This window comes from Paenibacillus sp. FSL W7-1279 (assembly GCF_037969845.1).
Classification (GTDB): Bacteria; Bacillota; Bacilli; order Paenibacillales; family Paenibacillaceae; genus Paenibacillus_AQ.
The window spans coordinates 162,501-219,785 of the sequence record NZ_CP150215.1; the positions used below are offsets into that span (position 1 = coordinate 162,501).

Below are 57,285 nucleotides of genomic sequence, written 5' to 3' on the forward strand. Positions count from 1 at the left end.
AGAATGAACCGGCGAGTTACGTTCCCATGCAAGGTTAAGGCGAGAAGCCGTAGCCGCAGCGAAAGCGAGTCTGAATAGGGCGACTGAGTATGTGGGCGTAGACCCGAAACCGTGTGATCTACCCCTGTCCAGGGTGAAGGTGCGGTAACACGCACTGGAGGCCCGAACCCACGTATGTTGAAAAATGCGGGGATGAGGTGGGGGTAGCGGAGAAATTCCAATCGAACTCGGAGATAGCTGGTTCTCCCCGAAATAGCTTTAGGGCTAGCCTCGGAATGAAGAGTCGTGGAGGTAGAGCACTGATTGGGTGCGGGGCCCGCAAGGGTTACCAAGCTCAGTCAAACTCCGAATGCCATAGACTTATATCCGGGAGTCAGACAGTGAGTGCTAAGATCCATTGTCAAAAGGGAAACAGCCCAGACCATCAGCTAAGGTCCCCAAGTGTGTGTTAAGTGGGAAAGGATGTGGAGTTGCACAGACAACCAGGATGTTGGCTTAGAAGCAGCCACCATTTAAAGAGTGCGTAATAGCTCACTGGTCGAGTGACTCTGCGCCGAAAATGTAACGGGGCTAAACACACCACCGAAGCTATGGCTTGATGCTTTGCATCAGGGGTAGGGGAGCGTTGTATGTAGGTTGAAGGTGTACCGTAAGGAGCGCTGGACAGCATACAAGTGAGAATGCCGGTATGAGTAACGAAAAGATCAGTGAGAATCTGATCCGCCGAAAGCCCAAGGTTTCCTGAGGAAGGCTCGTCCGCTCAGGGTAAGTCGGGACCTAAGGTGAGGCCGAAAGGCGTAATCGAAGGACAACAGGTTGAAATTCCTGTACCACCGTAAACCGTTATGAACGATGGGGTGACGCAGGAGGGTAGTGACGCGGACTGATGGATGTCCGTCCAAGCAGTGAGGCTGATGTGTAGGCAAATCCGCACATCGATAAGGCTGGGCTGTGATGGGGAGTGAAAATTATAGTAGCGAAGGTCATGATCTCACACTGCCAAGAAAAGCCTCTAGTCAGGTGAAGGTGCCCGTACCGCAAACCGACACAGGTAGGCGAGAAGAGAATTCTAAGGCGCGCGGAAGAACTCTCGTTAAGGAACTCGGCAAAATGACCCCGTAACTTCGGGAGAAGGGGTGCCTCGGTAGGGTGAATAGCCCGAGGGGGCCGCAGTGAAAAGGCCCAAGCGACTGTTTAGCAAAAACACAGGTCTGTGCGAAGCCGTAAGGCGAAGTATACGGGCTGACGCCTGCCCGGTGCTGGAAGGTTAAGGGGAGCGGTTAGGAGCAATCCGAAGCTGTGAACCGAAGCCCCAGTAAACGGCGGCCGTAACTATAACGGTCCTAAGGTAGCGAAATTCCTTGTCAGGTAAATTCTGACCCGCACGAATGGCGTAACGACTTGGGCGCTGTCTCAACGAGAGATCCGGTGAAATTTTAATACCTGTGAAGATGCAGGTTACCCGCGACAAGACGGAAAGACCCCATGGAGCTTTACTGCAGCTTGATATTGGATTTGGGTACGATCTGTACAGGATAGGTGGGAGCCTTTGAAGCATGAGCGCCAGCTTGTGTGGAGGCGACGTTGGGATACCACCCTGATCGTATCTAGGTTCTAACCTGGTACCGTGATCCGGTACGGGGACAGTGTCAGGCGGGCAGTTTGACTGGGGCGGTCGCCTCCTAAAGAGTAACGGAGGCGCCCCAAGGTTCCCTCAGAATGGTTGGAAATCATTCGAAGAGTGCAAAGGCATAAGGGAGCTTGACTGCGAGACCTACAAGTCGAGCAGGGACGAAAGTCGGGCTTAGTGATCCGGTGGTACCGCATGGAAGGGCCATCGCTCAACGGATAAAAGCTACCCTGGGGATAACAGGCTTATCTCCCCCAAGAGTCCACATCGACGGGGAGGTTTGGCACCTCGATGTCGGCTCATCGCATCCTGGGGCTGAAGTAGGTCCCAAGGGTTGGGCTGTTCGCCCATTAAAGCGGTACGCGAGCTGGGTTCAGAACGTCGTGAGACAGTTCGGTCCCTATCTGTCGTGGGCGTAGGAAATTTGAGAGGAGCTGTCCTTAGTACGAGAGGACCGGGATGGACGTACCGCTGGTGCACCAGTTGTTCCGCCAGGAGCATGGCTGGGTAGCTACGTACGGACGGGATAAGCGCTGAAAGCATCTAAGCGTGAAGCCCCCCTCAAGATGAGATTTCCCAACTAGTAAGACCCCTTGAAGACGACGAGGTAGATAGGTTGGAGGTGGAAGTGCAGCAATGCATGGAGCTGACCAATACTAATCGGTCGAGGGCTTATCCAAATCACCCCAAAAAGTGAAGTGAAGCTTTGAAGCTGACACCGAATACTTTTCGGGGACCCCGATACCACATCGGGTGAATGCTACGGATTCTAATCAACGCAAAGATCGTTTCGTATCTAGTTTTCAGGGAATCAATCTCTGTAACTGCATACAAGTTATGATGGAGAGATACCCAAGTGGCTATAAGGGGACCCTCTGCTAAGGGGTTAGACTGCGTAAGCGGTGCGAGGGTTCGAATCCCTCTCTCTCCGCCATTTGAATAACTTGAACGCAAATAGGTTTATATGGCGGTGTAGCTCAGCTGGCTAGAGCGTACGGTTCATACCCGTGAGGTCGGGGGTTCGATCCCCTCCGCCGCTACCATACATACCTGGAGGCTTAGCTCAGCTGGGAGAGCATCTGCCTTACAAGCAGAGGGTCGGGGGTTCGATCCCCTCAGCCTCCACCATGTACTATTTTTATCACCTTACCATGCCGGTGTAGCTCAATTGGTAGAGCAACTGACTTGTAATCAGTAGGTTGGGGGTTCAAGTCCTCTCGCCGGCACCATTTTTAATAATGTGGAACTGTGGTGTAGAGGCCTAACATGCCTGCCTGTCACGCAGGAGATCGCGGGTTCGAATCCCGTCAGTTCCGCCATTATTAATTTTAAGGAATAAAAATAGTCGGTTTTCCACAAATTAAAGTGGGATGCCGAACTTTATTTTTATGTCATGTATATAAGGCTCGGTAGCTCAGTCGGTAGAGCAGAGGACTGAAAATCCTCGTGTCGGCGGTTCGATTCCGTCCCGAGCCACCTTTATATCCTGGAGGATTAGCGAAGTGGCCAAACGCAGCAGACTGTAAATCTGTTCTCGTCCGAGTTCGGTGGTTCGAATCCATCATCCTCCACCAGTAATAAGAGCCATTAGCTCAGTTGGTAGAGCACCTGACTTTTAATCAGGGTGTCGAAGGTTCGAGTCCTTCATGGCTCATCCGAAGAGTCGTCAACGTTGTTGACGGCTCTTTTTGTATTGTTTTAGGCTGTTTTTGTCCAATGTAAATGGGCTTAGAGAGAAGGCATTGTCGCTTGTACTGGGTCTTATGCTAAAATAAGAAAAAACGATAAAGTGGTGGAGTCATCAATGGTGGAGATGGAGCACATCGTTCAGAAACTAGAGCAGACCTTGGGTACCTCACTCGGTTTAAAAACATTGAATGATCAGGAAGCGGCATGGTTAACAAAATCAATGGCGACCTCACCGCCATTTGGTGATCGGATTGGTCAAGAGGTAGGAGTTCAGGGGTCCAATAACCGTGTAGAAAACGGAATCTCGCACAAATCCCGAAAGGTTAACGGCGCCTATGCTCGCAAGGACCTGGGTGAGATTTGGATTCCAGTGAATCCACAGGATCCTAGCCAGGTAATCGTAGCGGATCAGGGTGCTTTGACGGAGTCGGAGATTGGGCTTATAACTCTACTATTGTCGAGCCTGCAGGATACGATGCCAGGGGGAGTGCCCAAGAATACCGGTAAGGTTGAAGAAGAACGACGCGCCCAACAGTTGGGTGGCTGGTTAAAGGAACGCCTGCAAGCCGGTGAACTGCTTGCTGAATTACCAGATGAAATGTTGATTCGAACAAGTTTGACTGAGGACATGGTTCCCTTTCTTCTAATTCATGAAAGCGAGCATGCTCCCACTCCAAGCTATAAGGCGCTGCATCGGTTATTGCGCAGCTATTTTGGCGGGGACATCATTCTGGTGCCACTGCTTGATAAGGAATGGATTATCTTAGCGAACCAAGAATTGCTGGATGGTATAACGACCGATGATAAAGAGGATACTTCGTTGGACGGCGACCAGGATTTGCTCTCCTTATTCTGTATGGGGCTCTACGAGCTGATTTCAACGGAATGGGTGGGGGATTTCCATATCTCGGCGATACCGGCGGTTAATGCGCTGCATGCTCTGCCACAGACTGTTAGCATGTTAAGAGAGACCATGACCATCGGCCGTACATTCCAGGTCAAGGAACATATCCATCTATCGACTGGGCTTCATCTGGAGCGTCTGGTTTATAGCATTCCCGAGTACCAGCGCAATCAATTCCTGCGCGAGTACGCTGCCGGCCATACCGATTTGTTCGAGGATAGCGAGACATTGTCAACGCTCGAGTCTTTTTTCGAATTGGATTGTAACGTGAGTGAGACGGCCAAGCACCTGTATATTCACCGCAACACGCTGCTGTACCGGCTGGATAAGATTAAACAGGAGACGGGGTTAGATGTTCGGAGCTTCAGTGATGCGGTTTTAGTGAAAATAACGCTTCTATTGTATAAAGTGACGAAAAGGAAATAGGTTTTTTGTGCAGATTGTGTATAGCAAGTCAGGTGCCTATGGGGTAATATAAGATTATAAATTAATTGTATTCGATTTCATAACATTCATATGAGGGGGCAAATGCACATGGCTGGTGTACGCTTAGAGCATATTTACAAAAAGTATGCAGGTTCGGATAAAGCAACTGTAATTGACGTTAATTTGGATATTAAAGATAAAGAATTTTTGGTTTTGGTAGGTCCTTCCGGTTGCGGTAAGTCCACGACACTGCGTATGATCGCGGGTCTTGAGGAAATTTCTGAGGGTAAACTTTACATTGGCGACCGTGTTGTTAACGATGTAGCACCTAAAGATCGTGACATCGCGATGGTATTCCAATCCTACGCCTTGTATCCACATATGAACGTATATCAGAACATGGCATTCGGTTTGAAACTCCGTAAAGTGAAGAAAGACGAAATCGATAAGCGTGTACGTGAAGCAGCAAAAATCCTGGATATCGAGCATTTGCTTGAGCGTAAGCCAAAAGCTCTGTCCGGTGGTCAGCGTCAGCGTGTTGCCTTGGGTCGTGCGATTGTCCGTGATCCACAAGTCTTCTTGATGGATGAGCCGCTTTCCAACTTGGATGCGAAACTCCGCGGTCAGATGCGTGCCGAAATCACCAAGCTGGTTAAGCGTCTTGAAACCACTTGTATCTACGTAACGCATGACCAAACAGAAGCTATGACGATGGGTGATCGTATCGTTGTTATGCAAGACGGCATCATTCAACAAGCGGATTCCCCAGAGCAACTGTACAACAATCCGAACAACCTGTTCGTTGCTGGTTTCATCGGTTCCCCAACCATGAACTTCATCAACGGTAAATTGTCCGAGCAAAACGGTGGCGTATACTTCACTTCCCAGGGCTTGAACGTTCAAGTACCAGGTGGTAAAGCACAATTGCTCAAAAATAAATCCATGATTGGTAAAGAAGTGATCATGGGTGTTCGTCCGGAAGATATTCATGAAGAGCCAGTCTTCCTGGAAGCTTCCCCGAATACGATCTTCTCTGCAAAAGTCGATGTAACCGAGAACCTTGGTCACGAAATGCTCTTGTACCTGAGCGGCTTGGGTACCGATACGGTTATCGGCCGTGTAGACGGACGTTCGACTACTCGCGAAGGCGACAATGTGAAATTGGCACTCGACATGAACAAAGTTCATATCTTTGATAAAGAGTCTGAATTGAACGTATTGCTCGAAGACTAATCTTCAGCAATCGGGATCTCTTGAAAACCGCCCCCTCAAGGGGCGGTTTTTTTTAGGAGAAAAAGACAATATCACGCTAACATTCACGCCCTGGGAAAAGGTTTGGATATCCTTTACCGATGCCAATTGAGGTATTCCATGGGCAGCAATCTATTTAAAGCACACCCCTATATAAGCCTAATGTCGCAATGGAGTAGTCGGTTAGAATTGCATTCATTGGCTTTTTTCGATAAGATAAGCACAAAGCAAGGCATACATACGTATTGAACATATGGGATGTTGAGCATATTTCATGGTAATTTCCAAGATCGCAGGTAAGTGTACAGTAGTGTTCTTTAGGAATAGCTGAATGATGGAATATATCATCCAAGACGGGCCGTGCCATATGACGGTTTCGTTGTGATGTCAACATACAATGGAAGAAGAGGGGTAAGACCATGGCCAAGAAAGTGAAGGTATCCGAGCTGGTCCAGCAGTTTCAGCTGGAGGTCATCGCAGGTGAGGAAGGCTTGAAACGTCAGATTACAACGGACGATCTGAATCGCCCGGGATTGGAAATGGCCGGTTATTTTGAATACCATCCGCGGGAACGGGTTCAGCTTATGGGGCGCACCGAGTTGGCTTTCTTCGGAATGCTGAAGCCGGAAGAGCGTAAAGAGCGTATGCGCAGCCTGTGCACGGAAGAAACACCTTGCATCGTGGTAACACGTTCCTTGGAGGTGCCGGAAGAACTGGTGGAACTCGGGAATGAGAGAGGTTTGCCTGTACTGCGCAGCAGCATGGCAACAACCATTCTGACAAGCCGATTCACAAGCTTTCTGGAACGCAAACTTGCACCAACTACAACCATCCACGGGGTATTGTGCGATGTTTATGGCGTAGGGATGCTGATAACAGGCTCAAGCGGTATCGGGAAAAGCGAGACGGCACTGGAGCTCGTCAAACGCGGACACCGATTAATTGCGGACGATGCGGTGGAGATACGTCAGACATCGGATTTTCAGCTGCACGGTACGGCGCCGGAGCTCATTCGCCATCTTCTGGAGATTCGCGGAGTCGGTATTATTAATGTAATGACGTTATTCGGTGCAGGCGCCGTTCGAAACAATAAACGGATTACCCTTGTTGTGCGATTGGAAGCCTGGCAGCAGGATAAACAGTATGATCGTCTGGGGTTAGATGAAGAAACAACACGAATTATTGAGACGGACATCCCTCTGGTCACCATTCCGGTTCGTCCAGGACGTAACCTTGCGGTTATTATTGAAGTGGCAGCTATGAACTACAGACTGAAACAAATGGGACTGAATGCTGCGCTGCAGTTTACGAACAAACTGACAGCTACGATCGCTGAAGATATGGACGATTTGGACTAGGACTAGGGAGGTTATAAGTGATGCAAACATTGCTCATCGATCCGGTGGTGTTCTCCATCGGATCGCTGCGTGTTCATTGGTATGGCTTGATTTTAGGGCTGGGTGCTTTGGTGGGGCTGTTGCTGGCCATTCGCGAGGGGAAGCGTTTTGGCATTCCGCAGGAGTTCTTTATGGATTTGGTATTGCTTGGCGTACCTTCGGCAATTATTGGTGCACGTATTTATTATGTAGCATTTAAATGGGAAGATTATAAGGACAACTTCCTGGACGTGTTCAAAACATGGAATGGCGGGATTGCGATATTTGGTGCTCTCATCGGGGCCATTATCTGCGCTTTGATCTTTGTACGTAGAAGAGGCTACTCATTCTGGCGGATTGCTGATATCTGTGCTCCGTCTCTGTTGGCCGGCCAAATCATTGGTCGCTGGGGGAATTTCGTTAACCAGGAGGCCTATGGCGGTCCTGTCAGCGAGTCCTTTTTACGCGGGCAGCTGCACCTGCCTGATTTCATCGTCAATCAAATGAATGTACAAGGCGTATTCCATCATCCTACCTTCCTATATGAATCCTTATGGAACTTGGTCGGTATTGTCATCCTGCTTATTCTTCGCAGACAGAAATTCCTGCGCGCAGGCGAGCTCTTCATCGGATATTTCATCTGGTATTCCATCGGCCGATTCTTCATTGAAGCGGTGCGCACGGACAGTTTGGCGTTCCAAGGCGCAGCCGGACTTGCCGACTTCATTAACAATACGTTATGGGCACCGATGACTTGGATGGGCTTTGAACTGGGCCATCTGGACCCGGCTTACGGCAATATTAGGATCTCCCAGCTGCTGTCCGTATTGATTGTCATTGGAGGCATCGTACTGATCATTGTGCGCCGTGTAACGGGTCGCGCCAATGTGCGTTATTTGGACCCCATCGTGTCAACGAAGACCGGAGCAGGTCCTACGCCTGAAGCGGACCTTCAGACCAATAAAGCCGCGAAGTCATCTGCGCAGGCACCTGTTAAGCAGGACAAACCGGCAGCAGAGCCAGCAGAGACGGCTGACAAAAGCCCTCTAACCCAAGTCCAGGAGACGGAAGTCAAACCGTCCCCAGTAGAAGATACTCCGGCAATAAAACCAGATACGGAGGACAAAAAGGAGTAGTTGCAGCATGATCGAAACCGTACTGTTTGATTTGGACGGAACCATTATTGATACGAATGAATTGATTATCTCGTCGTTTCTGCATGTCTTTGAGGCTCAGGCCCCAGGACCGCTAACCAGGGAGCAGATCATTCCACATATGGGAACCACGCTGGAGCAGCAGCTGCAGGCTTTCTCGGGGGGCGTTGATGACGTTAGTCCGCTTATCAAAGCATACCGCTCCTTCAACACGCTTCATCATGATGAGATGGTTAGACCATTCCCCCATGTAAATGAAGTCGTGGAGCGTCTTCATCGTCATGGGCTTTCACTGGGGATCGTAACCACGAAGATCCGCCCCTCCACGATGATGACTTTGGAGAAGTACGATCTGGAGCGCTTCATGTCGGCGATTGTGACAGTGAACGACGTCGAGCATCCGAAACCGCATCCTGAGCCCGTTCTGACGGCGATCGAGCGTCTCGGCGCCAATCCGGCTACGACGTTGATGATCGGGGACAGCCCGGTCGACATTCAATCTGCCAAGGCGGCGGGCGTGAAGGCCGCAGCTGTAGCTTGGTCCCTGAAGGGTGAGCAGAAGCTGATGGAGTATGGTCCGGATTATGTTTTAAAGGATATGAAAGACCTGTATGAGATCGTAGGACTTCAAGAGGAATAGGAGTTTTGGCAGCATGGCCAGAAAGATTACCCGTTATCCTGTAGAAGGGCCCAACGCGTTATGGCAAATCTACCGCACCGTGAGCCCGTTCAAGGGCGTCAAGAACTTCATCTTTATCCAGTTGGCCCGCTATTGTCCTATTCTGCCCTTGAAGAACTGGATATACCGCCATATGCTCGGGATGAAGGTGGGGAGGCATACCGCGTTTGGATTGATGGTCATGGTGGATGTGTTTTTTCCGGAGAAAATATCCATCGGCGAGAATTCGGTGATCGGCTACAATACAACGATTCTTGCCCATGAGTATTTAATAAAGGAATATCGTCTGGGTGAAGTGCGGATCGGGGAGAACGTACTCATCGGCGCGAACACCACGATTTTGCCTGGTGTAACGATCGGAGATGGAGCGGTTGTTGCTGCAGGGTCTGTCGTACATAAAGATGTGGCACCGGGTGTTTTTGTAGGCGGCAATCCATTGCAAGAGCTGAAGAGGACATCAACGGAAAGTGAGTCAATTTGAGGTAATGTGACAAGTTAGGTTCTCAAGCTACCTGAATTATTGTAGAATGAGTAGAGGATAACATGACACAAAGCGATTCAATAGTCCCCTGGGTATGATAGCCTTGAGGGACTTTTTTGCCCGCCTATCCTTATACAATGACTCTATGAAAAAACTTGAAAACAAGGAGGCGACGCCTGACATGAGTGCAACGCTGAACAAAAAGGAAAGGCTCCCGCAGCTCGATATTTATCGCGCGCTGGCCATCCTGGGCGTGCTTCACGTTCATGCGACTTCATTTGCAACGGTCGATGCGATTGATTCGCGATTCTATTATATTATTAATTTTTTGAATATTTTCTTTAAATACGGCACACCCTCGTTTATATTCCTAAGCAGCTTTGTGCTGTTCTATAACTATGCGGACCGGCCGCTGACTAAGGATCTGATCAAAAACTTCTACAAACGGCGGCTCTTGTACATTCTGCTGCCTTATGTGTTGTTCTCGATCATCTATTTCTTTGTGCGGATGTATCAGAACGGGTTGCTCAACAGCTCATTTGATCTATGGGCACAGATGCCGATATTCTTTGAACGCTTGATTCGGGGGCAGAACTATACGCACTTATACTTTGTGTTTATTAGCTTGCAGTTCTACATCCTGTTTCCGATCTTCCTCAAGCTGTTCAAATCGTCCCGGTTTCTCGTACGGTGGGCGGTTCCCATCGGGTTCCTGCTTCAATGGGGCTTTATCATATGGAATAAATACGAGCTGCACTACACGTTTAAAGGAAGCTTGGCGATCTCGTATTTAGCCTACTATATGCTGGGTGCTTATCTGGCGATGAATTACGACAAATTCAAGGGCTGGCTTACGTCATCTTGGAAAAAGCAGACGTCAGGTCAAAGAGCAGGTACAGTCGTGTTATGGGCGGGCTGGCTCGCGATGGCGCTGACGCACGTGCAGATTTGGTACAATCAGAGATTGCACGGTGCCAAATACGACTCCCTGTTGTACGAGCTGTTATGGAATCTGCACACGGTTTTCTCCGCCATTGTGCTGATGCAGCTGGCCAGCTGGCTGTATAACAGCGGTTGGAGACTCATCGTGAAGGTGCTGACGCGGATTGGCGAGTTGTCCTTCGCGATCTATCTGGTGCATCCTCTCTGGCTGTTCCTGTATCGGGAGTACGATCTCAAGCTGAATCCGGTAACCGATGATTATCTCATCTGGATTTATGGCGGCATGGTAACTGCGCTGATTGTTAGTGCGCTGGTCGTACAAACGGTGTTCCGATGGATTCCAGGCTCCTGGGTGCTGCTTGGCAGCGTTCCACGATCATTGAAGCCATCATCCAAAGCTCCAAAAGCGCCATCGCTGAGAAAAGACACCGTTGCAGGCGACAGCAAGAAATCAGTTGATCTATAATCATAGCAGGCATATTCTTTATTCATACCAGACATTATGAAGCAAAGCCGTCCGGCAATCGGGCGGCTTTTTTGTATGATTAGCGATCTAGAATTTACGGGGTGGCCTAACCCTACGATACCATCTAATGTATTTTTATTTATGCCGCTAAAGACATGAGAGATTCATCCACAGACAAGCAAGCCACTCCAGCTTGTTCTTGTGTTACAATTATACCCAGAAGTTAAGCGAATTCTTTGGCGGCTAAGGTGAAGAACAACAGAGAACGATACACAGCAGGAAGCCTCCATGATGCATTGACGATCGGGCAGAGTTCATGGTAATATAGCCAATATCCTTTAATTTATTAGCAAGGTACCACTTTACCATATTAAAGACTTTTCTGAATTTGAGGTGGAGCGTCATGTCTAAACCGAAAGGCTTCGAGAAACCGGCAGGTGTTCGTGATTATCTCCCTCATGCGGTCACGAAGCTGCGCCGGATTGAACGTGAAGTGCTGGCATGTATGGACCGCTGGGGATACCGGCAGATTATGACACCAACGATGGAATATTACGATACGGTAGGCGTGGCAAGCTCTACGTCGGACCAAAAACTGTTTAAATTATTGAATAAGCGCGGAACGACCATGGTGCTGCGGTCCGATCTAACCGCCCCCATAGCAAGGGTCATGTCGTCGCTGCTGAAGGATGAGCCGTTACCGGTGCGTTTGTCCTATCATGCGAATGTATTTCGCGCAATCGAAGAGGAGGCGGGCCGGGAGGCTGAATTCTTCCAGACGGGAGTAGAGCTTGTAGGCGACGATACGCCGGAGGCCGATGCCGAAGTGATTGCACTGGCGATCGAATCCCTGAAGGCGGCAGGCGTGGAGAAATTCAAAATCGCGATGGGGCATATGGGTTACCTTAATGGCCTGCTCCAGGAAGTGCTGCCTGAGCGGACGGAGGATCAAGAGAGCCTGAAGCAGGACCTGCTGAACCGCGACTATGTCGGATACCGTAACACCATTGCCAGTCTGCTCCTTACGGAGACACAGCAGGACCAGCTGGAGGGAATCCTGAAGCTGCGCGGGGGCCGGGAGATTGCCGGGCAGGCACTTGAGATTAGCAGCAACGATCTCGCAAGAGCTTCTATTGAGCATCTGTGCAGAGTATGGGAGGTGCTGGAGGCATACGATGTCTCCAGGCATGTTCTGTTTGATCTGACGATGCTCGGAGACTTCTCCTATTACACCGGTATGACGTTTGAAGGCTATGCTGCTGAACTTGGTTCACCCGTAGCGAGCGGCGGTCGGTATGACAAGCTGCTGCAGCAGTTTGGCCGTGCGGTTCCGGCAACCGGCTTTGCGCTTAAGACCAATCGCATTCTGGATGGGGTTCAGGGGGGAGAGATTGCGGAAGAGCTGCCCATACTGATCCGTTACACGGCTTCCTATCGCAAAGAAGGTTTGGCAAAAGCGTCACAACTGCGGGCGCAGGGCCATACCGTCATCACCTCGATCATTCCGGATTCGGCAAATATTCGCGGTGAAGGCGTGCCCGTCGTATCCGGCAGTCTGCTTAACAGAGGCTACCAGGAGATCATTACCCTTCGATAGAACGTTGATATATCACCCTATTTTATATAGGTCAAGGTCAGGAGGATTTGAACGTGGCGGAAACGTTGAAAGTAGCGATGCCCAAAGGGCGTATATATAAAAAAGCATCCGCGCTGTTCCGTTCAGCCGGACTTCCGATTCCCCTCGATGTGGATGAGACGCGCAAGCTGGTCATTCCCTTGCCGGAGGCAGGAATGGAATTTATTCTGGCAAAGCCGGTGGATGTGCCGACTTATGTGGAATACGGTGTCGCGGATATTGGAATTGTTGGCAAGGATGTGCTGATGGAAGAGAACAAGGACGTTTATGAGCTGCTGGATCTCGGCATCGCAAGGTGCCGGATGTCGGTTATCGGCTTGCCGGACTGGAAGCCGGGCATTCGTCAGCGGGTTGCTACCAAATATCCGAATGTCGCTTCGCAGTATTTCCGTGAACAAGGCCAACAGGTTGAGGTGGTTAAGCTGAACGGTTCGATTGAGCTTGCACCCCTTATCGGGTTGGCGGACCGGATCGTGGATATGGTGGAAACAGGCCAAACGCTCAAGGAGAACGGACTTATTGAAATGACCAGCATCTTTGAGATCACAAGTCGCCTGATTGCCAATCGCGTCAGCTATCGGATGAAGAATGATGAAATTCAGGCATTATGCGATCGCCTGCAAACGGTCATTATGTCTGAGGGAGCGAATAAACAGCGCTAAGAAACACAGGTACAAACAGGATGAGCATGGTGATCGGACAGATTGATAATCGATTGAGTTAGGAACGATATGCGTATATCGAAAACAGAATGTGATGCAAGCAGCGGGATTGGGGGAGATTAAGGTGAAGGTTGTATCAGCACGGGACTTTCAGCTGAAACGGGAAAATGATTACGGCACACCAGAGCAGAATGAAGTTGTGAAAGCGATTGTGCGGGATGTTCGATCCGAAGGAGATGCTGCTTTGCTGCGGCATACCGAGCAATTGGATCGTGTCCGTCTGACCGCAGGTCAGCTTCGCGTAACGGATGAAGAACTCAAAGCAGCTTATGATCATGTGGAGCCTTCGTTTGTAAAGGCGATTCAGGCTGCCGCGGATAACATACGTGCTTTTCATGTGAAGCAGAAGCGGAATTCCTGGATGGATCTTCAAGCCGACGGCAGCATCTTGGGGCAGATCATTCGTCCGTTGAAACGCGTGGGTGTATATGTGCCCGGAGGAAAGGCAGCCTACCCTTCGTCCGTGCTGATGAACGTGATCCCGGCACAAGTGGCAGGCGTGCCTGAGATTGTCATGGTCACTCCCCCGGCAACCGGCGGGAAGGATGGGATTAATCCCTATATCCTGGTAGCCGCGGCCGAGGCCGGCGTTACGGAGATCTACCGCGTTGGAGGAGCTCAGGCGATTGCAGCGTTGGCCTACGGTACGGAGACCATTTCCCCTGTTGATAAAATTTGCGGTCCCGGCAATATTTACGTTGCGCTGGCTAAGCGAGAAGTATATGGTGCGGTCAATATTGACAGCCTGGCCGGTCCGAGCGAGATTGCGGTATTAGCCGACGACAGCGCGGATGCTTCGTATATTGCGGCGGATTTACTCTCCCAAGCAGAGCATGACGAGATGGCTTCGGCCATTCTCGTAACACCTTCACGCAAGCTGGGTGAGGCCGTTGCCGCCGAAGTAGAGCGGCAGCTTGAGCTGCTGCCGCGGCGCGACATCGCCCGGGCCTCCGTGGACACTTATGGCGCGGTGATCATCACGGAATCCCTTAACGAAGGGATAGAAGTTATTAACCGTTTGGCGCCGGAGCACCTGGAGATCGTGACGGCGGAGTCGATGGCCATCGTGGGCCAGATCGAGAACGCAGGCGCAATCTTCCTCGGGCCATATAGCTCGGAGCCGGTAGGTGATTATTTTGCAGGGCCGAATCATATCATCCCGACGAATGGGACGGCACGATTTGCGTCGCCGGTGGATCTGGACGATTTCATTAAAAAATCGAGCTTGATCTACTATAGCAAAGAAGCGCTGCTGCGCGACGGCGAGCAGATTATGGAGCTGGCCCGGCGAGAAGGGCTTGAAGGCCATGCCCGGGCGATCGAGATTCGACTGGAGCAGGAGCGTTAATCAATAAAGAGGAGCATCAATGATTCGTTATATTAGATACGTATAGAGGAGGCAGTCAACGTGAGCAGTTTGGATGCAGCAGCAAGATCAGCCGGCGTGAGCCGCAAAACCAATGAAACCGATATTGCCTTGGATTTCAATGTCGATGGAACCGGTATTTCGGAACTGGAGACCGATGTGCCGTTTCTGAATCATATGCTTGATTTGTTTACGAAGCATGGCCAATTTGATCTTCGCGTGAAAGCGAAGGGAGATATTGAGATCGATGACCATCACACGGTGGAAGATATCGGGATTTGCCTGGGGCAGACGTTCCGCGAGGCGCTGGGCGATAAAAAGGGTATTAAGCGATATGCCAGCGTATATGTACCGATGGATGAAGCGCTTGCTCAAGTCATTGTAGATATCAGCAATCGCCCGCATTTTGAGTACCGAGCGGAATATCCTTCGCAGCAAGTAGGCTCTTTTGATACCGAGCTTGTTCATGAATTTCTGTGGAAGTTGGCGCTGGAAGCCCGTATTACGCTGCATGTCATCGTTCATTACGGACACAATACCCACCATATGATTGAAGCGGTATTTAAGGCGCTCGGCCGTGCATTGGATGAGGCGACTACCGTGGATCCGCGGGTGACCGGCGTGCCCTCCACGAAGGGAGTGCTCTAATCGATGGCGATTGCAATCGTGGATTATGGCATGGGCAATCTGCACAGCGTGAGCAAAGCAGTGGAGCGGCTTGGGTATGAGCCGCTCGTCACGGGGAAGCGGGAGGAGATTCTGGCGGCGGATGGCATCATTCTGCCGGGCGTCGGCGCGTTCGGCGATGCCATGGAGCAGCTGCGTGAAACCTCGCTGGACTCGGTCATGAAGGATGCTGCGGAATCAGGGAAGCCGCTGCTGGGAATTTGCCTCGGCATGCAGCTCCTGTTCAGCCGGAGCGAGGAGCATGGCCAGTTTGAAGGGCTGGATATTTTGCCCGGATCGGTTGTTCGGTTTACGGGTGGTGACTACAAGGTGCCGCATATGGGCTGGAATTCATTGCAGTTCGGGAAGCGGGAGCATCCGCTGTTTGCGGGACTTGAGGAAGGTCATGTGTATTTTGTCCATTCGTATCATGTTCTTCCTGAGGTTCAGGCTGATTTGCTGGCGGTTACTGATTACGGTCAGCCAGTGACGGCCATCGTGGGCCGCGGTTCGGTGTACGGCATGCAGTTCCATCCCGAGAAGAGCGGGGAGCTTGGGATGAGCCTGCTTCGTAATTTCTTGGCTTTAACGTAATGTAAGGCGATCAAATAGACCAGAAGGAAAGTGGGAATGGGGATGTCCTCTTTTATCATATATCCGGCAATCGATATTCGTGGCGGCAAATGCGTCAGACTCGTGCAAGGCGATTATAATCAAGAAACGGTATACAATGATAATCCGCTGGAGGTAGCCAAATCATGGGAAGAGCAGGGCGGCACCTTTATTCATCTCGTGGATTTGGACGGAGCCAAGGCAGGCCATCCGGTAAATGACGATATCATCGGGAAGATTGCAGCCAGTGTCCAGGTTCCGGTTCAGGTAGGCGGAGGGCTGCGCACGCTGGCGGATGTGGAGCGGCTGCTGTCGCTTGGCGTCAGCCGGGTGATCATCGGTACGGCGGCGATTGAAGACCGTGTCTTCACGGAAGAGGTGCTGGGCAAGTACGGGGATAAGGTGGCCATCGGGATCGATGCGCGCAATGGATACGTGGCAACCAGAGGCTGGCTGGAGACGTCCGAGGTTCAAGCCGAGGTGTTGGCTAAGGAGCTGGCAGCCAAAGGAGCGGAAACCTTCATCTTTACCGATATTTCCCGTGACGGGATGATGCAGGGGCCTAACGTGGAGGGGATTGTCTCGCTTGCCAAAGCCAGCGGCCGCTCGGTCATCGCTTCGGGCGGCGTGACGAAGCTGGACGATTTGCTGGCGCTCAGCGCGCACAGCGGTGACGGTGTAGGCGGAGCAATCGTAGGCAAGGCACTGTATACAGGCAATATTGATCTGAACGAGGCCATTACTCGAATCAAGTGATGCCGGACCAAGGTTCCGTTCAAATAAGCGATTGATCGACAGAGTTCATAGGGGAAGAGGGGAAAGGCATGCTGGCAAAACGGATCATACCTTGCCTGGACGTGAAGGACGGCCGGGTGGTGAAGGGCGTAAATTTTGTGAATCTCCGCGATGCGGGCGATCCCGTGGAACTGGCGGCACTCTATGACCGGGAAGGCGCAGACGAGCTAGTCTTTCTGGATATTTCGGCATCGGTCGAAGGCCGGGCGACGATGGAGGAAGTCGTGCGGAGAACGGCAGGAGAAATTGCCATCCCTTTTACCGTGGGTGGAGGCATCTCGTCCGTCGAGGACATGAAGCGGATTCTGCGGGCGGGAGCGGATAAGATCGGGATCAATACGGCAGCGGTCAAGCAGCCGGAGCTCATCTCGGCCGGAGCACGAAAATTCGGCTCCCAATGCATCGTTGTGGCCATCGATGCCAAGTACAAAGAAGCGTGGGGAGAATGGGAAGTGTACACGCACGGCGGACGTACGCCTTCCGGCATCAAAGCGCTGGATTGGGTAAAGCAGGCGGAAAGCCTGGGTGCGGGCGAGATTTTGTTGACCAGCATGGATGCGGACGGAACGAAGGATGGGTTCGATCTGTCGCTAACCTCTGCCGTATCTTCGACGGTGCAGATCCCGGTCATCGCATCCGGCGGCGCCGGCAAAGAGGATCACTTCTATGACGTGTTTACCAAAGGCAAGGCGGATGCGGGTCTTGCCGCAACGATTTTTCATTATAAAGAGATTTCGATTCCTCATCTGAAGTTGCAGCTTAGTCAAAAAGGAGTGGATATACGGTGAGCGAAGATATGTTGAAGGATTTATCCCTGGAGCAGGTCAGCGAGCATATCCGTTGGGATGCCTTGGGCTTGGTGCCGGCGATTGTACAGGATGCACAGAGCAAGCAGGTGCTGATGATGGCTTATATGAATCGGGAGTCTCTCCGCTTGACGCTGGAAAGCGGGGAAACTTGGTTCTGGAGCCGTTCGCGCGAGGAACTGTGGCATAAGGGGGCAACTTCCGGGAACGTTCAAACCGTGGTTTCCATGACGTACGACTGTGATGGAGACACCCTCTTGCTGCAGGTGAATCCGAAGGGACCGGCTTGTCATACCGGACAAACGACCTGCTTCTTCAATGAGATTACGGTTCAGGGGCAGAAGAGCGAGCCTGTGAACAACCATGCAGCTGCAGAGAGCGGGCGGTTTGCGGTGCTTGCCGAGCTGGAAGAGGTCATTGCCCAGCGTGAAGTGGAGCGGCCTGAAGGAGCCTATACGACTTACCTTTTTGATAAAGGGGTAGACAAAATCCTTAAGAAGGTGGGCGAAGAAGCTTCGGAAACAATCATCGCCGCCAAAAATAAAGACAACGCCGAGCTTAAGCTAGAAATCAGCGATCTGATCTACCACCTGCTGGTACTTCTCCAGGAGCGGAAGCTCCCGCTGGATGAGATCATGGATGAGCTAAGCCGCCGCCATGAACGGCCGCGCCGCGATTAGGAGGCTTACCGATGCATATTGATTACCATACCCACCATGCCCGGTGCGGACATGCCGAGGGGCAACTGGAGGAGTATGTACGGCGCGCCATTGAACTCGGGATGGATCAATTGGGCTTGTCGGATCATATGCCCTTGATACACGTGGATCCGGAGGCGTACTATCCGGAGATGGCCATGCCGATGGACGAGCTGCCGCGTTATGTGGAAGAGTGCCTGCTGCTGAAGGAACGCTACCAAGGGCAGATTGACATTCGGATCGGACTCGAAGGCGATTATATCGAGGGTTATGAAGAACAGATTGAGCGGATTGTGAATGATTATCCATGGGATTATGTCATTGGCTCCGTTCATTTTCTTGGTGAATGGGATATTACGGATTACCGTCAGACCCAAGGCTGGGAGGGCAAGGATCCGCTTGAGGTTTATAGACGATATTATGATGCGGTGCAGAAAGCCGCCGCGACCGGCTTCTATGATATCATGGGTCATCTGGACGTGATCAAGCGTTTCGGTTATGGGCCGGGCCCCGAGCAGAAGCCGGAAGTGATCGCTTTGGAGCAAGGAGCGCTTGCGGCCGTGGCCCAAAGCGGAAAAGCCATGGAGCTGAACGCCTCCGGCTTATCGAAGGCCTGTGAGGAAATGTTTCCAAGCCGCCGCATGCTGGAAGAAGCGATGAAGCTTGGCATTCCGTTGACTTTAGGGTCGGATGCCCACCAGCCGATGAAGCTGGGCGAGCATCTGGATCAGGCCCGGGCACTGCTATCGGAGCTTGGCGTTCGGGAGGTTGCGACCTTCCGTAAACGGAAGCGGGAGATGGTGCTTTTGAATGTTGAGGGAAACCATGTATAATAAAGAAAAGCACTAATTGCAAACAGGTTTATTGCAGACGGCTGTTTTCTACTCCTAGAGACCCTTCTTCGAAGAGGTTGACGGAGGCGGGAACGGCCTGATTTGACGATAGCGCTTTCAACGAGATCGCTGCATCAGCCGACATTATCAACCACTCTCGTCAGGAGGTCCTCATGAATCGTTCATTACGATTGTTCGCCGGCACTTCAAATCCGACGCTTGCCGCAAATATCAGTCAGCAGTTGGGAGTTGAACCGGGAAAGATCAAGATTTCCCGCTTTCAGAGTGGCGAAGTTTATGTGCACTTTGAAGAGAGCATCCGCAATTGCGATGTTTTCCTGCTGCAGTCCTTTTCTCACCCTATCAATGAAATGTTCGTGGAGCTATTGGTGATGATTGATGCCGCGAAGCGCGCTTCCGCCAGAACGATCAATATCATTGTGCCTTATTACGGTTATGCCAGACAGGAACGAAAGTCAGCGCCGCGTGAACCGATATCGGCCAAAATGGTAGCCGACGTGCTGACCACAGCCGGTGCCAACCGCGTGATAACCATCGATCTGCATGCGCCAGCCATTCAGGGCTTCTTCAATATACCGGTGGATCATCTGACTGCGCTGGATTTGATTACGGAGTATCTGAAGTCCAAGAACATCGAGAATCCGGTTATCGTTTCTCCCGATGCCGGTCGGGCGAAGACGGCCGAGAAGCTTTCGAGCCGCCTGGGGTCGCCGTTTGCCATGATGGTCAAGCAGCGTCCTGCCCATAACGAAGCGGTTATTACCCATGTTATAGGGGACGTGGCGGGTCGCACGCCGATTATTATCGAAGACTTGATCGATACGGGAACCACCATCGTGCAAGTGGTGGAAAGCTTAAAGGATCGGGGAGCCAATGATGCCATTGTGTGCGCGACCCATGGCCTTTTCTCCGGTGAAGCACTTGACCGTCTCGACCATGCACATATCGAGGAAATCGTGGTCACAGACTCCATTGTGCTCCCGGACCATCACTGCAAAATGCGGCTTAAGGTGCTGTCCGTAGCGCCCATGTTGGCCCAGGCAACCCATATTATTATCGAGGGCGGATCGATCGCCACTTTGTTCAAAGACGCCGGTGTGTAAACTGGTGTCTTTTTTCTGCAAATGACGTTGAAACTTGTGTTATACTGTTGTGGATAGAGGAGCAAGTTAAAGGAGGTGCCTTGCTTTTCGTGAATGGTCATCCATATGGGTCCAGTGACCCCCACAATGTTATATCTATCGAGATGAATGCCAATTTCTTCTTCGATCGCGCGGTTCGTTCGCTTGATCGTTTCCAATATGACAAGGCTCTGAAATATTTTCGCAAAGCTGTTGAATATGAACCGGATAATCCGGTGAATCATTGCAATATGGCGGGTATATTATCAGAGACGGGAGATTATAAAGCTTCCAACGATGTGCTGGCTCACATTCTGGAGCAGGTTGACCCGTTGATGACGGAGTGCTACTTCTATATGGCGAACAATTACGCCAATATGGAGCAATTCGAGAAAGCGGAAGAAGCGCTTGTTACCTATCTGGAGGAAGACCCGAGCGGTCAGTTTTTGGATGAGGCTGAGGAGATGATGGAGCTGCTTCATTACGAGCTGAATCGTCCAGCCAAGCTAAACCGGATCAAGAGTCGTGAAGGCGTGGTCGAGCATGAGCATGCGCGGGCACTGCTTGAGGAAGGGAAATTCGCACAAGCGGTCAAGCTGTTGGAGGAAATCGTCAAGGATAATCCGGATTTTCTGGCTGCGCGCAACAATCTGTCTCTAGCCTATTATTATATGGGACGCTTTGATACCGCGAAGCGCACCATTGGCGAGGTGTTGGATCAGGAGCCGGGCAATCTGCACGGTCTATGCAATCTGGCTATCTTCTTTCAGCATGAAGGAAATCAGGAGCAGCGTGACCGATTGATGGACATGCTAACGGTGACGGTTCCTTTCCATCAGGAGCATGTGTTTAAGCTGGCGACAACGATGGGAATACTGGGGCAGCACGAAATTGCCTACGGTCATTTTCGCCGGTTGTTGAAGGATGAGGAGTTTAGCGGAGATCCTAGCCTGTATCATTACACGGCCGTTGCGGCATGCAATAGCGGTTATTATGACAGGGCCGAGAAATATTGGCGGCAAGCATTGAAGCTGGATGGGGATTCGGTGATTCCGAATTTCTATCTGGCACAGCTGCAAAAGCGTAAAGAGACCGGTACGGAACAGATGAAGGTGAGTTATCACTATCATCTTCCGTTCGAAGAGCAGTTCAAACGCTGGGAGCATGACGGCGACAAATTGACGGAGGAAGCGAAGCAGAATCCGCTGATTCGTTCTTCGTTCTTCTGGGCGCTCCGACATGGCGATCCCCATACCAAGCTGCAGGTGATCCGGACGCTGGAATTGATTGCCGATGAAGAGGTGCAGCACGCGCTGCAATCGTTCCTGCAGGAACCGGGAGAGGATGCGGAGCTGAAGGATGCTGCCCGCCTGGTGCTTCAGCAGATGGAGGCCGCAAGCAATCGGCTGAAGGAACGCCGCGACGATCGCGATATATCCAGCAGCAAGACCCGCGAGGTGCTGCCGGATTGGCTGCCTTCCTGGAAGGCGGTGTTGGAGAGGGCAGAGCAGACTATGGACATGCGGGTAGATGCTTTTTGGAAAAAAGAGATGGAGAATCTCTGGTCCGAGTTCCTGAGCCGGCTGTACCCTGATATTCCGAACATTCGGAATGTGGAGGGCTGGGCAGCGGCATTGGAATATTTGACGGCCAAGAAGCGTGGAAGAACTCTGACCTATGAACAGGTAGCTGTCCGTTACGGCATTTCGCCATCAACGGTGAGCCGTTACGCACGTCAAATGGATAGCGTATGTGAAACGAAAGCACAGCCGGATGATAATTTCCGGCCATTTACGGAAAACATTTAAGTAAGAACCCATATTCGGATACTTAGGAGACCTTGGTACATGAAGATTCCATAAGTCCTGAATAGGATGTAGCACGTAACAGAAATCGACACCTTAAAGGAGGCCGTATCTATGTACAAATCAATCGTAATCGGAACAGGACCTGCCGGATTGACGGCAGCCATCTACTTGGCACGCGCGAACTTGAAGCCGCTCGTTATCGAAGGAATGCAGCCGGGCGGTCAGCTTACGACAACGACCGAGGTTGAGAACTTCCCCGGATTTCCGCAAGGAATCATGGGCCCCGAGCTGATGGATAATATGCGTCAACAAGCGGAGCGCTTCGGTGCGGAGTTCAAGAGCGCCTGGGTCGAGTCCGTTGATTTCTCCGAGCGTCCGTTCAAGGTGAATGTTGAGGGCATGGGCGAGCTTCTGGCTGAGTCCGTGATTATCTCGACGGGAGCTTCCGCGAAGTATCTCGGAATTCCGGGAGAGCAGGAGAACGTTGGTCGCGGCGTAAGCACATGCGCCACTTGCGACGGGTTCTTCTTCCGCGGGAAAAAAATCATTGTCATCGGCGGCGGCGATTCCGCGATGGAGGAAGCCAGCTTCCTGACGCGTTTTGCTTCCAGCGTTACGGTAGTGAATCGCCGCACCGAGCTGCGTGCATCCAAGATCATGCAGGATCGCGCGCGCGAGAACGAGAAGATCCAGTGGGCTCTGGACCGTACGCCGGTTGAGGTGGTTACCAGCGAAACTGGTGTAAAAGGATTGAAGGTCCGCAACAATGAAACGGGAGAAGAAGAACTGATTGAAGCGGAAGGCGTATTCGTGGCGATCGGCCATACGCCGAATACGAGCTTCCTTGGCAATCAGATTACAACCGATCCGACAGGCTATATCCTGGTTAAACCGGGAACGACAGAGACGAACATCCCGGGCGTGTTCGCTTGCGGCGATGTCCAGGACACACGTTACCGCCAAGCGATTACGGCCGCAGGCACAGGCTGTATGGCCGCTATGGACTGCGAGAAATATCTCGAAGGCCATATGGTGCATGACTGGAGCGAAACGCTGAATAAATAATCCCTGACTTTTAGGGGATGATATGTGAAATAGAAAAAGCCTCTGAGCTATACAGCTGACGGTTTTGGCGAGACTAACATCTCGTACCTAACCTGTCTTGTGTAGCCCGGGGCTTTTTTTGCTGAGGTTACAGGCTTAATGCCTTGTTGGCATTCTTCACGTCATTCTCCAGCAGCTGCTTCAAATTGTAGGAAGGATACAGACCGCGAGCATACATGAAATAGAAGACCTTGCCGTGCAGTTCAATGGCTTTGTTCAATTGCTTCTGCAGGGTTTCTCTTACGCTTGGTGTTGCGGCTTCGGTAATCGCAATGGCGTAGCTGCGGACAGAGGTTTTGGCGAAGCCCAGCAGATGGCCTGCGTAATACGCCGTCAAATCGGCACCGGAAAGACTGCGGGTTCCTGTGGGCGCTTGTGAAAAATAAGGCAGGAGCTCCCTCAGGTTCTGTTCTACTCCATTTATCGCTTCAGTATACAGCCCATGGAGCTCCGGGTCCTTGATATCATGCAATGACATCTTGAACCCCATCAGGTTATTTGCCTGAAAGGCGGTTAATTCATGAATCTCCAACGTTTCATGCCAAGCGAGATGCCTCGGATTTTGACTCATGCTCAAGTAGATTCTCCTCCATAATCAATATGCGATAGCCTATTCATCGGATGGAGAAATGGTGCATCTGCCCAGACCTAAACCTTACAAATCTAGCGACAACCGCACCATATCGCGCAGCCGCATGCCATTCTCGTAGATTTCTTCATCATAATGACGGACAAAAAAGTCCCGGTCGATGCCTGTCATCCGAAATCCGCATTTCTGATACAGCGCCAGCTGCGCGACGCCCGTACTCCCTGTTCCGACTTCAATGGTTGCATATCCGAGCTCTCGGGCCTGCCCGATGGCATGATTCACAAGCTGTTTGCCATATCCCTGGCCGTGCAGATTCTCGCTTACGGCAACGTTAACGAGCTCGATCGTATCAGGCCTTGTAGGCAGCAGGACGTAGACCCCAATGGGATGCGTGTTCTCTTCAGCGACATAACAATGACCGCGCTTTACATAGTCCTCCACGAGCCTTACCGATGGATCTGCAAGCAGCAGCAGGTCCATTGGGGGTTTTTCATGAGTATTCAGTTTACTAATGTTCACGAGTTTTTCCCTCATTATCATCTATAGTAATTATAAAAACAGGTTTATTGTAACATGCCGGGCCATCAAATTCCTGGATTTGGATGATTTCTCAACTGACGGTTGAATTCTTCCGGTATTCAATAATCAGGTTATTGTATGCCTTACGCAGCGCCCCTACAATGTGGTTATATAGGAGCGTGATTCATATGAGAGACATGTTAGCCAAAAATATTCATCGATACCGCAAAGAACGGGGGCTCACCCAGGAGGGGTTGGCCCACAAGCTGGGCGTGACGTTCCAGGCGGTGTCCAAGTGGGAAACGGGACAGACCATGCCCGATATGGCGCTGCTTCCGGAGCTGTCACAGCTGCTTGATGTCAGCATCGATAAGTTGTTTGGTTATTCTGTGACGGGCAAGCCAATCAGCATATATGAAGAGGAGTACAAAACACCGGAGTACTATTGGGGCACGGAGCCGAATGCAGCCTGTTATCAGGTGCTAGAAATGATCCCTCCCACAAGAAGGGTGAAGCTGCTGGATATCGGTTGCGGGGAAGGGAAGGATGCCGTGTTTTTTGCGCGTAACGGCTATGATGTCACAGCATTCGACATTTCGGATGCGGGGATTGAGAAAACGAAGCGTTTGGCCGATCATATTGGGGTTCATGTGAACGTATTTAAGGCGGATATTTCGGATTACCGTTTGGATTCGGAGTTTGACGTGCTGTATTCCAGCGGCGTTCTGCATTATATCAGACCCGAGTACCGTGAAGAGATCTTTGCTAATTATAAAAAATTCACGTCGGCCGAGGGGCTTCATTGCCTTAATGTGTTCGTACAAAAGCCGTTCATTGCGCCTCCTCCCGAGGATGAGCCGTACGCTTACGACTGGAAATCCGGGGAGCTTATGATGCATTATCACGATTGGTTGATTCACAGCTGCCCGGAGGTGATTTTTGATTGTAACTCATCGGGTATTCCGCACCGGCATGCGATGAGTAAGTTGATTGCGCAGAAGGCGTAATGGAAGGGAGGTTGGGCGGTTTTCTTGCTTTTACGAATATAAATATGAGGATTGTTAACATAGCGGCCCCTCCCGGGACATACATAAGGGTGTAGGAATAATAAATATTGGCATGGGAGGTCTTTCATGAACAACCATAACCATTTTGGTTATCCAGCCCCGCCTGCGGGTTATGCACCGGGTTACTATGCCTATCCCCCGCCCCAACCTATACCGCCGAATTACGCGCCGCGTACCCCGGCAATTCCGCAGCCAGCCCACTACGCAGCGCTGGTTGAACCGGTATTTATTGAACATCTGCTTCGGCATAAAGGAGCCAAGGTAGTCATCATGACCACCGCGGGGAAAGTCGATGGGATCTTATCCGGCGTTGCGCTGGATCATCTTCAATTGACGGTCGGGGATCATAAAGCGCTGCACATTCGTCTGGCCGAGGTGGTGTACTTCGAGGGAGTTCCATTCTGATAACAGGGATCAAAAATAGTTTAAACGAAAAATTACCGGCTGGTAGGGAAGGATTAGGCCGGCAAAGCGCCAATTCATACAGTACAGATCCGAGGGCGTTCCGATGGGGACGTCTTTATTCTATTGAACTGAGGCCGATCGATTGGGGTCGGTGTGGAGGAACGATGAAAAAAGTACGGATTCCATTCGACATCAAGGCGCTGCCTGCCAGCTTGCAGCCATATATCCAGACCGCTGCCGTCTATGACAGCAGCTCATCGGAACAGGCCAAAACCCTGTACATCGAGGGAGCGAACCAACCGATGTTTTTGAAGATAACGAAACGCGGTGAACTTAAGAGAGAAGGGATGATGTCGGATTATCTGCACGGAAAAGGCCTGGCTCCCAAGGTGCTGGCTTATGAGCAGCATGGCGAGAACGATTACCTGCTGACCGTCGCTCTGCAGGGTGAAGATGGGGTGTCCGGGGGACACCTTGATGATCCGAAGAGGCTGGCTGCCGTGTTTGGGGAGAGTTTGCGTTATCTCCATTCTGTATCTGCTGCCGATTGTCCATTTCCGAATCGAACGGCTGAACTTCTCCAGGAATATCAGGAAAGTTTCATGAACAAAACGGAAGATATCGAAGGGTTTCCGGGTGGAAGAGAACAGGCTCTATTAAGCCTTGAGAAGCTGCAAGGAACGGCAGATCATGATGTGCTGCTCCACGGCGATTATTGTCTGCCGAATCTGATAATGAGGGATTTCCAGCTTGAAGGTTTTATCGATCTGGGTTATGGCGGGATCGGGGACCTTCACTACGACCTCTATTGGGGGATATGGACGCTGCGATATAACCTGGGGAACGATGACTACAAGGATATTTTTCTCGGCCATTACGGCCGGAACGATTACGATCCGGAGAGATTGGCGTTATGGACTGTACTGACGGATCGTATCTAGGAGGAAAGGGAGATGTACATGAGTTCATATCATATTCGAGTCGCTGGCCGGGAGGATGAATCCTTTCTACGTGAAATGCTGTATCAGTCCCTGTATGTGCCCGAGGGGGAGGAGCCTTTTAGCAGGGATATCCTCGAGGAACCGTTTATGAAAAAATATGTGGAGGACTGGGGGCGAGAGGGCGATTTAGGCTATATTGCCGTGAATGCCGCAGGGAAGCCGGCTGGCTCGATTACGATCCGTTATTTTGATGAAGGGAACAAAGGGTTCGGTTACGTGAGTGACGACATTCCGGAACTGGGCATGGCGCTGCTGCCGGAATCCCGCGGGCAAGGGCTCGGAACGGCCCTGATGAAGGAATTGTTCAGAGGAATGAAGGAGCAGGGAATTCAAAAGGTATCGTTAAGCGTCGCTCCGGAGAATATGGCCGCTATGAAATTATATGAGCGGTTCGGATTCCAGGAGGTGGGCATGAGCGGAACCTCTATCACGATGCTTGCGGATGTAATCTGAAGAATGAGAATTGGGGATCTAATAAGGGAAGATGGGGGGATCGCGATGCTGGTGTACGAGGCTGGACCGATTACGGTTCGCGAGCTGGAGGAGCAGGATGAAATATCCTTGGCTTCATGGCTGTCCAATCCGGATGTGCTGCAGTATTATGAGGGACGGGACAATCCTCACGACGTGGAGCGGGTGCGGGAGCATTTTTACGTGGATGATGATGAGACTCGCTGCATCATTGAGCATGAGGGGAAACCGATCGGATATATTCAGTTTTATCTTCTGGATGAAGAGACGTTAGGCGAGTATGGATATAACGAGAGTGATGCAGACTGCAGAACCTTCGCCACGGATCAATTCATCGGGGAGCCGGATTATTGGAATCGAGGCATCGGTACGAAGCTCATGACTTCCATGGTGGAGTATCTCGTGTTTCAGAGGCAGGCTGATCGGATCGTAATGGACCCGCAGACATGGAATGAACGGGCGATTGCTTGTTACGAGAAGTGCGGCTTCCGGAAGGTCCGACTGCTGGAGAAGCATGAACAGCATGAAGGTGAACTGCGGGACTGCTGGATTATGGAGTATCGGGCAGAGCGAAAGTAAAAAGATTGGGCATTAAAGGAATGGGCCGGTGCGGCTAAGATTACACGTGCTGAGTTTTCAGTTTAGTTAGGAAGCAAAAGAGTACGGTCCTAGAGGAAACCGTACTCTTTTGCATTTTCTTTAAATACTCATATCACTATGGTTTAAGATGGGTCGCTCTATAGATCTTAGGGATCCATCCTCTTTGAGCTGCAGCTGCAACTGGTGCTTGGCGAATACTTCCCGTTTCATGAATCGTAACCGTTAGCGGTATTCCCTTGGAATACGGCGCGCGACCCCGGTTCGGATGGCTGCCTGGATGACAAGGTCCCGGATGCCGCTGACGACTTGCTGGTTGAATACGCTCGGAATGATGTAATGCCGGCTCCGTTCCTTGTCCGTGACCGCCGATGCGATCGCTTCGGCCGCGGCGAGTTTCATCTCCTCGTTGATGGCGGAGGCTCGGCAGTCCAGGGCACCGCGAAAAATACCGGGAAAACATAACACGTTGTTAATCTGGTTCGGGTAATCCGAGCGGCCTGTTGCAATGACACCCGCGATATCCTCCGCCTCCTCCGGCAGAATCTCCGGGATCGGATTGGCCATTGCGAAGACGATCGGGCGCTCTGCCATCGTCTGAACATCCTTTCTCTTCAGGATTCCGCCGGCAGACAAGCCGATAAATACGTCGGCGCCCTGGATGACGTCTTGAAGTGAACCGGAACGCCGTTCGGGGTTGGTGTTGCTGGCGTACCATTGCCACATGGGATGGTCATACGTCTGATCGGCGGTCAGCGCGCCGAGGCGATCGACGCCGATGATGTTCTTCACGCCCGCCGACATAAGTATTTTGCTGCAGGCAACGCCGGCGGCGCCAATGCCGCAGACGACAACCTTCAGATTCTCTACGGATTTACCGACGACCTTCAGCGCATTGATTAAGGCTGCATACAGGACGACGGCGGTTCCATGCTGGTCGTCATGGAACACCGGGATGTCCAATTCCTCGCGCAGACGCTGCTCAATCTCAAAGCATCGCGGCGAGGAGATATCCTCCAGATTGATACCGCCAAACGCGGGAGCGATCGCTTTGATCGCCGTAATGATGCCTTCGGTATCCTGTGTATCCAGACAGATTGGGAAGGAGTCCACATCCGCTAGCTGCTTGAAGAGCATCGACTTACCCTCCATCACCGGCATGGCCGCATAGGGGCCAATATTGCCAAGTCCCAGGACGGCGCTGCCGTCGGAGATGACAGCTACGGTGTTACGCTTGACGGTGAGTGTAAAGGCTTTACGCGGTTCTTCGTGGATTGCCATGCATACGCGAGCAACATCCGGCGTATAGACGCGGGAGAGGTCGTCGCGGTTCTGGATCGGAGCTTTCAGCTTGGTTTCAATCTTTCCTCCAAGATGGAGCAGGAAGGTGCGGTCAGATAGATGCAGCAGCTGAACGCCGGACATGGTGCGAATGCGCTCGGCAATAATGTCGATGTCGATAGTGTCGATCACCGTGATGGTAACGTCGCGAATCGTGGTATGCTTGCTCGTCTGAATAACGTCAATGGCCACGATATCGCCTCCCGCCTCGAAGATGGCGGCCGTTACTTCGCCGAAGCTTGCTTCTTCCGTATGCATTTCGATTCTTGCGATGACACTTTTGCCGCCTAGTTTGCTGGTATTCATGACTGCCTCCTTGGCTTATCGATATACGTATGATGGGTTAGCCTTCTTCGTTCACGACAACTTCCTTGCCTCTTCGCTTGAGTAGAATCGGAACGATAATCCAGAGCAAGGCGATGATGAGGAATGCCAGCGACATCGGCTTCTGCAGGAAGATCATAAAGTCGCCGTTGGATGTGGTCAGCGCCCGGCGCATATTGTTCTCGATCATGGGACCCAGCACGAGCCCGAGCACCAGCGGCGCGAGCGGAAAGTCATTGCGGGCCAGCAGGAAGCCGGCAATGCCGCAGATGAGCAGTAGGACCAGGTCAAAGATCTGTGCTTGAACGGCGTAAACGCCAAAGATGGAGATGGCAATGATGATCGGTATGAGATATTTGGCCGGGGTCTGGATGACCTTGGCAAATACTTTAACCAGCGGCATGTTCAGTACAAGCAGAAGCAGGTTACCGATGAGCATGCTGGCGATCAGTCCCCATGCAACTTGAGGGTGCTCCTCGAACAGCAGCGGGCCTGGCTGGATGTTGTACATGATGAGCGCCCCCATCAGGATGGCAGTTGTTCCGGAACCCGGAATACCCAGTGTCAGCAGAGGGATCATAGCACCTCCGGATGCCGCATTGTTGGCTGACTCGGGTGCAGCAACGCCAGCGATGTTGCCTTTGCCGAAGGATTCGGGATGCTTGCTAACCTTTTTCTCGACGATATAACTGAAGAAGGAAGCAAGCGTTGCGCCGGCACCCGGCAGGATGCCGATAAAGAAGCCGAGGATCGAGCCGCGGGCAATCGGTCCCGCGCTATCCTTCAAGTCTTGGCGTGTCGGCAGGATGCGGCCGATCTTGGAAGTTGGACCCGCTGCGTAGTCCCTCTCCAGGATGGATTTAAACACTTCGCCAAGGGCAAACAAACCGACGGCAATCGTTAGAAATTCCAGTCCGGAATACAGGATGGGGATATCGAAGGTGAATCGGGCGACGCCGGATACGGTATCCATGCCGATGGTAGCGAGCAGCAGACCGAATACGGTCATAATGAGTGCCTTGGTGATCGATTTGCCTGCAAGCCCACTTACTGCACAGAGTCCCAGCAGCATGAGCGAGAAATAATCAGCCGGGCCGAATTTAATCGCTACATTGGATAAAGGCTCCGCCAGTGCGATCAACGCCACAAGCGCGAAGAGCCCGGCTGCGAACGAGCCGATTGCAGCGATGGACAAGGCGGGGCCTGCCCTGCCTTGTTTCGCCATCTGGTAGCCGTCCAGCGTCGTAACGACGGAAGAGGACTCTCCGGGCGTGTTCAGCAGAATCGAAGTTGTAGATCCGCCATACATGGCTCCATAATAAACGCCTGCCAGCAGAATGATTGAGCTGGTTGCTGCCGCTTCCGCCGGCAAGCCGCTAGTCAACGAGGCAGTGACGGGGATCAGAAGCGCGACGCCGCTCATCGGACCGATGCCGGGAAGCACCCCGACCGAAGTGCCGATCAGCACGCCTAAAAAGGCGAAGAGCAGGTTATGCCACTGCAAGGCGGTCATAAAGCCGTCCGCCAGATAATCCAGAACATTCATTGTAGATTCCTCCCATGCTCATGATAGCCAAGACGGGAAGCCCGGCATGGAGCCTTCCAGCAAGACGACAAAGATGACGTACACGCCGCCGGAGAACAGCGCGGAGATTAGAATGGATTTCAGCCACACGCCTCGTTCCAGCGTCTGAAACGCAAACAGGAGGAACAGGAAGGTACCGATGATATATCCGATGAATTCCAGGAAATAGGCATAGAGAAAGGCTGCCGCAAAAATCATGAAGAACCGTTTGTAGTCCAGTTTCTCTGTACGATTCTCCGTCGGCTTGGCTTTCAGGGCTTCATAAAACAAACGAATGCTCAGCAGCACAAGCGCCAGCCCGAGGCCGAACGGGAATATGTTAGGGCCAACGGTGCTTCCGTACGCGGATGAGCTGATCTTGGCGCTCTGCCACATAAAGCCGATGCCAAGGAGCAGAAATACGATGCTGGCGTAGCGGTCAAACGTTCTGTTCAAGGTGGACACCTCCTCAAGGATGAAACGGGAGAGGGGAGCGCACCGCTCCCTCAACTCCAAGGCTTACTTCTGCATACCCAGCGCTGTGAGCAGCTCCTGCACGTCTCGCTCCTGTTCTTCAAGGAATGCCTTGAAGTCAGCAGCGTTTCGGTATTCGCTTGCCCAGTCGTTGGCAACCAGCTCTTTCTGCCATGCTTCGTTCTCGGAGAGGGCCTTCAGCGTTTTATCCCAGAAGGCCAGCTGTTCTTCCGTCAGTCCCTTCGGACCGAATACGCCGCGCCAGATCGTAAATTCGGCATCCAGACCGAGCTCCTTCAGGGTCGGTACATCTGCGAAGTCTCCGCCCTGGCGTTCACTTGAAGTAACGGCCAGAATTTTGATCTTGCCGGCTTTCAAGTAACTGCCGAGCGAAGAGATGTCCGTGCCGATCGCGTCGGCATTGTTGCCGAGGAGGGCCGCGATGGCTTCGCCGCCGCCATCATAGGATAAGTACTTCACGGTTCTCGGATCCACGCCGGATTTGAATGCAGGCAGAACGCTGATCAAGTGGTCCATCGAGCCAGGAGCGGAGCCGCCAGCTAGCGTGACTGAAGTGGGATCGGCTTTGATCGCGTCGATCAGCGATTGCAGGTCGGTGAATTTGGAGTTTGCTGGTACGGCAATCGCTCCATAGTCTTTGGTCATTTGGGCGAGCGGTGTCACGTCTTTGTAGCCGAACGGACTGTTCCCTTCTTTTTTCAGATTGTTAATGAGAATGGGCGGAGAACTCACGAATAGCTTGTAGGGATCTTCGTTGTCTTTTGCTACATATTCCGCGAGAAATACGGTCCCGCCGCCGCCGGGTTTATTCTCAACGGTCATGGTCTGTTCGATGAGCTTCGTCTCCGTTAATACTTTGGTGAGGGAACGGGCCGTTTTGTCCCACCCACCGCCGGCGCCTGAAGGCGCGGTCACGATAAATGGTTTTTTCGGATAATCGCCGGTGCTGCTTCCGGAAGTACTGCAGGCTGTCAGGCTCATCGCCAGGACAAGTGCAGAAGCTATGATTTTGAAGCCGGTTCGTTTCAGCATGAATAAGTTCCTCCTTAATGGATAACCATTGCTCGTAATTTCTGTAAGCGCTTACTTTATAGGGTTCCTCTATACTATCATCGAGAATTTGGCTTGAATAGAATTGCGACATAAGTTGAAAAAGCTTCATTTCGCTAATTTTGTTCATAAAATTCACGGCCGATTTTTTTCAGAGACTATTGTTACAGGTGTGATCTAGAATACAATAGGGAAATCAGAGCAACGTTTATGGCGACAATCCTTATGGAGGAATATGAATGCGTTTACAGACTAGATTGATTCTGCTTATAGGCACCCTTTTGTTTTCTGTTATTGTCGCCTTGACCTTCAGTTTTGAGCGGCTGCTCGTCACAACGCTGGAGAAAAGCATTGGCGCTTCGGCATTAAAGCTGGCGAAGGCCGTGGCGGAGATGGACGTCATTCAGGCCGCGTTCGAGGAAGAGAACCCGTCTGCCATCATTCAGCCTGTGGTGGAGGAAATTCGGATGGAGACAGACGCGGAATATATCGTCATCGGTAATCGAGAAGGGATCCGTTATGCGCATCCGCTCGCCGATCGGATCGGCAAAGAGATGGTCGGTGGCGACAATGGCCCTGTATTACAGGGCATGAGCATCACATCGAAGGCGATTGGCTCCATGGGACCCTCGCTTCGGGGGAAGACGCCGATCTACAATGATAAGAATGAAATCATCGGTATCGTATCGGTCGGCATTTTAATGAAGGATATCGAGATATCGGCACAATCGTATCGCAATCGTGTCCTGTTCTTTGCAGGAATTGCGTTAATCCTGGGATGTGGCGGCGCTATATGGATATCGTCCAGCGTCAAGCGATCCATTCACGGGCTGGAGCCCAAGGAAATCGGCTTGTTATATCAAGAGAAACGGGCGATTCTGGAAACGATTCATGAAGGCATTATCGCTGTCAATCGGGAGGGCATCGTAACCTTGGCCAACCATACAGCCATGATGCTGATTGATCCGGAGGAGTGCAGGGTGATCGTCGGACAGTATATTCACGACGTTATCCCGGGCACCAGGCTGCTGGAGGTGATGCAAACCGGGGTAGCAGAGAAAGATCAAGAGATGGTCATTAACGATCATGCGGTTGTGGTGAACCGGCTGCCTATCTATGATCATGAGCATCGGATTGTAGGGGCGGTCTCCAGCTTTCGAAACAAATCCGAGCTGCTGCACTTGACCGAAGAGCTCACGCAGGTGAAGAGATATACGGAAGCGCTGCGCGCGCAGACGCACGAATATTCCAACAAGCTGTATACGATATACGGCCTGATTCAGCTGGAATCGTACCAGGAGGCGATGGATCTGATTACGCATGAGACCGATGTGCACCAGAACCTGATTCAATTCCTGCTTCAGGAGATTCCTGATCCCATCATCGGCGGCATTCTTATTGGAAAGTTTAATCGCGGAAGCGAGTTGAAGGTGAAGGTTGAGATCGACCGGAGCAGTTCCTTTAAAGACATTCCCAGTCATATTAGCCGAAACCAGCTCGTTACTATTATCGGTAATTTGATCGACAACGCCATGGAGGCAGCAATGGGATCCAAATCGGAGAATAGATGGGTTAGGATAGAGTTACACGATCAGGCCAATGAATTAATGATCGAAGTATCCGACAGCGGGACCGGTATTGCCGAGGCTGGAACGGATCGACTGTTTGAGTTGGGGTACTCCACCAAGGGGGAACGCAATCGAGGTTTTGGCCTATCGATCGTCAACGGGACCATACAGCAGCTTCAGGGTACCATTGCTTACCGCAACGAACCTGAAGGCGGGGCCGTGTTCACGGTCAAGATACCAAAAGCAAGGGGAGATGTTCATGATTCGGGTAGCAATCATTGAGGATGATGTGCGTATTGCCAGCATTAATCAACGGTTCGTTGAGAAGGTAGAGGGCTTCGAGGTCGTCGGCATTGCAACGGATCGGGCCCAGGCGCATGAGCAGCTGGATATTCTGGCACCTGATCTGGTGCTGCTGGATTTGTATTTCCCCGATATGTCGGGATTGGATCTGCTGCAGCATATTCAACGGGGATATCCGAATACCGATGTTATTATTATAACGGCAGCCAAGGAATTCGATACGGTGCGGGAGGCGATTCGCGGCGGAGTGTACGATTTTATGATCAAGCCGGTGGTCTTCGACCGTTTCCAGGAGAAGCTGAAAGCTTATCGGAAATATTACGAGCAGATGAAGCAGCTCGGCGGCGCGAACAAGCAGATCGATCAACAGGGCATTGACCAGCTGTTATGGCGTGCCGGTGAACGGATGGACAGGGAAGTATATTTTCCAAAAGGCATCGATAAACTGACGAGCGAGAAAATCCTATCCTACATCGAGGAGTCCGGGGACGTGTGGACCGCGGAGGAACTGGGCAAACGTGGAGGCTTCAGCCGAACGACGGCGAGAAGATATCTGGAGTACTTCGTGGAGAAGGGCGTCCTCGTGGCGGATATTTCCTATGGCACGGTAGGCAGGCCGGAACGGGTATACCGGAAAGCGGAGGATTAAATAACAGGATGATGGTGCGGCAACTCTCCTAAGCTTGCAGGGTTATCGTTTAAGCTATTACCTGTATTCTCAGAGAAAGGATGGACGCTATGATTACTACCGTTGTTTTTGATCTGGACGGGACCCTGCTTGACCGCGATACATCACTGGTTCGCTTCGTACAAGACCAATATGATCGTTTATTGCTCCTTGATGCGTCAGTGGACAGAGAGGTGTATGTGAGACGGTTTGTTGAACTGGATCGCAGGGGATATGTATGGAAGGATCAAGTATATCGTCAGCTAATCGAGGAGTTTGCTCTACCTCTGCCATGGGATACCCTCCTGGCCGATTACATATCCGAGTTCCATCATCATTGCGTCGGTTTCCCCAATCTGTATGCAGCGTTGGACAGCTTGAAAGGTAAGGGAATAAAACTCGGACTGATCTCCAATGGTTACGGCGAATTTCAATATAACAATATCAAGGGACTTGGCATCGAGCCTTATTTTGATCTTATCGCGATTTCGGAATGGGAGGGTTTACGCAAGCCCGATCCAAGGATTTTTGCCAATACATTAAGTCGTCTTAAATCAAAGGCCGAAGAATCCATCTATGTCGGCGACCATCCGGACAACGACGTAACCGCAAGCCGGCGTATCGGCATGAAGGGCATCTGGAAGCGAGATCCCTACTATGATCCGGACTTCGCCAAGGATGGGGAGATTACCGATTTGCTTGAGATTATCGATTATTTGCAAAATTGAAAAACCATTCCCTATGCATCCTCGTTATTATGATATGAGCCTAATCGGGATAACCATGTTTTCAAATGCTTCTTGCATATGGTGATCCTGCCCACACTGCTGGTGTGGGTTATTCGGTTTTGGGGTATAACCGGAAACCCCCGGGTTAACAGCAGGGCCGATTATGACGCGGGTGTGCGTTTTTTTAAACGCATTTTAAACATAGGAATCCCCGTCATTTAAACTTGATCCTGTAACTTATAAGTAGAACATCACAGAGGGAGTGAACGAAGAGCATGCTGGAAGCCTATCTGTTTCCTATATCTTATGCATTTTTAACCTTTCCCATAGCGGCTTTGCTGTGCGCAGTTCCCTTTCTGATTGTGCAGTATCGCAAATATGGTTATTTTAATAAATTCCGGGGATTTCTGCTGTATCTATTTCTTCTCTACATGATGAACGCGGTGTATCTGGTGCTCCTTCCTTTGCCTGCCTCGCGGCATAATACCCCGATGAATGTGGCCTCGGTCATGCAGTGGATTCCGCTGAATTTTATACAGGATATATTGAAGGAGACCAAGGTGGTATGGGGCGTACCCTCGACTTACCTGCATTTGTTGAAGGAAAGAGCCTTCTTGCAGGTCGTGTTTAACGTATTTCTCGTGGTTCCGTTCGGTATGTTCCTGCGTTATTACGCTCGGGCATCCTGGGTTACGTGCCTGGTGGCCTCATTCGGACTCTCGCTGTTCTTCGAGGTGACCCAGGTGACCGGCATTTACGGCATCTATGATCACCCTTACCGGTTGTTTGATGTGGACGATCTGCTGTTGAATACCATGGGTGGGATGATGGGATTCTTGCTCGCGGATTGGATGAAAAATCACCTGCCACGCCTTGATCGACTGGACGAGACGGTGGATCTGTCGCAGAAACGGGTCAGTTATACGCGCCGGGCGATCGCTTTTGGCATTGATGCAGGGGTCGTGCTGCCGATCATCGGCGTGTTGACCGTACTGAACGTGAGGGGTGCGTATTTTATTGTCGTCATTTTATATCATATCGTGCTGCCTTATATGATGCAGGGACAGACGCTGGGGAAATGGGTCGTCCGGGTTCAGATCCGCGGAGCGGGCGAACATCTGAAGCTGAAGGAAGTGATTGTTCGCAACGGCCTGCTGTATGTGGTATGGGGCGGGTTCCATGCCCTGTTCATTACGGTTAATGTCACCGGCTCTCATGTCCTGCTTGCGATGTACGCGCTGGGGATATTGCTGCTGGACGGCGTTGTGTTCCTTCACATGCTGTTATGTCTCATCCATCGTGACCGGAAGCTGCTGCATGAAGCCAAGAGCGGAACGAGGCTGGGTATTGTAGAGAATAAACCATTAACCAAGACGGATTAATTAAGGTTACCACAGGGTCTCTTATTTGTTATAATGTGGAAAACGGGTTCGCCAAGGGGGAGATATAACTGAAAGGTAAAATCCTCTCCATTTCCGCAATCATCATGGGGTTGCTGTTTATTTCCAATCAGCATCTGGGCTATTCGTTCGGGGATGATCTGTTTCGCTGGGCAGGGATCTCGCCATGGACTAAGCAAGGCAACTTAGGTCTTCATCTGCCCGTTATTGCAGGTCTTATCTTATTGACGATCGGCGTTCTGTGGGTAACGAGCATTTATCGCCCGCATTATCCGAAGATCATGAGCCGGGTGATGATTGGCTGTGTTGCATGGATCGTTATTTTCCCATTCATATCAGAGTTTGTGATGTATGTTGTGAATTATAATTCGAGCGGAATATCCAGCGTCGCCTATACCAAAAAAGACAGCAAATGCGATTATCGTACAGAGAACGAGGCTATTCTGGCACGCTGCCAGATTCAAATTTACAGTTATGGTACCGAGCAGCAGGTTACGGTACGCCCGCTAAGCCTTGATATTGGAGGGAAGATGGTTGATTTCGAGCCTAAGGTGGTTACGGTTCGGCCACGAGGGGTGGTGCAGGTCGAAGAAACCTTTGAGGGTTCGACAGAGCAAATCGATGCTTCATACGGTGTTTCAGGCGGAATAAACGAGCCAGGCATCGAGTTGATCGTCGATGGCAGGAGCAAGCAGGTGAAGTAGCCTCCCGTTACGTATGAAGGTACATGACTCTGATATCCGAGGTGGACCATGGCAAACTTCCATCGCATGGAGTGCTAGATGAAAATAACGCTGATCACGCTGTTCCGTGGGAGAATATTAAGGATTGGATTGCGGCGGGGTTCATCCTGCTGATCATTGTGTGCGTGGCGTCCGTTGTTCGCAAGAAGCGGGCGAGTGGCTCATATAGGCGCTAGATGGCTTCGGGAGTTGGGCACTTATTCACGATGTGTTTATAACAGAGCCGGTATTCTTTGAGCATGCTCATAGGACACCGGCTTATTACATTCATGTATTTGTACGAATTACAGGCTGACTCATGGAGGATTTATATTTGCTACAATAGAATACAGAACTAGAAACCGATACGATAAGGAGACAGCTCATGAAACCGATACGAAACTCGGCCAAGGCCGTCATTATGCGGAATCATCAAATTCTTCTAACGAAAAACGTAGATCATTTGGGGGATTTCTATCTGTTCCCTGGCGGCGGACAAGAGAAAGGGGAAACCTTGGTACAGGCGGTGATCAGAGAGTGCCAGGAGGAAATCGGGCGTAAGGTGGAAGTTCGCGATCTGCTGCACGTCCGTGAATACATAGGGTCCAACCACGAGTTTGCGGAATGGGATTCCGATGTGCACCAAGTGGAGTTTTATTTTGAGTGCAACTTGGCGGATGCAGGGGATACCTTTCTTGGCCATAACCCGGATGAATACCAGGTGGGTGTGGAATGGATCGATCTGCCCGCATTGGATGACATTAGAGTATACCCTCGCTCCTTGGTTAAGCCGCTTCAGGATAAGGCTGCGCGCCCCGTGGTTTGCTATGTTGGCGATACGAACTGATTTTATCTATAGAAAGTGTTCAAGTTTGTGATCCAAATTCAAATGAGAGGATGGAGGATGCCGCGTATGGATCAATGGGAATACAAAACGCTGAAATACAAAACCGGAGGATTTCTCGGAGGCAAGGTGAACGAGGAGGAATTCGAGGATTTATTGAACAGCTACGGAATTGACGGCTGGGAATTGATCTCGTGCTTTGATACGAGCGTGCATCAAGGCCAGTCCAGAGACATCATTGCCGTGATGAAGCGAAGGGCATATCTGGGGTAGAGAATGAATAGAGGGGAGACGATCTGATGATCATTCGCGAGACAGAGGATGCTTTTGTGATGACTACCCAGGACGACCATGGCCGATTCTCGGGCGATGTTGCCCGGGGCTTCCGGCGAGAGCTGTTTATGGATGAGTCTGTATTGGAAGAAGTACTGCTGGCTATTACCGAGCATGACCGTGCTTGGCTTCGGATGGATGACACGCCGATTTGGAATGACGAGAGCCGGACTCCGTATACTTTTATCGATTATCCGGTCCAGCCGAAAATGCTAATGTATACCAAGGGTGTTGATGAGATCGAAGCGATGAGTCCTTATGCAGGGTATCTCTGCAGCCTTCATTTTGCGTCGTTTATGAAAAATGCGGCGGAAGCCCCGCTGGTAGAATTCTACCGTTCGGAGACGGAACGGCAAAAAAGACTGCGTGAACAGTTTTCATTCCCCGATGAAGATGTGGTTAACAGGCAGTTTGGCCTGCTGCAGCTGTGCGATGATATCTCGCTCTATGTAAACATGAATGCACCCGGTGTTCCCAAGGATCAGGAGCATCCTTGGTTCAAAGAGGGCTTCGATATGTCAATCGATGGGGAAAAGGTCATGGCGTCCTGGGCAAGCGAGCATGAGATTCGATTGCGTCCATTTCTGTTCGAACAGGCATGGTCGGCTTCAGTGAAGTGGAAATATGTGCTGATGGCGAAGATTGATCAGCAGGGAGTGGCCAAGGCATTTGATGGAGCAGCGTGGACGGAGCAGACGGTTACTTTTGTACCTTAAGTTTATATAAACGGTCATCCTTCATCGGCAAAAATATGATATGATCACCACAGTGGGTTATAGACTGGACGATTTGATTCTGTAGGAATGTAGAGGATGAATAATGAAGAAAAAGGAATTTTTGATCGTTGCGCTGCTTAATTTTTTGGCTGCGATAGCGTTCTTGGTGGTTGTTTTCATTACGGATCGAAGCTCTTGGCAGTGGGGATTTGGAGTCGTTTCACTGTTGTTTGCGATTGGTGGAGTAGGAAACTTGGTTTTGCATGCCAAGAACAAGTAAAATCTCCTTCGCAGGGCTATCACGATAAGATTCACTTTGTAAGGCAGGAGGATTATGATTTTGATAGAATGGAAGAACCTTTATCGGGGTGTGCTGATGGGAGTCAGTGACCTGATACCAGGTATAAGCGGCGGCACCATTGCTGTCGTGCTCGGTATCTATGATCGTTTGTTGGCGGCTATCAGCGGATTTTTCAGCAGGGAATGGAAGAAGCAGCTGGGCTTTTTGATTCCGCTTGGCGTTGGAATTGGAGCAGCTCTATTGCTGCTGAGTCGCTTGATTGAATACCTGCTGGCAAGCTATTATGAGCCCACCCAGTTTTTCTTTACCGGATTGATTTTAGGGGTGTTGCCTCTTATTCTACGTAAAGCGGAGGCAAGAACCAAATTCAAAGCCGTGCATGTGGTCGTGTTGATTGTAGCAGCCGGTTTATTGGCTTCGACAGCCTTTCTCAGAACGGATGCCACATCCGATCCGATAACGGTCCTGACCTGGTCCAACGGGATCGGACTGTTCTTATCCGGCTGGTTAGCCAGCATGGCGATGCTGCTGCCTGGTATTAGCGGGTCATTTGTACTTCTCCTTCTAGGCGTATATTCTACTGCTATTTCAGCGCTTTCCTCATTAAATATAGGAATTATAGCTGTCATTGGTGCGGGAGTGGTGGTTGGCTTTGTAGTTAGCAGCCGGTTGATTCGGTACTTGCTTGACCGTTTCCCATATATGACGTATGCCGTGATTATTGGATTGATATTAGGATCTATTGTTATCGTGTTTCCGGGTATTCCATCCGGAACGGGGATGATGGCTACCAGTGTAGGAACCTTGCTGCTGGGGCTTATCGTAGCGGTATTCATGGGCAGAAAAGAATAAGCTTGAAAATGTAAAACTGGTATTATCCCCTCATGGTAGACAGTGAAAAAAGAGGACATGTTACAATGAACTCAAATACTGGATACCGGAGGGGATTTTTGTTATGTCAGCGAAGAAAGGCCAAACCTTTAATCGATATAGCGAAGAAACGAAGAAAGAAGCCGTTCGTCTGCGAGTGGAAGAAGGTTGGACGTACAGTCGGATCATGAAGAAGTTTGGGATTAAGAGCGAGAGCCAGATTATCACATGGGTTCGTAAAAACCAAAATGGAGAGAGTTTCGAGGATTACCGTGGACGTTGGACGAAGAAGCATTTTAGTAGTGCAGAAGAAGAAAATGCTTATCTGAAAGCACAGGTAGAATATCTAAAAAAGCTCAATCCAAATTTGCACGGAGAGGAAAGTTGGATTTCGAAGCCCGGTGCCAGTCCGTTCGAGAAATAAGCAAGTGGGCACCTGTGGTTTGGCTGTGTAAAATTGCTGAAATTTCGCGTGCAGGTTACTACAAATGGAAGAAAAATGCTGCCCTCAGAGAGAAACGAGCAGACCGGGATGCGGATCTGAAAGCACATATTTTAAGCATTCATCGGCTTCGTCCTTATTTCGGCTACAAACGTATGCGAACCGCGTTAGGCAAAGAAGGCCTTGTAGTGAATCACAAAAAGGTACGCCGCTTAATGAGAGAACTTCAGATTCGTTCCGTGATTCGCAAGAAACGTCCATTTGCTGGCCGGAAACCGTCCGTTCTGTTCCGTAATGTCCTAAATCGGGAATTCTCAGCGACAACTCCTGTGCAGAAGCTCGTGACGGATATTACGTATGTCCGGATTGGGCATGATTTTGCTTATCTCTCCGTGGTGATGGATCTGTACAACAATGAAATTGTAGCGTGGGAACTCTCTGAGCGAAATGACTTAAAACTCGTTACAGACACAGTGAAGAAACTGAAATGTGGACCTTCCTTGCTCCACTCGGACCAGGGGTTTCAGTATACAACACAAACCTATGCCAAGTTACTTGAAGAGAAGAAGCTTACAGGAAGCCATTCCCGGCGTGGAAACTGCTATGACAATGCTTGTATTGAGTCGTTCTTCTCCCACTTAAAGACAGAGAAACTGTATTTGGAGAGACCTCAAAATCTGGAGCAAGCCAGGAGCCAAATTACGGAGTATATTTCGTTTTACAACATGGAACGTTTCCAAAACAAACTGGGCGACCTCTCCCCGATTGAGTTTCGGGAAAAAGTCGCCGCTTAATAAAATCTCTTTTTTTAATGTCTACTCGACGGGGCTATGACCAAAACAGGGAGCCGCGTGCTTCCTGTTTTTAGGTTGACACGGAGCAACTTTACTATGGCGGAGCGAAGGGTTGAGGTGGAATATGAATCATTTATGCCTTTACTTGTCATCACATTTATGTGATAATATTCACAAATGGTAGCGATGTTTAGATGTCGATGTTGTCTTTCCAAGTAAAGGAGCGTTATTCATGAGGAATAATGGGAATTGTGTCAGCTGCGGCGGCGAGGTATACCCTGCCTCTAACAGATGCGCTCAATGCGGAATGCTGCAGACGCCCGGTCCAACCAAGCACAGATTCATGCTGCAGGTCGCTTCGATGATTGGTGCCGGGTTGCTTATTTTTGCAGTCCCGGTGATCCTGCTCATGATGTGGAGATATTAGAATCGAAGCGAATCAACATTGGTATAAATCCCCCACTGGAAGACTGATTGAAGCGTTCATCAAGTGATGAGGGGGATTATTTCATTATATTGATCTTGTACCGAGACTCTCATTCAGGATGCATGGTAAAATACCCCTAACTAGAAAAGGATGGGGTTCGCTATGATACATATAATAGAAGAATTTGCTGCCAGCATTCGTTTTTCGGGTGCTGTGCTCGTAACCGACGAAAATGACAACATCGTATGGAACGGTGCCTTCGGTTATTCAAACCGGGCCGATCAGATCCCGAATCAAGCAGACACCCGGTTTGGCATTGCCTCAGGCTGTAAGCTGTTCACCGCGATTGCGGTTTGTCAGCTTATCGAACAGGGCAAGCTGTCGCTGGACAGCAAGCTAAGCGATTGTCTGGATATTCCGCTGCCTAATTTTAGCCCGGAGATTACCGTTTCTCATTTGTTGAGTCACAGCTCGGGTATCCCGGATTACTTTGATGAAGAGGTTATGGACGACTTCGAGGATCTGTGGAAGACAATTCCCATGTATACACTCCGTAACGGAAGGGATTTCCTTCCTCTGTTCCAGGATGAGCGTATGAAATTTCAGCCCGGTGAAAGATTCCATTACAACAACGCAGGATTTGTGGTGCTTGGCCTGATCGTTGAACAGCAGACTGGAATGCCGTTTCGCGACTATGTCCAGCAGTTTGTATTGGAGCCGTGCGGCATGCAGCATTCGGGATATTTTCCGCTGGATCGTCTGCCCGCGAATACGGCTTACGGGTATATTGATGAGGAAGACGGCACGTGGAGAACGAACCAGTATGCCATTCCGATTCAAGGTTATGCCGATGGCGGGGCCTATGTGACGGCACCGGATATGATCAAGTTATGGAGATCGCTGATGAACAACACGATGCTCACCGCATCCATGACCGAGAAGCTGCTGGCTTCACATATACAAGTCCCGGGCAGTGATCTGCATTATGGGCTTGGCGTGTGGATTACCAAGAAAAATGAGAATGTGTTTAAATACCACGTCATGGGCTATGATCCGGGGGTGAATTTTCGGTCTGCTTATTATCCGGCCACCGGTCATACCCTTGTAGTGGCTTCCAATGCCGCTGATGGTGCTTTTGAAATGATGCAGTTCATCGAAGAAGAATGGTTGAAGTGATCTGATCAATATGAAACAGCCCCGGGCCTTGAATAGGTCAGGGGCTGTTGCTTTGTTGATTCCAAGATCAAGCGGGTGCTGAGACTTACGATTCAGCTTTGAAGTACCGATTCGCCGCGGGTCGGAACATAAACATCAAGGCTGCAACAACGGCGATTATATGAAGGATACGGCTGGAGGCAAACAGGATGGAAATATTGTCTGCATTAGCAAATGCGTCCCAAAGGGAACCGCCGTTTATGAGCCATTTGATGGGGTCAATGATAAGGGAGAGAATGCCAAACCCGCCTAAAAACAAAGCGAGTGTGATACGCGCCCAATTCTTACCACGAAGCATTCTGACCATGATGTAGACAAGGACTGCGAACATCATGGTTCGTGCTGCGACTTGAGTGAGAATACCGACAATTCCAGCACCCGTTTGGCTGGATATCGAATCGATGACAGCCAGAGTCATCTCGAATACTCCTGCACCGATGGCAATGATCCATAACAGAAAGGACTGGAACACCTCAGAGGGGATAGCATCCTTTTTCAAGATTCATCATTCCTTTCGTGCTAGAGTGATACAATAACACGTTGTTAGGAGAAACAAGTTTAAACGATGGTGCGTCTGGCCGTGAACCACCAGCCTCCTGCAAGCAGAACGAGGGAGATAATCAGCGTGAGCCCAAGCCCTTGTAGCAGCGAATCGTTGAAGAGAAGGGCCAGCAAGCCGTCAGCCAGCGTATGCCGGAGTGAAGGAATGGAGGTAAAGATCGGGATTGCCGCAATAAATACCACCCAGATCACCCAGCCCATGATGTGACGCAGACCGGAAAACAACAGATTCAGTAGTGAAATAAGAAGCAGGTACGCGCCGAATTGATAGAAGAACATGCCAACGATTCCAAATTGAGTCCACCCAAAGATTTCAAGGATGTTGAAGGTATTCTCGTATTGTCGTATAAAGCTGATCTCCACCTGTAACCAGACGATATTGAGGACAGCAAAAATGGCGGACCATATGGAGTAAACCAGAAGCATGCCAACATAATATTCTTTTCGTGTAGCTCCTAAATTCATTACCCGCCGGAACAAGCCTGCCGGGAGCACGCTGCCTACAAATATAAGGAACACGATGAGGAGATTGGCCGCAGACACCTGCGTATTCTCCGTACTGTCTCCAAGAGACAGGCTTACGATTACATTTGTAATCATACTTATCGCTACAGTGCCCAGCATCACCAGGAGATAAGGTCGAAGCTGAAGAAATGAAGCCCTCATGAGCGCAGTGGTTTTATTCAATGGATTGGCCTCCTTCGATCAAATAGGAGAAAAACTTTTGCAGCGGTAAACCGTCAATAACGATACCAAGCTTGTTGGCTTGTGCACGGTCTGCCTCATGGATAGCTCCATATATCGCGGTTAAGGAACCTTTACCATAAGATTCTTTATAGATCACGTGGCGATCCTTCGTAAACAGTTCGACTTGCTCCTGGTTCCCGGTCAACAGATGAGAATTGGCACGGATATGATCAACATCGTCATGCAATAACATAGCGCCGGAATCCATGATGTAAACTTTCTCAACAACGGTTGCGATCTCATCAATCAGATGGGTCGAGAGCAGGATGGTCCGGGGATGATTGGCATAATCCTCAACCAGAACGCGATAAAATCTCTCTCGCATGAGCACATCCAATCCCAGCACCGGTTCATCAAATACGGTAATCGGGGCCCGGCTGGCCAGACCGATAATGTTTCCGACCAAAGACTCCATTCCCCGTGACAGCTGGCGGATTTTTTTGTCCGGGTTCAGCTTGAATGTCTTCAGCAGGCTCTGGGCATAATCCCAGTCCCAGTTCTCGTGAAAGACCGATGCTAAGCGCAGCACTTCAATCACCTTGGCACCGCCGAAGAACAAATTCTTCTCTCTTACGTAACAGATCCCTTTCGGAGTTTCCCCATGCTTAAGCTTGACACCCGAGATCTGGATGCTGCCATAGTCGGGAAAAGATCCCCCGGTCATCATATTAAGCAGCGTGGTCTTTCCGGCGCCATTGCGGCCCAACAGGCCATAGATCGTATTCTCTTCAAGCTGGAGCTCCAGATTTCGGACCGCTTCCGTACGCCCGTAACTCTTGCTCAGGTTGGAACAGGTAAGTATTACGTTCATCGTGCTCATCTCCTATCTCTCTGTTTGATCATTTCTATAACGTCGTCGGTGGTCAATTCAAGCTTTTCCGCTTCATCAAGCAGCTTCAATACGAGTTCGTTGTAAAACCGGTCCTGCCGCTTGGTCAATATGATCTGTTTGGCATCTGCTGCAACAAACATGCCGAGCCCCCTTTTCTTGTACAAGATCCCTTCATTGACAAGCAGGGCAATGCCTTTTACAGCTGTAGCGGGATTGACCTGAAAAGTACTCGCGAACTGCGACATCGAGATAATCTGATCATCCGCTTGGTATGTCCCGTTCAATATGTCATCCTCAATCATATCTGCGATTTGCTGAAAAATCGGCTGTCCTTCGTCAAACCTGGAATTCATGATATCACCCTGTCGGTATGTTAGTCTTGTAACATACTATAATGCCAAGTGGAAAGATGTGTCAACCAAAAAAATAAAAAACAGGCCAACGTAGGCCTGTTTTCGATGTGAAGTACAAAAAGCCCCCGTCTTAAAGAGACGGGGGGAGGTGTGTGAGCAAGCCGTGAGGGGCCTATATCCAGCCCTTCTCCTCTGCCATTGAGATGGCCTCGATCCGGTTCTTGGCACTCAGTTTGCTTAAGATCTCGGACATATAGTTGCGGACAGTCCCGTAGGATAAGTGGAGCTTCGACGCAATTTCATTAGAACTGTTACCGTCGGCAGCCAATCGCAGCACTTCCCGTTCGCGTTCGGTCAGCGGATTGGCACCCGCACCTGACAGCGTACCGAATACGAGCTCAGGGGAGACCTCCCGCCGTCCATCCATGACTCGGCGGATGGCTTCTGCCAGCCGTTCACTGGGCTCATCCTTAAGCAGGTATCCCTGAACGCCCGCCTGTACGGCCCGTTCGAAATAACCAGGCCTAGCGAAAGTGGTCAGGATGATGACCCGGCTGGGATAACCGCGCAGCTTTACTTCCTCCGCCACTTCGAGACCGCTGCGCGCAGGCATTTCGATATCGAGCAGGCATACATCAGGTTGATGCAAGGCAATCAGGGACAGCGCTTCATCCCCGTCGCCGGCTTGACCAATCACATCAATATCGTCTTCAAAATCAAGCAAGGAAGCCAGAGCGCCGCGCAGCATTCTCTGGTCCTCGGCGATCAGCACTTTGATGCTCATGGGAAGTGTCCTCCTTCCGGTTCTTGATGATGATCGGAACACGAATCACTAATATCGTGCCTTGTTGCTCGGAGCTGGCCTCAACGGTGCCCCCGATGAGGGACAGCCTCTCCGCCATGCCTTTCAGGCCATTGCTGTTGGATGAAGCTGATGGATCTTCTTCCTTGCAATGAAGACCAACGCCATCGTCGGCCACCTCAAGCCGCCACTCATTGCCCAGCGACTCGATGGCAATCCGGCACTGGCTCGCCTGACTGTGCTTCACCACATTGGTTACGGCTTCCCGCAAGCAGAGGCTTAGAATATTGTGGGCCAGGTCTGAAATTCCCTCCAGCTTCGGATTACCGGCACAGCTAAACTGGATATCGGCGCTCTCCAGAATGATCTGGGCCTCGACCAGTTCCTCGGGCAAGGTGGCGGTCCGCATGTCGGATACCAGCTCACGCACTTGGCGCAGCGCGGCGCGCGAGGTGTTCTGAATCTCCCGGGCCTCCATTTGGGCTTTCTCGGGATCCTTTACCGCCAGCTTCTCCACAAGCTGGCTCTTCAACGTGATGAGAGACAGGGTATGACCCAAGGTATCGTGAAGATCTCTGGCGATACGCATCCGCTCTTCGCCTTTAATCAGATTGCGGATCTGCTCGTTAGCCTGCGCGAGCTCCTTCTCCAGCTGCTGTCGCCGGTTTAGAGAGCGGATGCCGAAGGGTGAGAACAGCATGATGAGAAAGAAAGGAATCATAAAGACCAGATCCCTCCATCCCAGCATGCTCGCATTTTTGATCAAAGGAATGGTCTCTATGATGCCAAACAGCACAAGGGATATCGTGAATTTGCGCCGGTCGGTATACCAGCCGATGAAATTGGCAGTGAAGAACCCCATATACATATAGGTTGGGTGGTACCACATGCAGAGAATGAAAATGATGGACATCTGAAAGCCGAGCCACCAGAAAAAACGAGGCGTGCCAGCAGCGAAGTAAAGCTGGCGGTACGTGAGGAGAAACAAGGCAATCAGCGTATATCCAATCCCCATCTTCCAGCCTTCTTCGCTCATCATGTTGATTACGGGCAGAGATATATAAATGAGCCACAGATAGGGGAAAACCCCCAATTGCGTTGGAAAAACCTCAAACCCTGCGGACTTCGCGTCTTTCAATTTTTTCATGAAGCCATCATCCTATCCCCTTAATCGGCTTGTTGTTTTTTCCGAATATAGGTGGATAGTAACATAAATACTGCCAAATATCCTGCTAAAACCATGAAATTATCCAATCCCGGCGCTTCTCCGCGAACGATTGACCATGCACCTCCGCCAAAATGATAGGAGGGCATCCACTTACCGATGGCTTGCATGATGGAAGGCATCGCTTCGATCGGGAACCACATCCCGCCCGTAACGGCCAGCCCTAAGTAGATGCCGTTGCTGACGCCGCTTGCCGTGTCGACCCGTTTCATGGATCCAATCAAGGTACCGATGGCAAGAAACGGGACGGATGCGATCAGAATCCACAGTCCGCTGAGCAGCCATTGTCCGTAGGTGAGGGAGACTCCGTTAATCAGGTAGCCGGCTACAAAAATGACGAGGATGCAGAGCAGATGCATAACCGTCTGCACAAACATTTTGCCAAAGAAATACACGCTGCCAGGAAGCGGCGTTACCCGCATATATACAGCCCAGCCCTGGACTCTCTCTTGCACGAGGCGAATGCCGAGCGACATGATGGCGGTGCCCATGACACTGAAGGACGCCATCGACATGAGATAGTGGGCCTGCCATTGTCCGGTATCGTCGGCCCCCGTATTCACGACCCGCGTAAAGATGAAATAGAACAGAATTGGCATGACCAAAGACCAGAAAATATAATACGGATTGCGTACCATCCGGAGTAATTCCATTTTGCACTGCAAGGTTATCAGTTTCCAGGTTGTCATCGTTATACAGCCTCCCCTTGATCCATCGTTAATTGGTCGAATGCTTCGTCCAGGCTTCCCTGATCAATGCGAATGTCGCGTACAGCCAGCCCGGCCCGGAACAGAGCCGCCAGGGCCGTGTCCGTATCATCGGTTACGGCGTTCAGCCGGCCGTTGTGTTCATACACATCGGTTACGCCGGGTACTTCCTGAAGCAGCTCCTTGACCTGCTGGTGGTCCGCATCCACGATAAAGGAAACCGACCTTCGTGTCAGCTTGGCTTTGATCGCTTCCGGCGTGCCATCGGCGGCAACCTGGCCTTGATGGAATAGCAGAATGCGGTCGGCCATATCGTCCGCCTCTTGCAGATAATGCGTGGTGAACAGAATCGTTTTGCCCTGATCGGCAAGCTTGCGTACCGTCTGCCAAAATAACCGGCGGGCAGAAGTATCCAGGCCGACCGTTGGTTCATCGAAGAACAGCAGCTCGGGGTTGCCCGCAATCGCCAGCGCAAAGCTGAGCTTGCGTTTCTGGCCGCCGGACATTTTGACAGCCCATTTATTCAGTTCTTCAGCGGTAAGTCCGCTCAAGCTCGCGATTTCATCCAGTGTTAGCGGGTTCGGATAATAGCCTCGGATGAGATTGATAATTTCGCGCGTCCGCAATCCGTCCATAACACTGACCTCTTGAAGCATGGCGCCGATCTTCTCACGTACCTTCAAGTCCTTCGGACTGCGTCCGAACAGAAGAACTTCACCCTGGCTCGCGTCTTTAAGGCCGAGCATCATGGAGATGGCGGTTGATTTCCCTGCTCCATTAGGTCCGAGAATGGCTGTGATTGACCCTTTCTCTATCGTAAACGACACTTGGTTGACGGCTTTTTTGCTTCCGAACATCTTGGTTACCTGCCGCAGCTCTGCAATAGGTTCTTGAATTGGGTTTGTCATGGAATCGCTCCTCCGTAATCGAAATGATCTGAATTCATCATACGAAAGCGAAGGAATGCCTGTTAGTAAAGGATGTCACCACTTCGGAGTGACAATTGTCATGTCGGATCTGCCATAGGGAGAGGGGAGTTAGATGATGAACAAACAAGAGAGGTTTCGCGGATGTTTGGATACGCTTACATAATCGAAATTAAAGGACTGCTTACCGTTTTCCGTCACGTGGTGTTCTCTTGACCGCAGAAGTGCCTTCAATTATAGTGGGTACAGTAGGAGCAATCTATAATATAGAAGGAAAAAGGTGGCTTGAAACATGTCTGAGAACATCTACGTCGGTGTCGATCTGGGCGGAACAGCAATTAAAGTTGGAATTTGCAATGAAGAGGGGCATCTTCTGCATAAGTATGAGGGGCCGACGGAAACAGCCAAAGGCGTTGACACGGTTATTGACAACATTGAGAAATATGTGCGTCACATTGTGGAAGAATCGCCATTCAGCTGGGATCAACTTGCTGGTGTGGGAGCTGGATTCGCCGGCTTTACGAATATTCGTGAAGGCATCATTATTCTGGCACCGAATGTAGGATTTAAAGATGTACCGATTCGCGCACTGCTTGAAGAGCGTCTCGGCAAGCCCGTCAAAATAGACAACGACGCCAATGTGGCTGCATTGGGTGAAGCCTGGAGCGGATCAGGCCGCGGCGTCGAGAACTGCGTATGCTACACGCTGGGTACCGGTGTTGGCGGAGGCATTATTATTAACGGCAAGATTTATCAAGGCTTCGGCGGCATGGCTGGCGAGCTTGGACATATCTCGGTTGTGCCGGACTTGGAAGCGATTCAATGCGGATGCGGTGAAATGGGCTGTCTGGAGACGGTTTCGTCCGCAACCGGCATTATCCGTATGGCGAAGGATGCCGTAGAGCGTGGGGACCGTACTTCCCTTGCCCATGTAGAGACCATTGCGGCGAAGGAAGTGTTTGATGCTGCAAAGGCCGGCGATGAAGTTGCCGTTCGGATCGTGAATCGCGCAGCTTATTACCTGGGCAAATCTATGGCTGCCGTTGCGGCCGTGCTGAATCCGGAAGCTTTTATTATCGGCGGCGGCGTATCCAAAGCCGGCGACATTCTGTTTGATGAAGTCCGCGCTGTATTTGCGAAGCTGACACCAGAGCCGCTTCAGCGAGGTGTGCGCATCGTTCCGGCTGAGCTCGGCAATGATGCCGGCGTTGTAGGCGCCGCCGGACTGCATTTGCGTTCGTAGATTATTCACCATACATCGTCTGATCTAAACTTATAAGGGAGGGAAAGCTGATGCTGGAAGCAGCCAACCGAGGCAGCAACACATCATCCATGGCCACCCTGATCATCATCACCGGGATGTCGGGAGCAGGTAAGACCTTGGCCGTACAAAGTCTGGAGGATCTTGGATTCTTTTGCGTCGATAACCTGCCTCCGGTGCTCATTCCCAAATTCGCGGAGCTGATCGATCAATCCAAGGGTAAGATCGGCAAGGTTGCATTGGTCATCGACCTGCGTGGCCGCGAATTTTTTACGGCTCTATCAGAGTCTCTGAGTTACATCAAGGACCACTTTACCATCCACTGCGAGATTCTATTTCTGGATGCAACGGATTCCGTGCTTGTACAACGTTATAAGGAAAGCCGCCGTCGCCATCCGCTCGCTCCGGAAGGTATGCCGCTTGACGGAATAAGGTTGGAGCGCAAAATGTTGGATGAGCTGAAGAATTCGGCTACCCAGGTGATCGATACCAGCAATATGAAGCCTGTGCGATTGAAGGAGAAGATTATCTCACGTTTCACACATCTGGAGAGCAGCACGTTATCGGTAAATATCACATCCTTTGGGTTTAAATACGGGATTCCGATTGACGCTGATCTGGTGTTTGATGTGCGCTTTCTGCCCAACCCTCACTATGTGGAGCAACTGCGCCCAAATACCGGCCAGAACAGTGATGTGTATGAATACGTGATGAAATGGCCGGAGACGCAGGCCTTTCTAACCAAACTGCTCGATATGCTGCATTTCTTGATCCCGCAATACCGGAAGGAAGGCAAAAGCCAGGTTATTATCGGCATTGGCTGTACCGGCGGGAAGCATCGCTCCGTTGCGATAGCCGAATACCTTGGCAAAATGCTGGGCGTTAGCGAAACGGAGACGGTATCGGTGAGTCACCGTGATTCCGATCGGGATCGGCATTAATTAAGGGAAGTGATAAATGTGGCTGTGCAAGCTAGAAAGCGTCCCCGCATCGTCGTGATGGGTGGAGGAACCGGGCTGTCCGTTATGCTCCGGGGACTCAAGGAGAAGCCGCTTGATATTACGGCTATCGTTACCGTCGCTGATGATGGGGGAAGCTCCGGCATACTGCGTAGCGAATTGCAGATGCCGCCCCCGGGAGATATTCGAAATGTACTTACAGCGCTCGCCGATGTGGAGCCGCTGTTATCCGATATATTGAAATACCGTTTTAAGAATGGCTCGGGACTGGCCGGGCACAGCCTCGGCAATTTAATCTTGGCTGCCATGACGGATTTGCACGGTGATTTTGTCACGGCAGTCAAGGAGATGAGCCGGGTTTTTGTTGTTCGTGGACAGGTGCTGCCCGCAGCGGGTGAAGCCGTTATTTTGCATGCAGAGATGGAAGACGGTTCCATCGTGACCGGTGAATCCAAAATCCCGGAGGCTGGGCGCCGCATTAAGCGGATCTTTCTGGAGCCGGAGCATGTTGAGCCGCTGCCGGAAGCGCTGGAGGCGATTCAGCAGGCCGATGCAATTCTGATCGGTCCGGGAAGCCTATACACCAGTATTTTGCCCAATTTGCTTGTTCCCAAGCTTGCTGAAGCCATCGTATCCTCTGAGGCGATCAAAATGTTCGTGTGCAATGTGATGACGCAGCCTGGAGAAACTGATAATTATACGGTAAGCGATCATTTGCAAGCCGTTTATGATCATATTGGTCTTCATCTGTTCGATTATGTTATTGTAAATGATGGCGAAATCCCGCCGCAGGTTCAGGATAAGTATGCTCAGAAGGGTGCAAAGCCCGTGTTCCTGGATCGCGATGAGGTGACCAGCAGAGGGTACAAACTCATTGCAGATAAGCTTGTGCTATTTAGAACATACTTAAGACATGACGCTGACAAGCTGAGCAATCATATTTTTCAGCTGGTACAGGATTGGATTACACGAAAGGGGTGAGTACCTTGTCCTTTGCGGCACAGACGAAGAAAGAACTGACAATGATCGAAAGCCAGAACTGCTGTGAAAAAGCCGAGCTGTCCGCGCTCATTCGGATGAACGGTTCTGTTCAGCTTTCGAACAAAAAGGTAATCCTGGATATTTCAACGGAAAATGCCGCGATTGCAAGACGTATTTATTCCTTAATTAAGAGGCATTTCCAGGCACATACCGAACTTTTGGTGCGTAAAAAAATGCGTTTGAAGAAGAATAACGTATATATCGTACGTATTCCCGCCCAGGTTCAGGAGATACTTAAAGAACTGCGCATCGTTTCCGAGGGCTTTCTGTTTCAATCGCGGATTGATGAACAAATCGTTCGCAAAAATTGCTGTAAACGCGCCTATTTGCGCGGTGCCTTTATGGCTGGCGGATCCGTGAACAATCCGGAGGGGTCTTCATACCATCTGGAAATTGCCTCAATGTATGAAGAGCACTGCCAGTCCCTGGTGGATCTGGCGAATGAGTTTCATCTGAACGCACGCTGCATCGAGCGGAAGAAAGGTTTTATCTTCTACATTAAGGAAGGCGAGAAAATCATCGAGTTCCTTAATCTGATCGGTGCCCACCAGGCATTATTCAAGTTCGAGGATGTCCGGATTATGCGGGATATGCGGAATTCGGTGAACCGGATCGTGAACTGCGAGACCGCCAACCTAAACAAAACGATCGGCGCTGCCGTCCGTCAGATTGAGAACATTAAGCTGCTCCAAAAGGAAATGGGTCTTGAGAATTTGCCCGATAAACTGCGGGAAGTGGCGGAAATTCGGCTGGCTCATCCGGATATGAATCTGAAGGAAGTCGGCGAGCTGCTTAAAGGAACCGTCAGCAAATCCGGCGTTAATCACCGCCTGCGCAAAATCGACGAATTGGCCGAAAAGATTCGGAATGGGTAAGAATTTTTTCTTCTAGTGTCCTGTATGGTAAAATGGTATAATATTATAAAATGTCAATCGCGCTTTCAATGCAGCAGATTTATTAGATAGGGGGTAATTTTCATGACAAAGCACCCGGTAGTCGTTCGGTTAAAGACGGGTCTTCACGCCAGACCGGCCGCGCTGTTCGTTCAGGAAGCGAATAAATACTCATCTGAAATCTTCGTTGAAAAAGATGATAAAAAAGTTAATGCCAAAAGTATCATGGGAATTATGAGCCTTGCGATCAGCTCTGGTACGGAAGTTTACATTAGTGCTGAGGGAGCCGACGCGGAGCAAGCGGTTACTTCACTCGTGAACTTGGTGAGCAAAGAGGAACTCGAGAACCAATAAGGATCACCGTGATTGAAGTTTAAGAAAAGTCTTGTTACTGCAAGGCTTTTTTTGCTATCAAGGTCTTCTGTTGCTGGATTCTCGCTTGGTTTTCGTGCGTACATATGAATAGATTTCGAGAAGGGGCGGAGAAATCCGCTCTTTTTCAACATATTGGATGTATAAGTTTCAATGGGGTCCCCGCAAAGTATTTGGAATAAGCATGTAGCTTAGGTTCCACTTGGTGGGGTTATTTTCGGTTGTTTCCCTAGAAGTAAGCCTTCGTTTAACTTCAGTTTAACTTGTTGATATATTCTTTCCTTATAGACAATAAACAGGGATGGAAGGGAAGAGAACACGATGAGAGAAACGGATCATACTTCGATACAGGAAATTGCTCAGGAAAGGCCGGCCGGCAGCAGCAAAGCAGGTTCGCAGGCCTTCTTCCGGCTGTTAAAAGAAACGAAACCGCCGATGCTGCTGCTGATTGGAGCCATCTTGCTGAATGTGGTATCAACCCTGGTCGGGCTAGTCATTCCGATGTTTACAAAGAGCCTGGTGGATGGCTTCTCCTTAACGGATATGAACCGCTCCCATATCATCGGACTTGGGATCGCATTTGTGGTGCAGACGATAGCCGCAGGGGTTTCGATCTTCTTGCTGAGTTATACGGGACAGAAGATGGTGGCCGCCCTTAGGGAACGGCTGTGGAAAAAGCTGCTGGTGCTGCCGATCCGCTACTTCGATCATAACCGTTCAGGGGAATCGGTCAGCCGGATGACGAATGATACAGGAGTGATCAAAAGTCTCATATCGGACCATGTGGCCGGATTTTTTAGCGGGATTATTTCTATTGTCGGTTCCATTGGGGTGCTCCTCTATCTAAACTGGAAGATGACACTGACGATGTTTATCGTCATTCCGATTGCAGCGCTGATTCTTGTGCCGCTTGGCAAGAAAATGTATAAAATCTCGCTTGGCATGCAGGATGAGACGGCTACGTTTACGGCGAATATCAGTCAGGTGAAAGCATCAAACGCTGAGGACAGAGAGTATGAGAATGGGCATAAAGGGATCACCAATCTGCTGAATTTCGGGATCAAGGAAGGCGTGGTATCCGCCTGGATCGCGCCGCTGATGTCTTTCGTGCTGATGATGCTGCTGGTGGTGGTCATCGGGTATGGCGGACTTCAGGTATCCACAGGGGCATTGACCGCCGGCGAGCTGGTTGCGTTTATCCTGTATCTGATTCAGATCGTGATGCCGATGACGCAGTTAACGACGTTTTTTACCCAATTTCAGAAGGCCAAAGGAGCAACCGAGCGAATATTGGAAACACTGGATGCAGAGGAAGAGTCCATTTCGGAAGGTAGCGATGTGGTGAACGCGAATCAGCGGGTGTCCATCGAGAATCTGTCGTTTGGTTACAAACCGGATGAGCTGGTACTGCATGATATCAGCTTTCAGATGGAGCCGGGCACGGTCACGGCAGTGGTTGGACCGAGTGGCGGAGGCAAAACGACGCTGTTCTCCATGCTGGAGCGTTTTTACCTTCCGCAAAAAGGACAGATCCGATTGGGCAAGGCGGCGATTGATACGTTCTCTTTACGCTCATGGCGCGGGCTGATTGGTTATGTCTCACAGGATAGTCCAATGATCGCGGGAACCATTCGCGACAATTTATGTTATGGGATGGACCGGGAAGTGAGCGATGGGGAGATCCGAAGAGCGGCAGAAATGGCCTATGCAGATGGATTTATCGACGAGCTGCCGCATGGTTTTGATACGGATGTAGGCGAACGGGGCGTGAAGCTCTCCGGCGGTCAGCGGCAGCGGATTGCCATCGCCAGAGCCTTGTTGCGGGATCCGAAGATTCTGATGCTGGACGAAGCCACCTCCAGTCTGGACAGCCGTTCCGAGATTGAAGTACAGAAGGCGCTCAAGAACCTGATGGCTGGCCGGACGACGATTATTATTGCACACCGGTTATCCACGGTTGTAGGAGCGAATCAGATTATTTTCATTGAAAAAGGAACGGTAACCGGACGGGGAACGCATGATGAATTGATTGAGCAGCATGACATGTACAGAGAGTTTGCCGTACAGCAGCTGCAGATGAATGAAACGATTGAGGCCTAAGCGCGCCTTGAAATGCTGGGGAAGAAGGGATGGCCACCATGGCAAAAATATTGGTAGTGGACGACGACCCGAATATCCGCGAACTCATAAAGGTGTTTCTGGAGGAAGCGGGGATGGAAGGGGTATTCGAAGCCTCGGATGGCGTCGAGGCCTTGTCCGTCATGGATCAGACATCTCTCGATCTGGTCGTGATGGATATCATGATGCCGAATATGGACGGATGGGAGCTATGCCGGGAGATCCGGAGGAACACCGGTATTCCGGTGCTGATGCTGACGGCAAAAGGGGAAACGAGGCAGATCGTGAAGGGCTTTGAGCTGGGTACCGACGATTATCTGGTGAAGCCCTTCGAACCAGCGGAGCTCGTTGTGCGCGTCAAAGCGCTGCTGAAGCGGTATCAGGTAGCCGCATCGCAGACGGTGACCATCGGCAAGCTGCAGATGAACCGCAGAACCTATGAAGTCAAGGCGGGTGATGAGGCTTTTACCCTGCCGCTGAAGGAGTTTGAGCTGCTCTTCAAGCTGGCCAGTTATCCGGGGAGCACGTTGCCGCGCGACAGGCTGATCG

At 50.8% G+C, this 57,285-nt stretch carries 57 protein-coding genes, 8 tRNA genes, 1 rRNA gene and 1 pseudogene (2 of these 67 running past the window's edge); 53 read left to right on the plus strand and 14 right to left on the minus strand.

Features of this window, described 5'->3' with window-relative positions; all coding sequences use genetic code 11:
• From MKY82_RS00740 to trxB, 28 genes are all read left to right on the plus strand, one after another.
• Positions 1–2,310, plus strand: a 23S ribosomal RNA gene (locus MKY82_RS00740); it begins 617 nt to the left of the window's first position.
• A 162-nt stretch (positions 2,311–2,472) separates the two neighbouring features.
• A tRNA-Ser gene (locus MKY82_RS00745) sits at positions 2,473–2,564 on the plus strand.
• Between the two features lie 32 nt (positions 2,565–2,596).
• A tRNA-Met gene (locus tag MKY82_RS00750) sits at positions 2,597–2,673 on the plus strand.
• A gap of 9 nt (positions 2,674–2,682) precedes the next feature.
• A tRNA-Val gene (locus tag MKY82_RS00755) sits at positions 2,683–2,758 on the plus strand.
• 25 nt (positions 2,759–2,783) lie between these two features.
• Positions 2,784–2,859 (plus strand) — tRNA-Thr (locus MKY82_RS00760).
• A 13-nt stretch (positions 2,860–2,872) separates the two neighbouring features.
• A tRNA-Asp gene (locus MKY82_RS00765) sits at positions 2,873–2,949 on the plus strand.
• 84 nt (positions 2,950–3,033) lie between these two features.
• A tRNA-Phe gene (locus MKY82_RS00770) sits at positions 3,034–3,106 on the plus strand.
• Positions 3,107–3,118: 12 nt separating this feature from the next.
• Positions 3,119–3,204 (plus strand) — tRNA-Tyr (locus tag MKY82_RS00775).
• A 7-nt stretch (positions 3,205–3,211) separates the two neighbouring features.
• A tRNA-Lys gene (locus tag MKY82_RS00780) sits at positions 3,212–3,284 on the plus strand.
• A 150-nt stretch (positions 3,285–3,434) separates the two neighbouring features.
• The gene (locus tag MKY82_RS00785) at positions 3,435–4,649 is read left to right on the plus strand and encodes a helix-turn-helix domain-containing protein (protein ID WP_339295259.1); all 1,215 of its coding nucleotides are present in this window, start codon (positions 3,435–3,437) and stop codon (positions 4,647–4,649) included.
• Positions 4,650–4,757: 108 nt separating this feature from the next.
• Positions 4,758–5,882 carry a sn-glycerol-3-phosphate ABC transporter ATP-binding protein UgpC gene (ugpC, locus tag MKY82_RS00790; RefSeq protein WP_071219439.1) on the plus strand — a complete coding sequence of 375 codons (1,125 nt, stop codon included), beginning with the start codon at positions 4,758–4,760 and terminating at the stop codon, positions 5,880–5,882.
• A gap of 437 nt (positions 5,883–6,319) precedes the next feature.
• Positions 6,320–7,258 carry an HPr(Ser) kinase/phosphatase gene (gene hprK, locus MKY82_RS00795; RefSeq protein WP_071219440.1) on the plus strand — a complete coding sequence of 313 codons (939 nt, stop codon included), beginning with the start codon at positions 6,320–6,322 and terminating at the stop codon, positions 7,256–7,258.
• Between the two features lie 20 nt (positions 7,259–7,278).
• Positions 7,279–8,412, plus strand: coding sequence for a prolipoprotein diacylglyceryl transferase (gene lgt, locus MKY82_RS00800; protein ID WP_194540360.1), 1,134 nt, complete (start codon positions 7,279–7,281; stop codon positions 8,410–8,412).
• Between the two features lie 7 nt (positions 8,413–8,419).
• Complete coding sequence (ppaX, locus tag MKY82_RS00805; protein ID WP_194540361.1) at positions 8,420–9,070, plus strand: pyrophosphatase PpaX; 651 nt, start codon at positions 8,420–8,422, stop codon at positions 9,068–9,070.
• A gap of 13 nt (positions 9,071–9,083) precedes the next feature.
• A complete protein-coding gene (locus tag MKY82_RS00810; RefSeq protein WP_071219443.1) occupies positions 9,084–9,590 on the plus strand; it encodes an acyltransferase in 507 nt (168 codons plus the stop codon).
• 181 nt (positions 9,591–9,771) lie between these two features.
• Positions 9,772–10,998 (plus strand): acyltransferase, encoded by a 1,227-nt coding sequence (locus MKY82_RS00815; RefSeq protein WP_339295260.1) that lies wholly within the window; start codon positions 9,772–9,774, stop codon positions 10,996–10,998.
• A gap of 403 nt (positions 10,999–11,401) precedes the next feature.
• Entirely contained in the window at positions 11,402–12,595 is a 1,194-nt protein-coding gene (locus MKY82_RS00820) for an ATP phosphoribosyltransferase regulatory subunit (protein WP_194540362.1), read from the plus strand.
• A gap of 53 nt (positions 12,596–12,648) precedes the next feature.
• Positions 12,649–13,296 carry an ATP phosphoribosyltransferase gene (gene hisG / locus MKY82_RS00825; protein ID WP_194540363.1) on the plus strand — a complete coding sequence of 216 codons (648 nt, stop codon included), beginning with the start codon at positions 12,649–12,651 and terminating at the stop codon, positions 13,294–13,296.
• Between the two features lie 124 nt (positions 13,297–13,420).
• The gene (gene hisD / locus MKY82_RS00830; protein WP_339295261.1) at positions 13,421–14,704 is read left to right on the plus strand and encodes a histidinol dehydrogenase; all 1,284 of its coding nucleotides are present in this window, start codon (positions 13,421–13,423) and stop codon (positions 14,702–14,704) included.
• 60 nt (positions 14,705–14,764) lie between these two features.
• Complete coding sequence (gene hisB / locus MKY82_RS00835; RefSeq protein WP_339295262.1) at positions 14,765–15,370, plus strand: imidazoleglycerol-phosphate dehydratase HisB; 606 nt, start codon at positions 14,765–14,767, stop codon at positions 15,368–15,370.
• 3 nt (positions 15,371–15,373) lie between these two features.
• Positions 15,374–15,982 (plus strand): imidazole glycerol phosphate synthase subunit HisH, encoded by a 609-nt coding sequence (hisH, locus tag MKY82_RS00840; protein ID WP_194540366.1) that lies wholly within the window; start codon positions 15,374–15,376, stop codon positions 15,980–15,982.
• A gap of 42 nt (positions 15,983–16,024) precedes the next feature.
• Entirely contained in the window at positions 16,025–16,756 is a 732-nt protein-coding gene (gene hisA / locus MKY82_RS00845; RefSeq protein ID WP_194540367.1) for a 1-(5-phosphoribosyl)-5-[(5-phosphoribosylamino)methylideneamino]imidazole-4-carboxamide isomerase, read from the plus strand.
• 68 nt (positions 16,757–16,824) lie between these two features.
• On the plus strand, positions 16,825–17,583 hold the full coding sequence (gene hisF, locus MKY82_RS00850; RefSeq protein ID WP_339295263.1) for an imidazole glycerol phosphate synthase subunit HisF: 759 nt from the start codon (positions 16,825–16,827) through the stop codon (positions 17,581–17,583).
• Entirely contained in the window at positions 17,580–18,281 is a 702-nt protein-coding gene (gene hisIE / locus MKY82_RS00855; protein ID WP_339295264.1) for a bifunctional phosphoribosyl-AMP cyclohydrolase/phosphoribosyl-ATP diphosphatase HisIE, read from the plus strand. The genes hisF and hisIE overlap by 4 nt, the downstream gene beginning before the upstream one ends.
• 11 nt (positions 18,282–18,292) lie before the next feature.
• Positions 18,293–19,132, plus strand: coding sequence for a histidinol-phosphatase HisJ (gene hisJ, locus MKY82_RS00860; protein WP_339295265.1), 840 nt, complete (start codon positions 18,293–18,295; stop codon positions 19,130–19,132).
• Positions 19,133–19,305: 173 nt separating this feature from the next.
• The gene (locus tag MKY82_RS00865; RefSeq protein ID WP_194540370.1) at positions 19,306–20,256 is read left to right on the plus strand and encodes a ribose-phosphate pyrophosphokinase; all 951 of its coding nucleotides are present in this window, start codon (positions 19,306–19,308) and stop codon (positions 20,254–20,256) included.
• 143 nt (positions 20,257–20,399) lie between these two features.
• Positions 20,400–22,082 carry a tetratricopeptide repeat protein gene (locus tag MKY82_RS00870; RefSeq protein WP_220687549.1) on the plus strand — a complete coding sequence of 561 codons (1,683 nt, stop codon included), beginning with the start codon at positions 20,400–20,402 and terminating at the stop codon, positions 22,080–22,082.
• A gap of 111 nt (positions 22,083–22,193) precedes the next feature.
• Positions 22,194–23,147, plus strand: coding sequence for a thioredoxin-disulfide reductase (gene trxB / locus MKY82_RS00875; RefSeq protein ID WP_220686990.1), 954 nt, complete (start codon positions 22,194–22,196; stop codon positions 23,145–23,147).
• A 127-nt stretch (positions 23,148–23,274) separates the two neighbouring features.
• On the opposite strand, the gene MKY82_RS00880 is transcribed toward trxB, so the two are convergent.
• Together MKY82_RS00880 and MKY82_RS00885 are read right to left on the minus strand one after the other, a co-directional pair.
• Complete coding sequence (locus MKY82_RS00880) at positions 23,275–23,757, minus strand: spore coat protein (RefSeq protein ID WP_071219456.1); 483 nt, start codon at positions 23,755–23,757, stop codon at positions 23,275–23,277.
• An 84-nt stretch (positions 23,758–23,841) separates the two neighbouring features.
• Positions 23,842–24,294: a GNAT family N-acetyltransferase gene (locus MKY82_RS00885; protein ID WP_339295266.1), complete on the minus strand. Its 453-nt coding sequence runs from the start codon at positions 24,292–24,294 to the stop codon at positions 23,842–23,844.
• A gap of 188 nt (positions 24,295–24,482) precedes the next feature.
• On the opposite strand from MKY82_RS00885, the gene MKY82_RS00890 reads away from it, so the two are divergent.
• The 5 genes from MKY82_RS00890 to MKY82_RS00910 all read left to right on the plus strand — a co-directional run bounded on the left by MKY82_RS00890 (position 24,483) and on the right by MKY82_RS00910 (position 27,817).
• Positions 24,483–25,301 carry a helix-turn-helix domain-containing protein gene (locus tag MKY82_RS00890; RefSeq protein WP_339220893.1) on the plus strand — a complete coding sequence of 273 codons (819 nt, stop codon included), beginning with the start codon at positions 24,483–24,485 and terminating at the stop codon, positions 25,299–25,301.
• Positions 25,302–25,427: 126 nt separating this feature from the next.
• The gene (locus MKY82_RS00895; protein ID WP_220686987.1) at positions 25,428–25,766 is read left to right on the plus strand and encodes a DUF2642 domain-containing protein; all 339 of its coding nucleotides are present in this window, start codon (positions 25,428–25,430) and stop codon (positions 25,764–25,766) included.
• A 164-nt stretch (positions 25,767–25,930) separates the two neighbouring features.
• The gene (locus tag MKY82_RS00900) at positions 25,931–26,707 is read left to right on the plus strand and encodes an aminoglycoside 3'-phosphotransferase (protein WP_339220895.1); all 777 of its coding nucleotides are present in this window, start codon (positions 25,931–25,933) and stop codon (positions 26,705–26,707) included.
• A gap of 12 nt (positions 26,708–26,719) precedes the next feature.
• Positions 26,720–27,220 (plus strand): GNAT family N-acetyltransferase, encoded by a 501-nt coding sequence (locus MKY82_RS00905; RefSeq protein ID WP_339295267.1) that lies wholly within the window; start codon positions 26,720–26,722, stop codon positions 27,218–27,220.
• Positions 27,221–27,265: 45 nt separating this feature from the next.
• Positions 27,266–27,817 (plus strand): GNAT family N-acetyltransferase, encoded by a 552-nt coding sequence (locus tag MKY82_RS00910; protein ID WP_339296623.1) that lies wholly within the window; start codon positions 27,266–27,268, stop codon positions 27,815–27,817.
• Between the two features lie 243 nt (positions 27,818–28,060).
• Here MKY82_RS00910 and MKY82_RS00915 read toward each other — a convergent pair whose 3' ends face one another.
• The 4 genes from MKY82_RS00915 to MKY82_RS00930 form a co-directional block, all read right to left on the minus strand.
• On the minus strand, positions 28,061–29,482 hold the full coding sequence (locus tag MKY82_RS00915; RefSeq protein WP_194540376.1) for an NAD-dependent malic enzyme: 1,422 nt from the start codon (positions 29,480–29,482) through the stop codon (positions 28,061–28,063).
• Between the two features lie 37 nt (positions 29,483–29,519).
• Positions 29,520–31,046 (minus strand): tripartite tricarboxylate transporter permease, encoded by a 1,527-nt coding sequence (locus MKY82_RS00920; RefSeq protein WP_194540377.1) that lies wholly within the window; start codon positions 31,044–31,046, stop codon positions 29,520–29,522.
• Between the two features lie 18 nt (positions 31,047–31,064).
• Positions 31,065–31,520, minus strand: coding sequence for a tripartite tricarboxylate transporter TctB family protein (locus MKY82_RS00925; protein WP_339295268.1), 456 nt, complete (start codon positions 31,518–31,520; stop codon positions 31,065–31,067).
• A gap of 63 nt (positions 31,521–31,583) precedes the next feature.
• Complete coding sequence (locus MKY82_RS00930; protein WP_339296624.1) at positions 31,584–32,540, minus strand: tripartite tricarboxylate transporter substrate-binding protein; 957 nt, start codon at positions 32,538–32,540, stop codon at positions 31,584–31,586.
• Between the two features lie 308 nt (positions 32,541–32,848).
• Here MKY82_RS00930 and MKY82_RS00935 point away from each other — a divergent pair, with 308 nt between their 5' ends.
• The 13 genes and pseudogenes from MKY82_RS00935 to MKY82_RS00995 all read left to right on the plus strand — a co-directional run bounded on the left by MKY82_RS00935 (position 32,849) and on the right by MKY82_RS00995 (position 43,900).
• The gene (locus tag MKY82_RS00935; RefSeq protein ID WP_339295269.1) at positions 32,849–34,459 is read left to right on the plus strand and encodes a sensor histidine kinase; all 1,611 of its coding nucleotides are present in this window, start codon (positions 32,849–32,851) and stop codon (positions 34,457–34,459) included.
• Positions 34,437–35,129 carry a response regulator gene (locus MKY82_RS00940; protein ID WP_194540381.1) on the plus strand — a complete coding sequence of 231 codons (693 nt, stop codon included), beginning with the start codon at positions 34,437–34,439 and terminating at the stop codon, positions 35,127–35,129. The genes MKY82_RS00935 and MKY82_RS00940 overlap by 23 nt, the downstream gene beginning before the upstream one ends.
• 89 nt (positions 35,130–35,218) lie before the next feature.
• Positions 35,219–35,875, plus strand: a complete 657-nt coding sequence (locus MKY82_RS00945; RefSeq protein ID WP_339295270.1) for an HAD family hydrolase — start codon at positions 35,219–35,221, stop codon at positions 35,873–35,875.
• Between the two features lie 275 nt (positions 35,876–36,150).
• On the plus strand, positions 36,151–37,257 hold the full coding sequence (locus MKY82_RS00950; protein WP_339295271.1) for a VanZ family protein: 1,107 nt from the start codon (positions 36,151–36,153) through the stop codon (positions 37,255–37,257).
• Positions 37,258–37,361: 104 nt separating this feature from the next.
• Entirely contained in the window at positions 37,362–37,979 is a 618-nt protein-coding gene (locus MKY82_RS00955; protein ID WP_259445537.1) for a hypothetical protein, read from the plus strand.
• A 403-nt stretch (positions 37,980–38,382) separates the two neighbouring features.
• Positions 38,383–38,844 carry an NUDIX domain-containing protein gene (locus tag MKY82_RS00960; RefSeq protein WP_194540385.1) on the plus strand — a complete coding sequence of 154 codons (462 nt, stop codon included), beginning with the start codon at positions 38,383–38,385 and terminating at the stop codon, positions 38,842–38,844.
• 66 nt (positions 38,845–38,910) lie between these two features.
• Entirely contained in the window at positions 38,911–39,114 is a 204-nt protein-coding gene (locus MKY82_RS00965; protein WP_006207549.1) for a DUF4177 domain-containing protein, read from the plus strand.
• A 26-nt stretch (positions 39,115–39,140) separates the two neighbouring features.
• Positions 39,141–39,890 (plus strand): DUF3891 family protein, encoded by a 750-nt coding sequence (locus MKY82_RS00970; RefSeq protein WP_339295272.1) that lies wholly within the window; start codon positions 39,141–39,143, stop codon positions 39,888–39,890.
• A gap of 103 nt (positions 39,891–39,993) precedes the next feature.
• Entirely contained in the window at positions 39,994–40,170 is a 177-nt protein-coding gene (locus MKY82_RS00975; RefSeq protein WP_164762893.1) for a hypothetical protein, read from the plus strand.
• Between the two features lie 63 nt (positions 40,171–40,233).
• On the plus strand, positions 40,234–41,043 hold the full coding sequence (locus MKY82_RS00980; RefSeq protein ID WP_194545010.1) for a DUF368 domain-containing protein: 810 nt from the start codon (positions 40,234–40,236) through the stop codon (positions 41,041–41,043).
• Between the two features lie 103 nt (positions 41,044–41,146).
• Positions 41,147–42,297: pseudogene (locus MKY82_RS00985) on the plus strand (IS3 family transposase).
• A gap of 232 nt (positions 42,298–42,529) precedes the next feature.
• On the plus strand, positions 42,530–42,724 hold the full coding sequence (locus tag MKY82_RS00990; RefSeq protein ID WP_194540387.1) for a hypothetical protein: 195 nt from the start codon (positions 42,530–42,532) through the stop codon (positions 42,722–42,724).
• Positions 42,725–42,886: 162 nt separating this feature from the next.
• Positions 42,887–43,900 carry a serine hydrolase gene (locus MKY82_RS00995; RefSeq protein ID WP_194540388.1) on the plus strand — a complete coding sequence of 338 codons (1,014 nt, stop codon included), beginning with the start codon at positions 42,887–42,889 and terminating at the stop codon, positions 43,898–43,900.
• 85 nt (positions 43,901–43,985) lie between these two features.
• Here MKY82_RS00995 and MKY82_RS01000 read toward each other — a convergent pair whose 3' ends face one another.
• The 8 genes from MKY82_RS01000 to MKY82_RS01035 form a co-directional block, all read right to left on the minus strand.
• Entirely contained in the window at positions 43,986–44,438 is a 453-nt protein-coding gene (locus MKY82_RS01000; protein ID WP_194540389.1) for a hypothetical protein, read from the minus strand.
• A 59-nt stretch (positions 44,439–44,497) separates the two neighbouring features.
• Positions 44,498–45,187, minus strand: coding sequence for a hypothetical protein (locus tag MKY82_RS01005; RefSeq protein ID WP_194540390.1), 690 nt, complete (start codon positions 45,185–45,187; stop codon positions 44,498–44,500).
• A complete protein-coding gene (locus MKY82_RS01010; protein ID WP_339220912.1) occupies positions 45,180–46,058 on the minus strand; it encodes an ABC transporter ATP-binding protein in 879 nt (292 codons plus the stop codon). Before MKY82_RS01010 ends, MKY82_RS01005 begins: the two co-directional genes overlap by 8 nt.
• A 5-nt stretch (positions 46,059–46,063) precedes the next feature.
• A complete protein-coding gene (locus MKY82_RS01015; protein WP_071219476.1) occupies positions 46,064–46,432 on the minus strand; it encodes a GntR family transcriptional regulator in 369 nt (122 codons plus the stop codon).
• 172 nt (positions 46,433–46,604) lie between these two features.
• Positions 46,605–47,216, minus strand: a complete 612-nt coding sequence (locus MKY82_RS01020; RefSeq protein ID WP_071219477.1) for a response regulator transcription factor — start codon at positions 47,214–47,216, stop codon at positions 46,605–46,607.
• Positions 47,149–48,381, minus strand: coding sequence for a sensor histidine kinase (locus MKY82_RS01025; RefSeq protein WP_339295273.1), 1,233 nt, complete (start codon positions 48,379–48,381; stop codon positions 47,149–47,151). The genes MKY82_RS01020 and MKY82_RS01025 overlap by 68 nt, the downstream gene beginning before the upstream one ends.
• Positions 48,382–48,401: 20 nt before the next feature.
• Entirely contained in the window at positions 48,402–49,148 is a 747-nt protein-coding gene (locus tag MKY82_RS01030) for an ABC transporter permease (protein WP_339295274.1), read from the minus strand.
• Between the two features lie 2 nt (positions 49,149–49,150).
• On the minus strand, positions 49,151–50,074 hold the full coding sequence (locus tag MKY82_RS01035) for an ABC transporter ATP-binding protein (RefSeq protein WP_220686977.1): 924 nt from the start codon (positions 50,072–50,074) through the stop codon (positions 49,151–49,153).
• A gap of 310 nt (positions 50,075–50,384) precedes the next feature.
• Here MKY82_RS01035 and MKY82_RS01040 point away from each other — a divergent pair, with 310 nt between their 5' ends.
• The 7 genes from MKY82_RS01040 to MKY82_RS01070 all read left to right on the plus strand — a co-directional run.
• Positions 50,385–51,335: an ROK family glucokinase gene (locus tag MKY82_RS01040; RefSeq protein WP_220686976.1), complete on the plus strand. Its 951-nt coding sequence runs from the start codon at positions 50,385–50,387 to the stop codon at positions 51,333–51,335.
• Positions 51,336–51,385: 50 nt separating this feature from the next.
• Positions 51,386–52,294: an RNase adapter RapZ gene (gene rapZ, locus MKY82_RS01045; RefSeq protein ID WP_071219481.1), complete on the plus strand. Its 909-nt coding sequence runs from the start codon at positions 51,386–51,388 to the stop codon at positions 52,292–52,294.
• Positions 52,295–52,351: 57 nt separating this feature from the next.
• Positions 52,352–53,293: a YvcK family protein gene (locus MKY82_RS01050; RefSeq protein ID WP_181469905.1), complete on the plus strand. Its 942-nt coding sequence runs from the start codon at positions 52,352–52,354 to the stop codon at positions 53,291–53,293.
• A 5-nt stretch (positions 53,294–53,298) separates the two neighbouring features.
• Positions 53,299–54,228, plus strand: a complete 930-nt coding sequence (whiA, locus tag MKY82_RS01055; RefSeq protein WP_071219483.1) for a DNA-binding protein WhiA — start codon at positions 53,299–53,301, stop codon at positions 54,226–54,228.
• A gap of 102 nt (positions 54,229–54,330) precedes the next feature.
• The gene (locus MKY82_RS01060) at positions 54,331–54,600 is read left to right on the plus strand and encodes an HPr family phosphocarrier protein (protein WP_006207570.1); all 270 of its coding nucleotides are present in this window, start codon (positions 54,331–54,333) and stop codon (positions 54,598–54,600) included.
• Positions 54,601–54,939: 339 nt separating this feature from the next.
• Positions 54,940–56,718, plus strand: coding sequence for an ABC transporter ATP-binding protein (locus tag MKY82_RS01065; RefSeq protein WP_339295275.1), 1,779 nt, complete (start codon positions 54,940–54,942; stop codon positions 56,716–56,718).
• A 38-nt stretch (positions 56,719–56,756) separates the two neighbouring features.
• Positions 56,757–57,285: the 5' portion of a response regulator transcription factor gene (locus MKY82_RS01070; protein ID WP_220686975.1), read on the plus strand. 152 nt of this gene lie beyond the right edge of the window; only the first 529 of its 681 coding nucleotides appear in the window; its start codon is at positions 56,757–56,759; the stop codon falls past the right edge of the window.

What these genes read in the sequence shown, in the direction of transcription:
- MKY82_RS00785 (WP_339295259.1), top strand. Translation starts at nt 3,435, where the DNA reads ATGGTGGAGATGGAGCACATCGTTCAGAAACTAGAGCAGACCTTGGGT.
- ugpC (WP_071219439.1), top strand. Translation starts at nt 4,758, where the DNA reads ATGGCTGGTGTACGCTTAGAGCATATTTACAAAAAGTATGCAGGTTCG.
- hprK (WP_071219440.1), top strand. Translation starts at nt 6,320, where the DNA reads ATGGCCAAGAAAGTGAAGGTATCCGAGCTGGTCCAGCAGTTTCAGCTG.
- lgt (WP_194540360.1), top strand. Translation starts at nt 7,279, where the DNA reads ATGCAAACATTGCTCATCGATCCGGTGGTGTTCTCCATCGGATCGCTG.
- ppaX (WP_194540361.1), top strand. Translation starts at nt 8,420, where the DNA reads ATGATCGAAACCGTACTGTTTGATTTGGACGGAACCATTATTGATACG.
- MKY82_RS00810 (WP_071219443.1), top strand. Translation starts at nt 9,084, where the DNA reads ATGGCCAGAAAGATTACCCGTTATCCTGTAGAAGGGCCCAACGCGTTA.
- MKY82_RS00815 (WP_339295260.1), top strand. Translation starts at nt 9,772, where the DNA reads ATGAGTGCAACGCTGAACAAAAAGGAAAGGCTCCCGCAGCTCGATATT.
- MKY82_RS00820 (WP_194540362.1), top strand. Translation starts at nt 11,402, where the DNA reads ATGTCTAAACCGAAAGGCTTCGAGAAACCGGCAGGTGTTCGTGATTAT.
- hisH (WP_194540366.1), top strand. Translation starts at nt 15,374, where the DNA reads ATGGCGATTGCAATCGTGGATTATGGCATGGGCAATCTGCACAGCGTG.
- hisA (WP_194540367.1), top strand. Translation starts at nt 16,025, where the DNA reads ATGTCCTCTTTTATCATATATCCGGCAATCGATATTCGTGGCGGCAAA.
- hisF (WP_339295263.1), top strand. Translation starts at nt 16,825, where the DNA reads ATGCTGGCAAAACGGATCATACCTTGCCTGGACGTGAAGGACGGCCGG.
- hisJ (WP_339295265.1), top strand. Translation starts at nt 18,293, where the DNA reads ATGCATATTGATTACCATACCCACCATGCCCGGTGCGGACATGCCGAG.
- MKY82_RS00865 (WP_194540370.1), top strand. Translation starts at nt 19,306, where the DNA reads ATGAATCGTTCATTACGATTGTTCGCCGGCACTTCAAATCCGACGCTT.
- MKY82_RS00870 (WP_220687549.1), top strand. Translation starts at nt 20,400, where the DNA reads ATGAATGCCAATTTCTTCTTCGATCGCGCGGTTCGTTCGCTTGATCGT.
- trxB (WP_220686990.1), top strand. Translation starts at nt 22,194, where the DNA reads ATGTACAAATCAATCGTAATCGGAACAGGACCTGCCGGATTGACGGCA.
- MKY82_RS00880 (WP_071219456.1), bottom strand. Translation starts at nt 23,757, where the DNA reads ATGAGTCAAAATCCGAGGCATCTCGCTTGGCATGAAACGTTGGAGATT.
- MKY82_RS00890 (WP_339220893.1), top strand. Translation starts at nt 24,483, where the DNA reads ATGAGAGACATGTTAGCCAAAAATATTCATCGATACCGCAAAGAACGG.
- MKY82_RS00895 (WP_220686987.1), top strand. Translation starts at nt 25,428, where the DNA reads ATGAACAACCATAACCATTTTGGTTATCCAGCCCCGCCTGCGGGTTAT.
- MKY82_RS00900 (WP_339220895.1), top strand. Translation starts at nt 25,931, where the DNA reads ATGAAAAAAGTACGGATTCCATTCGACATCAAGGCGCTGCCTGCCAGC.
- MKY82_RS00905 (WP_339295267.1), top strand. Translation starts at nt 26,720, where the DNA reads ATGTACATGAGTTCATATCATATTCGAGTCGCTGGCCGGGAGGATGAA.
- MKY82_RS00910 (WP_339296623.1), top strand. Translation starts at nt 27,266, where the DNA reads ATGCTGGTGTACGAGGCTGGACCGATTACGGTTCGCGAGCTGGAGGAG.
- MKY82_RS00915 (WP_194540376.1), bottom strand. Translation starts at nt 29,482, where the DNA reads ATGAATACCAGCAAACTAGGCGGCAAAAGTGTCATCGCAAGAATCGAA.
- MKY82_RS00920 (WP_194540377.1), bottom strand. Translation starts at nt 31,046, where the DNA reads ATGAATGTTCTGGATTATCTGGCGGACGGCTTTATGACCGCCTTGCAG.
- MKY82_RS00930 (WP_339296624.1), bottom strand. Translation starts at nt 32,540, where the DNA reads ATGAGCCTGACAGCCTGCAGTACTTCCGGAAGCAGCACCGGCGATTAT.
- MKY82_RS00935 (WP_339295269.1), top strand. Translation starts at nt 32,849, where the DNA reads ATGCGTTTACAGACTAGATTGATTCTGCTTATAGGCACCCTTTTGTTT.
- MKY82_RS00940 (WP_194540381.1), top strand. Translation starts at nt 34,437, where the DNA reads ATGATTCGGGTAGCAATCATTGAGGATGATGTGCGTATTGCCAGCATT.
- MKY82_RS00945 (WP_339295270.1), top strand. Translation starts at nt 35,219, where the DNA reads ATGATTACTACCGTTGTTTTTGATCTGGACGGGACCCTGCTTGACCGC.
- MKY82_RS00950 (WP_339295271.1), top strand. Translation starts at nt 36,151, where the DNA reads ATGCTGGAAGCCTATCTGTTTCCTATATCTTATGCATTTTTAACCTTT.
- MKY82_RS00955 (WP_259445537.1), top strand. Translation starts at nt 37,362, where the DNA reads ATGGGGTTGCTGTTTATTTCCAATCAGCATCTGGGCTATTCGTTCGGG.
- MKY82_RS00960 (WP_194540385.1), top strand. Translation starts at nt 38,383, where the DNA reads ATGAAACCGATACGAAACTCGGCCAAGGCCGTCATTATGCGGAATCAT.
- MKY82_RS00965 (WP_006207549.1), top strand. Translation starts at nt 38,911, where the DNA reads ATGGATCAATGGGAATACAAAACGCTGAAATACAAAACCGGAGGATTT.
- MKY82_RS00970 (WP_339295272.1), top strand. Translation starts at nt 39,141, where the DNA reads ATGATCATTCGCGAGACAGAGGATGCTTTTGTGATGACTACCCAGGAC.
- MKY82_RS00975 (WP_164762893.1), top strand. Translation starts at nt 39,994, where the DNA reads ATGAAGAAAAAGGAATTTTTGATCGTTGCGCTGCTTAATTTTTTGGCT.
- MKY82_RS00990 (WP_194540387.1), top strand. Translation starts at nt 42,530, where the DNA reads ATGAGGAATAATGGGAATTGTGTCAGCTGCGGCGGCGAGGTATACCCT.
- MKY82_RS00995 (WP_194540388.1), top strand. Translation starts at nt 42,887, where the DNA reads ATGATACATATAATAGAAGAATTTGCTGCCAGCATTCGTTTTTCGGGT.
- MKY82_RS01010 (WP_339220912.1), bottom strand. Translation starts at nt 46,058, where the DNA reads ATGAACGTAATACTTACCTGTTCCAACCTGAGCAAGAGTTACGGGCGT.
- MKY82_RS01015 (WP_071219476.1), bottom strand. Translation starts at nt 46,432, where the DNA reads ATGAATTCCAGGTTTGACGAAGGACAGCCGATTTTTCAGCAAATCGCA.
- MKY82_RS01020 (WP_071219477.1), bottom strand. Translation starts at nt 47,216, where the DNA reads ATGAGCATCAAAGTGCTGATCGCCGAGGACCAGAGAATGCTGCGCGGC.
- MKY82_RS01025 (WP_339295273.1), bottom strand. Translation starts at nt 48,381, where the DNA reads ATGAAAAAATTGAAAGACGCGAAGTCCGCAGGGTTTGAGGTTTTTCCA.
- MKY82_RS01030 (WP_339295274.1), bottom strand. Translation starts at nt 49,148, where the DNA reads ATGACAACCTGGAAACTGATAACCTTGCAGTGCAAAATGGAATTACTC.
- MKY82_RS01035 (WP_220686977.1), bottom strand. Translation starts at nt 50,074, where the DNA reads ATGACAAACCCAATTCAAGAACCTATTGCAGAGCTGCGGCAGGTAACC.
- MKY82_RS01040 (WP_220686976.1), top strand. Translation starts at nt 50,385, where the DNA reads ATGTCTGAGAACATCTACGTCGGTGTCGATCTGGGCGGAACAGCAATT.
- rapZ (WP_071219481.1), top strand. Translation starts at nt 51,386, where the DNA reads ATGCTGGAAGCAGCCAACCGAGGCAGCAACACATCATCCATGGCCACC.
- MKY82_RS01050 (WP_181469905.1), top strand. Translation starts at nt 52,352, where the DNA reads ATGGGTGGAGGAACCGGGCTGTCCGTTATGCTCCGGGGACTCAAGGAG.
- MKY82_RS01060 (WP_006207570.1), top strand. Translation starts at nt 54,331, where the DNA reads ATGACAAAGCACCCGGTAGTCGTTCGGTTAAAGACGGGTCTTCACGCC.
- MKY82_RS01065 (WP_339295275.1), top strand. Translation starts at nt 54,940, where the DNA reads ATGAGAGAAACGGATCATACTTCGATACAGGAAATTGCTCAGGAAAGG.